Below are 56,519 nucleotides of genomic sequence, written 5' to 3' on the forward strand. Positions count from 1 at the left end.
GGCGCGCCGATGTATGCCGAAGGCAGCGGCCCGCGAGCCATCGCCGAGCTCAATGACCGGGTGGCGGCCTGGAATGAACAGGCTCAACGGGATATGGGCTCATTGCCACCATTGGCCACTTCTACGGATAAGGTTGCTGTATGAGCTTCTGTGGATAACCTGTGTACGACTTTTCCTACAAGGCTTGAAATCGAATTATAAATCACTGATTTATATATATATTTCCCAAGCTCATAAAATGTGGAAAAACGTGCATAAGTTTTTCAGCAGACAAAAAAACCGGCCTTGGAGCCGGTTTTTTTCACCTGGGATATTCCCGGCCCTTCATTCCTCCAGCAAAGGCAGTTCGAGGATGAAGCAAGAGCCCCGACCCACCACGCTCTGGCAACTGATACGGCCCTGATGCCGGTCCACCACCGCCTTGACCATGGACAAGCCCAGGCCCAGGCCATCAATGCCCTTGGCCGAAGCAAAGCGCTGGTACTGGCCGAACAGCTGGGGCAGATCCGCGGCATCGATACCCCGGCCTTCATCGCTGATCTCGCAGCGCAGCCAGCCTGGGGTACAACTGACCCGCACACTCACCCTGGACTCCACCGGGCTGTACTTGATGGCGTTTTCCAGCAGGTTGAACAGCGCCCGGGTCAGTAGCGACTGGTCCGCCAGCACCAGGCCTTCGGCCTCGTCGTCCAGGTCATGCTCCAGGTGAATGTCCTTCAACTGGGCCAGGGTCGTGGCCTGATCGAAGGCGTCCAGCACCAGCATGGCGAACATGCTCGGTTCGAACTGGTAGGCCTCCGACTCGGCCTTGGCCAACTGCACGAAGGCCTCGGTCAGAGCCAGGGCCCGGCGTACCTGCTGTTCGATCTGGCCGTACACCTGCCGGGGCGTCGCCGGCTGATGGCGCTGCACATCCAGCAAGGCCAGGATCGCCGAATGGGGCGCGCGCAGATCATGGGACAGAAAGCGCAACAGCACGCTGCGTTGCTGTTCGGCGTCGCGCTCGACGCTGAGGTCGGTGAGGCTCAGCAGCCAGCCAATGGCGGTATCGCTGTCCACCGGCAGCAGCGGCGCCAGTTCCATGCGCAGGCTGCGCTGCTGAACATCACGGAACTCCACCGCCGGCAGTTGTTCCAGCCGGGGGTACAAGGCCGGTTCCGTCAGGCCCGGGTAACCCAGGGCGGCCAACTGGGCATTCAGCCCTTCACCCACCAGGGAATGGGCAAACACTTCCCGTGCATTGCGGTTGGCCAGCAGGATCTTGCCGTCGGGGTCGCTGATCAGGGTCGCCACCGGCAGGTACTCCAGGCCATCGGCGATAAAACGCCGGGTGTCCCGGGTGCGGCTCAGGGCCTGCTCCAGAGCGACGATCTGCCCCTGCAGCACATCCCCGGCCGGGGCCTGGCTGCGCCGGCGTTCCGGCAACACCTTGGGCTCGCTGTCCAGGCGCGCCAGTTCCCAGCCGAAGTAGGCCAGGATCACGCTCAGCCGGCGCCAGTTCCAGATCAGGTAGGCCAGCAGCATGCCCAGCAGGCTGGCCACCGGCGACCACCAGTAGCCCAGCCGCAGCATCAATACCGAGCCCGCCAGGCCCAGCCCCATGCAACCCAGGGTTATCCACAGCGCGTGGCGCGGCCGCCACAGCAACAGGCCCAGCAACACAGCGGTCAGGGCCATGGACAGCAGCATCCCCGACCACTGGCCCAGGGCAACCACGCTGCGATGCTGGAGCAGGCCGTTGAGCAGGTTGGCCTGGATCTCCACCCCCGGGGTGGTGCCCTGGCTGCCGGATTGCGGGGTCACGTAGCGGTCCCCCAGCCCCGGGGCCGTGGAGCCCACCAGGATCAGCCGGTCGCGCAGCAGCTCCGGCGGCACTTCGCCCCGCAGCACGCTGACATAGGGCACGCTGGGAAAGCCGGCGTCGGCGCTGATAAAGGGAATGCGCACCGGGTTGGACCGCAGCCACCCCTGGGCCACGCGAGGTTTACCGGGCCCGGGCATATGGGGGAATGCCGGCTCGGCTTCGGTCAGTTGGTACAGCAGCCACGTCAGTTGCGCCCGGGGAGCCAGCACCGGGCCTTCGCGCAGGTAGACGCTGCGCACCGTGCCATCGGCATCCGCTTCGGCATTGATATGGCCCAGGCCGCGGGCGCAATTGCGCAGCAGCGGCACCGGCGGGATTTCCTCAATGTCCTGGCCATAGCGGGCAACGCCCTGGCGCAGCACCGGCAGGAACACATTGCCGGCCCGGCACAGGGCGGCAGCCAGGCGGGTGTCGTTTTCCACCGTGCTGCCGGGTTCACTGAGGATCACATCGAACAGCACCCCTTTGGCCTCGGCCGCGCTCAGCCGGTCCAGCAGTTGGCCATGAATGGCCCGCGGCCAGGGCCAGCGCCCCAGTTGCTGCAAGCTGTAGTCGTCGATGGTCACCAGCAGGATGCGCGGGTCCACCGGTAACGGGGTGAAGCGCCGCAGGTTGTCGTAGAACAGATTGTTCAGGGCCAGGCCGTGGCTCAGGGACAACACCGCAGTCAGCGGCAGAAGAATCAGGCTGACCCATAGCCACTCCCGCACCAGCCCGCGGAACAGGCGCTGAGCCTGGGTCGGTTCACGGCCTTCGGCCCGACGGCGCCACACGCTCATGGATGGCCCACCGGAGCGTTATTCAACACGGGTGGTCCTGGGGTAATAAAAGATGTCATAGACCCCGGTTTCGCCTTCCAGGCCGTGCTCATCGAACGCCGAAAGACGCACGTGATAAAAAAATGCCTGCAAGCCGGTGAAGTTGACCTGCGGGGTGCTGGAGAACTGCTCCTGCTTGATGTTCAGGAAGTCCTTGTCGGTGGCGACCTGGGCCCGGTAGCGGCTGGCCCCGGGCAAAGGTTGCAGGATCAGTTGCCAGACGGGCAGGGCACCGGTCTGCCCAGCCTGCCCCAGCAGCCTCGGTGCGGCCAGCAGTTCCACCGGCTTGAGCTCGCCCTGTTTCTGGATCCGCAGCCCCTGGCGCGCCATGACCTGGACTTCACCCGGCACCGGGCCTGCCGGTTTATCCACAGGGCGCTGACGCGTACGCCGCGGTCCCGGCTGCGGCGCGTCCTCTTCGCGATTCACCGCCACCTGGCCATTGAGCACCTCCACCAGGGATTGCTGATCGTCATTGCGTACCCGGAAGTGAGTACCGCGAACCCCCAGCACGCCCACCGGCGTAACGATCTGGAAACGGTCGTGATCACTGGTGCGCTTGATCACGTAGGACTCGATCTGGCCCTGCTCCAGCACAACCTGAGGGATGGAGTACTGGTTATTGAGTTGCAGGGTGACCTGGGAACTGGAAGGCAGCACCACCCGCGAACCGTCTCCCAGGGACAGGCTGACGAAGGCCGACGGCGAGGTCCTGACCCCTTCCTTCTCATCGATGCTCATGCCTTCCTGCAGGAGCACCTCGCGTCCCTTGGCGTCCAGTTTCCAGGCTTCGCCGGTCAGGTGTTCCACCGTCGCCGGCAGGGGCTGGCCACGGCACTGCTGGTTGTCATCGATATAGGGCAGCCGTGGCGCAGCCGCCTGTGCCGCACACAACGGCAGAATCAACCCGGCCAGCAGCAGGGCGACACGCGCGACCTGAGGCCGGCCGGTGGACGGAAAAGGGCAGAGGTCATTCATGGATGTGCTTAGAGCCTTTGGGAAAACCGCGGCGAAATCCTACGCACCATACCTGAGGCAGATCGTTGGCAGAAAGCCGAACGCTGCGGGATGTCGCCCAAAGACAGGAACCCGGTCGGGCGAGGGCGGAAACAGGACAGGGCGAGAAGAAAGTGACACGTCCCTGTGTCGGAACCGGAGCGACAGGTCGCCCGGCCCAAAGTCCTGAGGAGGCACTCCCTGTATTCCCCTTCAACGACGCACGCGAGCGCGCGTTGTCCCGCCAGCCTGGCGGTTGACACTCCCTGTGTCGGAGCACTTCCAGGTGCCCCCGTGTGCCACTCAGCGGGAAGCAATGTAACGCTGGCCGCAAAGCTGCGACGGATTTGCAATATTTGTTCAGAATCATTGCCGCGGCCTCTAGAACACCCAGCGCGGGGCCGGTGGCTGCAGGTTCGTGGGTAGCGCTGTCCGACCGATCACGGGCTCGGCGTCCAGGGTCAGGTTGGAGTCACTGCCAGCGGGCAGGGCAGACGCCGGGTATTGCCCGATGCCGGAGGGCTGACAGCAGCCCGCTGTGGACGCTGGCACGGTACAGGCACTGATTCCCAGATAAGCCGCCAGCATCAAACTGAGAAGACGCACCGGATCATCGCCGCTGAATATTCTGACAAGCGCGACCTGGCCTTTCCTGAGCAGGTTCCCCATGGTTCTTTTCCTTGTTTGTACGAGCCGGTATCGTGCTGCTCAATAGCCCGACGGCCCGTGCTCCGGGCGCCTTACCGGCTATTTGATATCAGCGTACCGAGGGACCCGGGGCTCAAGAGCAATTCGCCACAATTGTTCAGATTCAGGCCAGGTGCCTAAACTTCCCCTCAGTCCGAGCCCGGCAGCCACGGCCCCGGGCGCTCTTGGAACCATAAGGAACTGCCTCGCATGCGTGTCGCGATACTGGATGACGAACCTGCGGAACTGGCGCGGGTGGAACAGACACTGCGAGAGATTCCCGGCCCCGGCGAACAGCCCTGGACCTTGCACAGCTTCGAGCGCGGAGAAGACCTGCTGCGCCAGTTGCGCCGGGAAACCTTCGACCTGCTGATCCTCGACTGGCAAGTGCCGGACCTCAGCGGCCTGTCCCTGTTGCGCTGGACCCGGGAACACATGGATTCGCCGCCCGCGGCCATCATGCTCACCAGCCGCGATGCCGAGAGCGATATCGTCCAGGCCCTGAACACCGGTGCCGACGACTACCTGAGCAAGCCGTTTCGTCCCAACGAACTCAAGGCCCGGGTCAACGCGGTACTGCGCCGCCATGGCTTGCAGCGCAACCACAGCGAAGAAGTGCAGAGTTTCAACGACCTGAGCTTCGATGATGCGGAACTGACCGTCACCCGCGCCGGCGCTCCCATCAGCCTTACCGAGCGCGAGTACCGCCTGGCCCGCTGCCTGTTCGCCAACCTGGGCCGGCCGCTGTCCCGGGAATACCTGTACGAACGGTTCTGGACCCATGAGGAAATCGTTTCCTCACGGCCCCTGGATACCCACATCTACCGCTTGCGCAACAAACTCGGGCTGACCGCGGATCGCGGCTGGCAACTGTTGACGATCTACGGCTATGGCTACCGCCTGGAAAGTGTCGCGTCGCCTGAAGAACAGGGCAGCTGACTGCTTGCCTTCAAAAGCGGCTTGATATCATTCCGGGTCCCGCCAGACATCTTCATAGCCGGCGCGGTCGATGATGAAACGCGTCCCGCTCGGCAGGTACAAGTAATCGATCACTTCCGGCAACAGCTCGAGCAGATGCCCGGCACACAGAGGCTGGTAGAAATCCACCGCAGTGGAATGTTCGCCGCAGTGGATAAACCAACTGACCGTGCCGTTTTCCGGCAACTCGACCCGGGTGCCATAGATGGGCGACTGCGCAAGGGAGCCTATGGCCAGCGCAATCATCGGCTCCGGGGCCTGGGGAGCAAGGTCGTAGCGTTCACAGATAAGCTGCTGTCTTTCGTTCATAGGGCCAGCCACCAATCGAGCAGGGTCTCGTCATCGGTGTCATCGAGGTTTTTATAGATGTTGGCGTAGTACCACTCGCTGCCCGTGGTCTCGCGAAAGCGGTTGAAGAACAGGGCGATGTTGTCCATGCCGTTTCGCGCCGGCACCGACAATGTCAGATTGCCCTTGTAGCGCCCGTCGAGCATGCCACCCAATTCGCTCGCCACATCCGCCGCCAGGGCCATGATGTGTTCTTCAGGGATGTGATCCGAATAGATATGGATACAGAAGTTGCCGCCACGCTTGAGCACCACGGCGGGGGCCTGCGGATCCTTGATCGAAATGATGTCGCCCTTGGCCAGGTTCAGCGCCAGCCCTGGTGAATAGAGAATCTCGTAACTGTCCTCATCAATGCGCCGGACATGCAGCGGCTCATAGACCGGGCCACGGCTGTTCTGCCCCGCAACAACCCGAATCGATATTTCCTGGTTTTCATCATCCATAACCCATTTCCGTGCGATTGCTGTTTCTACAAAGGGTGAAATGAGCCGAACCGGCCCAGCCGCGTAGCGGGGTCAACTGATCGATAAACACATCTCGAACGCGCCTGTTCGATGGCCGGATCGTCTCGCAGCTCAGGTGCCAGCACAGCACCTAGTGATCCCTCCAGGTGACGCACTCAAGTGAGGCCAGTGAAGAGCACTCGCTCAGGCGCGCAGGCTCAATGGCCTCGTGCTGTAAACAGGCATCTTCATAGGCGACATGTTGGTCGTCGGTGATGGAGGCCAGGTATTGGTCGATTGCGCAAAAACTGACCTCGGGCGCGATATCCACAGTGAACAGCGACAGGCCCCGGGTAACCGTGCACCGGGCGCCAAGGCTGCGCAGGTACTGCACAATCTCCGAGCGCTCTGACTCGCGCTCGGCAAAAACCCGCAACGTCGAGTGCCCGGATTGCCGCACCACGCCAGTCGCGATCCGCTCATGGGCCTCAGCGCGAGTCAGCACCCAGTCCCCCTTGCTCACGCCATAGAGATAGTAGGGCGTGTTATCCAACTGGTAGACATCTGCCCCCCGTTGAATGCCCCACATCGACTCATACTCCACCGGTGGATAACCGTCGGCGTCGACGGTGAGCTTGAAAATGATCTTGTGAAACTGTGCTGTCGAGGTATCCATTCCATCTCACCGAGGCGCCGCCATGGGCCTCATAAACTGCACGTAAAAGAAGTTTTCCTCGAAGGAAAATATGACCTCTGCGCTGTGATAAGGCTGGGCACTGGAATGAACCAGTCCCATAGCGCCTTTGACGCTACCTGATCAAACAGTACGACTTGCTGTTTGTCGTCAGCACTCAGGCCACAGTCCACGGCGTTGAAACGCCAGGCGATGGGGTAGGGTGCTTCATCGAATAGGTGGCTGTTTGTACCCGCGAAGGTCAACATCCTTATTTACTCCATCCAATAAAAAGGCCAACGCTAAGCGTCGGCCTTTTTATTTCCAGCTGTGCCCCCGGATCAGAAGTCCAGGTTGGACACCGCCAGGGCGTTGCTTTCGATGAAGTCGCGACGAGGCTCGACCGCATCACCCATCAGGGTGTTGAAGATCTGGTCGGCGCCGATGGCGTCTTCAATGGTCACCTTGAGCATGCGGCGCATGCTTGGGTCCATGGTGGTTTCCCACAGCTGGTCAGGGTTCATCTCGCCCAGACCTTTATATCGCTGGATGGTGTGGCGCTTGGTGCTTTCCGCCATCAGCCAGTCCAGGGCCTCCTTGAACTCGGTGACGGCTTTCTTGCGTTCGCCGCGCTGAACATACGCGCCTTCGTCCAGCAGGGTGCTCAGTTGAGCGCCGAGGGAGACGACGGTCTTGTAGTCGTTGCTGCCGAAGAAGTCGCGGTTGAAGGTGACGTAGTTGGACAGGCCGTGGGAGATCAGCTCGACCTCTGGCAGCCACACATTGCGTTCACGGTCTTCGCGCAGACTGGCCTTGTAGACCAGGCCGGACTTCTCGGAAGTGCGCAGGCGGGCGTCGTACTTGGCCAGCCAATCCTGCATGGCGGCGTGGTCGGACAGTTGCTCCATGGTCACGGCCGGCAGGTAGATGAAGTGCTCGGTCAGCTCCTGCGGGTACAGGCGCGACAGGCGCTTGAGGGTCTTCATCACCATGCGGAAGTCGTTGACCAGGCGCTCCAGCGCCTCGCCGGAGATCCCGGGGGCTTCTTCGTTCAAGTGCAGGCTGGCATCTTCCAGAGCCGACTGGGTCATGTAGTCTTCCATGGCGTCGTCGTCTTTGATGTATTGCTCTTGCTTGCCTTTCTTGACCTTGTACAGCGGCGGCTGGGCGATGTAGATGTAGCCGCGCTCGATCAGCTCCGGCAACTGACGGAAGAAGAAGGTCAGCAGCAGGGTACGGATGTGCGAACCGTCGACGTCAGCATCGGTCATGATGATGATGTTGTGATAACGCAGCTTGTCGATGTTGTACTCTTCACGGCCGATGCCGCAGCCCAGCGCGGTGATCAGGGTGCCCACCTCTTGCGAGGAGATCATCTTGTCGAAGCGTGCCTTCTCGACGTTGAGGATCTTGCCCTTGAGCGGCAGGATCGCCTGGGTCTTGCGGTTGCGGCCCTGCTTGGCGGAACCGCCAGCAGAGTCACCTTCCACCAGGTAGAGTTCGGACAGGGCCGGGTCCTTTTCCTGGCAGTCCGCCAGTTTGCCCGGCAGGCCGGCGATATCCAGCGCGCCTTTGCGGCGAGTCATTTCACGGGCTTTCCGCGCCGCTTCACGAGCGCGGGCAGCGTCGATCATCTTGCCCACCACCAACTTGGCTTCGTTGGGGTTTTCCAGCAGGAAGTCGGAGAAGTACTTGCCCATTTCCTGTTCGACCGCGGTCTTCACTTCGGAAGAAACCAGCTTGTCCTTGGTCTGGGAGCTGAACTTCGGATCCGGCACCTTCACCGAGATGATCGCGGTCAGGCCTTCACGAGCGTCGTCACCAGTGGTGGCGACCTTGTGTTTCTTGGCCAGGCCTTCCTGCTCGATGTAGTTGTTCAGGTTACGGGTCAGGGCCGAACGGAAGCCCACCAGGTGGGTACCGCCGTCGCGCTGAGGAATGTTGTTGGTGAAGCACAACAGGTTCTCGTTGAAGCTGTCGTTCCACTGCAAGGCGATTTCCACGCCGATGCCGTCTTCACGCTGGATGTTGAAGTGGAACACCTGGTTGACCGCAGTCTTGTTGGTGTTCAGGTATTCAACGAATGCCCGCAGGCCGCCTTCGTACTTGAACAGCTCTTCCTTGCCGCTACGCTCGTCCTTGAGGACGATGCCGACACCGGAGTTGAGGAAGGACAGTTCACGGATCCGCTTGGCCAGGACGTCCCAGCTGAAGTGGATGTTCTTGAAGGTTTCAGCCGAAGGCTTGAAGTGGATCTGGGTACCGGTGGTTTCGCTGTCACCAACGATTTTCATCCGCTCTTGCGGAACACCGTGGACATAGGTCTGTTCCCAGATCTTGCCGCTACGGCGCACGGTGAGAATCAGCTCTTCGGACAGGGCGTTCACTACCGATACACCTACGCCGTGCAGACCGCCGGAGACCTTGTAGGAGTTGTCGTCGAACTTACCGCCGGCGTGGAGCACGGTCATGATGACCTCTGCCGCCGAAACGCCTTCTTCTTTATGCACATCTACCGGGATGCCGCGACCGTTGTCGCGTACGGTGATGGATTCATCCGGGTGGATGATGATGCTGATGTCGTCGCAATGGCCGGCCAGCGCTTCGTCGATGGAGTTATCGACCACCTCGAACACCATGTGGTGCAGACCGCTGCCGTCATCGGTGTCGCCAATGTACATACCGGGACGTTTGCGTACGGCATCCAAACCTTTCAGCACCTTGATGCTGGTCGAGTCGTACGTATTTTCTTCGCTCATGCCTTCACTCCCGATGGTCGTGGGTCTGGGTGATACGGCCTTGTTCCACGTGGAACAAAGCGACTGGCGTTTCCGTCTGCCAGCCTTCCCTCAATAATTCGTGGTCTACACAGGTGATAAACACCTGGCAGCGTAAGTCTTCCAACAAGCGACAAAGTGCGCGGCGATGCTGCTCGTCCAGCTCGGACGGCAAGTCATCCACCAGATAAATACACTGACCGCGGCGGGCCTGGCTCACCAGGTGCCCCTGGGCAATGCGCAAGGCACAGACCACCAACTTCTGCTGGCCACGGGACAAGATGTCCGCGGCGTTGTGTCCGCCTAAGCGCAGACGCAAATCAGCACGTTGTGGGCCGGCCTGGGTATGACCCATTTGCTGGTCACGGTGGAGGGCGGTCGCGAGCACTTCACTGAGCTCCCGGTCCTTGTCCCAACCACGGTAATAGCTAAGCGTCAGGCCCTCGAGCTGCAACAGTTCGCCCAAGGTCCGCTCAAAGACTGGTTTCAAGGCTTTGATATAAGCGCGGCGGTATTCATCGATTTCAGCGCTGGCCTGACACAGTTCCCGGTCCCAGGCCGCTTGCGAAGCGGCGTCAAGTGTACCATGCCGCAGCCATGAGTTCCGCTGCCGCAGGGCCTTCTGCAAGCGCTGCCAGGTGGACATGAAGCGTGGTTCCACATGGAACACTCCCCAATCCAGGAACTGCCGACGGATCTTCGGTGCGCCCTCCAGCAGGCGGAAGCTGTCCGGGTTGATCAACTGCAGCGGCAGGATCTCGGCCAACTGCGCCGCGCTGCGGGCATTCTGACCGTCGATGCGGATCTGGAATTCCCCCTGGCGATCACGGGATATCCCCAGGCTGCTATGGCCGCCCTGGGCCAACTCCACCTGGCCGAACACCGTGCAAGCCAGCTGCTCGTACTGGATCACCGGCAACAGGCGGGCACTGCGGAACGAGCGGGCAAGCCCCAGCAGGTGGATGGCTTCCAGCACACTGGTCTTGCCACTGCCGTTGGCGCCGTAGAGAAGGTTGATGCGGGGGGAGGGGGAGAAGGTCACCGGGTGCAGATTGCGCACCGCGGTGACCGAGACGCGACTGAGGGACATCTAGCTTCTGCTGAGCATGATTACAGGCGCATCGGCATGACAACGTAAGCCGAGTCGTCGTTGTCGGATTCCTGCACCAGCGCACTGCTGTTGGAATCGGACAGGATCAGGCGAACCTGTTCGGTGGTCATCACGCCCAGAACGTCCAGCAGGTAGCTGACGTTGAAGCCGATTTCCAGGGAACCGCCGTTGTATTCCACGCCCACTTCTTCTTCCGCTTCTTCCTGCTCCGGGTTGTTGGCCTGGATCTTCAGCTGACCATTGGCCAGTTGCAGACGGATGCCGCGGTACTTCTCGTTGGACAGGATCGCGGTACGGCTGAAGGCTTCGCGCAGCGCTTGGCGATCACCCAGTACCAGCTTGTCACCACCTTTGGGCAGCACGCGCTCGTAGTCCGGGAACTTGCCGTCCACCAGCTTGGAGGTGAAGGTAAATTCGCCGGTGGTGGCACGAATGTGGTGCTGGCCCAGGACAATGCTGACGTTGCCATCGGGCTCGGTGAGCAGGCGCGCCAGTTCCAGGATGCCTTTGCGCGGCACGATCACCTGGTGGCGATCCGGCTGGCCGATGTCCGCCTGCATCGAGCACATGGCCAGACGGTGACCGTCGGTGGCCACGGCGCGGATGATCCCGGCGGACACTTCCAGCAGCATGCCATTGAGGTAGTAGCGCACATCCTGCTGGGCCATGGCGAAGCTGGTGCGTTCGATCAGGCGGCGCAGTCGGCTCTGCTCCAGCTGGCAGGTCAGCGAGCCCGGGCCTTCTTCCACGGTCGGGAAGTCGTTGGCCGGCAGGGTCGACAGGGTGAAGCGGCTACGCCCGGCCTTCACCACCAGCTTCTGCTCGTCGACCTTGATGTCGATCAGGGCATCGTTGGGCAGACTCTTGCAGATGTCCATCAGCTTGCGCGCGGGAACGGTGATTTCCCCCGGCTCGGCTGGCTCTTCAAGTTGCACACGACCGACCAGCTCGACTTCCAGGTCGGTACCGGTCAGCGACAGTTGCTGGCCTTCGACAACCAGCAGCACGTTGGAAAGCACCGGCAAGGTCTGGCGGCGTTCGACGACGCCGGCGACCAGTTGCAGGGGTTTCAACAGGGCTTCGCGTTGAATGGTGAAATGCATGGTCTAGTCCCTTGCCTTAATAAGCTGCGTTGGAGTCATCAAGTGGTCAGAGTACGCAGCAGGTTCTTGTAGTCCTCGCGGATGTCCGCGTCGGATTCCTTAAGTTCATTGATCTTGCGGCAGGCGTGCAGAACCGTGGTGTGGTCGCGACCGCCGAACACATCGCCGATTTCCGGCAGGCTGTGGTTGGTCAGTTCCTTGGACAGGGCCATGGCCACCTGACGCGGGCGGGCCACCGAACGGGAACGCCGCTTGGACAGCAGATCGGAAATCTTGATCTTGTAGTACTCGGCGACGGTGCGCTGGATGTTATCCACAGACACCAGCTTGTCCTGCAGCGCCAGCAGGTCCTTCAAGGATTCGCGAATCAGCTCGATGGTGATATCGCGGCCCATGAAGTGCGAGTGGGCGATGACCCGTTTCAGGGCACCTTCCAGTTCACGGACGTTGGAGCGAATGCGCTGGGCAATGAAGAACGCTGCATCATGAGGCAGCTCGACCTTGGCCTGGTCGGCCTTCTTCATTAGGATCGCCACCCGGGTTTCCAGCTCAGGCGGTTCGACGGCCACCGTCAGGCCCCAGCCGAAGCGCGACTTGAGACGCTCTTCCAGGCCTTCGATCTCCTTCGGGTAGCGGTCACTGGTGAGAATCACCTGCTGGCCGCCTTCGAGGAGGGCGTTGAAGGTGTGGAAAAACTCTTCCTGGGAACGCTCCTTGCGGGCGAAGAATTGAATGTCATCGATCAGCAGCGCATCGACCGAACGGTAGAAACGCTTGAATTCGTTGATGGCGTTGAGCTGCAACGCCTTGACCATGTCCGCCACGAAGCGCTCGGAATGCAGGTACACGACCTTGGCATTCGGGTTCTTCTTTAATAGGTGGTTACCCACAGCGTGCATCAAGTGGGTCTTACCCAGGCCGACGCCGCCATAAAGGAACAGCGGGTTGTAGCCATGCTTGGGGTTGTCCGCCACCTGCCAGGCCGCTGCGCGGGCCAGCTGGTTGGATTTACCCTCGACGAAATTCTCAAAGGTGAAAGTGCGGTTCAGGTAGCTGGTGTGCTTGAGCGCGCCTTCTACCTGGACGGTACGCTGTTCGGCGCGTACCGGTGCCTGCTGCGAGCTGGCGCCCGCCATCGGGTCGAAGCTGTCACGAGAGGGTTCTTCGCTGACTTCGGCAGCCTTCTGTGCGGCGGCTTTCTTGGCCGGGGCAGAAGTGGGTGCCGGAGCGGGCGCGGGAGCAGCAACCGGGGCAGCATTGGCTGCAGCTGCTTGCAGGGCTTGCGAAGCGGCAGCGGCCAGTGGCGCGTTAGGTGCGGCGCGAGGCGCCGAACTGCGTTTGCTGCCTATTAATAAGGAAAGGACCGGTGCCATGCCGTTGCCGTGTTCATCCAGCAGCTCGAGCACGCGCCCCAGGTACTTTTCATTGACCCAATCGAGAACAAAACGATTCGGTGCGTATACACGCAACTCGTCGCCTTCGGCTTCGACCTGTAGCGGACGGATCCAAGTGTTGAATTGCTGGGCAGGCAGCTCATCACGCAGAAGCTCCACGCACTGCTGCCAAAGTTCCACTGACACGGATATCCCCTAAGTTGAAAGCCGGTGAGGCAAAAACAAGCGGCCATTGTAGCGATCAGCCGCCCACTTATCCACATGTAGCGTGTCCTCAGGACACTAAGAATCAACGCCTTACCCCGAATAAACACGACCAGCGGTATGTGCATAAGCTCTGTGGATAACCCCACTTGAGGCCATTGCACAACTCGGGGCGAAACTCTGTGGGTAACTCGCCTGTGGATAACAGACGGTTCCACACACAGGTTTTCCGATGGCGCAGCACAGGCAGGACACCGTTTCTCAACCGTGTTGTCATTCTCTGTACAGTACGGACTAGAAGGGCTTGAGTCAGTTATCCACAGATGAGGCCGTCCCTAGTCTTTATAAGCTTTACAGAAAAGCTTTAAATACTTTCCTTCTTTATTTTTATATCTAGCCGACCCTGGCTCACAACCCCGTACCCGGACATACATAGATAAAGGAAAAGCTGGTTGGAAATTGACCTAGAGGCTTGCTTTCTCTAGAATCGCCGATCTCTTAAAACGGGGGCCATTCCGGCCCGTTGTGGACGAACCAGGTAACACGACATGAAACGTACTTTCCAACCAAGCACTATCAAACGCGCTCGTACCCACGGTTTCCGTGCTCGCATGGCTACCAAGAACGGTCGTGCCGTCCTGTCGCGTCGTCGCGCCAAAGGTCGTGCGCGTCTGGCAGTTTGATAATCCGGCACTGGAGGTGAGTCAGGACTTCAGTCGGGAAAAGCGTCTGCTTACTCCCCGGCACTTCAAGGCGGTCTTTGACTCCCCTACCGGCAAGGTTCCGGGGAAAAATCTCCTGCTCCTTGCGCGCAACAACGATCTTGATCATCCCCGTCTGGGGCTAGTGATCGGGAAAAAGAGCGTAAAACTCTCCGTTGAGCGCAATCGCCTCAAGCGTCTGATGCGCGAATCGTTTCGTCTCCACCAGGACTCACTGGTCGGATGGGATATCGTTATCGTCGCGCGCAAAGGTTTGGGCGATGTAGAAAACCCCGAATTGATTCAGCATTTCGGCAAACTCTGGAAACGCCTGGCACGCAACAAGCCGGTACCAGCAGCCAACTCCGAAACTGTAGGGGTAGACAGTCCCGATGCGTAAACTGGCACTCGTTCCGATCCAGTTTTACCGCTATGCCATTAGTCCTCTGATGGCCAATCACTGTCGTTTCTACCCCAGTTGTTCCTGCTACGCGTTGGAAGCCATCGAAAATCATGGCCTTCTGCGCGGTGGCTGGCTGACCTTTCGTCGTTTAGGTCGCTGTCATCCGTGGAATCCCGGTGGTTATGACCCGGTTCCACCTATCCCTACCTCCCGTTCTTCTTCGATGGCCGAGTAATCATGGATATCAAACGCACGATCCTGATCGTCGCCCTGGCAATCGTGTCCTATGTCATGGTTCTTAAATGGAACCAGGATTATGGCCAAGCTGCCCTGCCGACTCAGAATGTTGCTTCCAGCACGACCGCCCCGGGCTTGCCGGATGCGCCAACAGGCACTTCCGCTGCCAACGACGACATTCCGCGCGCGGCAAGCGACACCACCGCACCCGCTGAAGCGCCTGTAGCGGCAAGCAAAGATCTCATTCAGATCAAAACGGATGTGCTCGACCTGGCTGTCGATCCACAAGGTGGGGATATCGCGCAACTGCGTTTGCCACTGTATCCACGTCGTCAGGACCACCCGGAAATCCCGTTCCAGCTGTTCGATAACGGCAACGAGCGGACTTATCTGGCACAAAGTGGCCTAATTGGCAGCAACGGCCCGGACGCAAGCCCGGCCGGTCGCCCGATCTACTCGGCCGAGAAGAAAAGTTATCAACTGGCTGACGGTCAGGACCAATTGGTGGTCGACCTGAAGTTCAGCAAGGACGGCGTCAACTACATCAAGCGCTTCACCCTGAAGCGTGGCCTGTATGACATCACCGTTTCCTACCTGATCGACAACGAAAGCGCGCAGCCCTGGACCGGTGCGATGTTCGCCCAGCTCAAGCGCGACGCCAGTTCCGATCCATCCTCCAGCACCGCCACCGGCACCGCGACTTACTTGGGCGCCGCCCTGTGGACAAGTTCCGAGCCGTACAAAAAAGTGTCCATGAAAGACATGGACAAGGTGAACGAGGACAAATCCAAGGCACCCATCACTGAAAATGTTCAGGGTGGTTGGGTTGCCTGGCTGCAGCACTACTTCGTGACCGCCTGGATTCCGCCAAAAGGCGAGAACAACCAGGTTCTGGCGCGTAAAGACAGCAAAGGCAACTACATCATCGGCTACACCGGCCCTTCGATGACCGTTGCTCCGGGTGCCAAGGCTGAAACCAGCGCCATTCTGTACGCCGGCCCGAAAAGCCAGGCCGTGCTGAAAGAGTTGTCCCCAGGCCTGGAACTGACCGTGGACTACGGCTTCCTGTGGTTCATTGCCCAGCCGATCTTCTGGCTGCTGCAACATATCCACAGCCTGGTGGGTAACTGGGGCTGGTCGATCATCTTCCTGACCATGCTGATCAAGGGGATCTTCTTCCCACTGTCGGCTGCCAGCTACAAGTCCATGGCACGCATGCGTGCAGTGGCTCCGAAACTGGCCGCGCTGAAGGAAAAATTCGGCGACGATCGTCAGAAAATGTCCCAGGCGATGATGGAGCTGTACAAGAAAGAGAAGATCAATCCGCTGGGCGGCTGCTTGCCGATCCTGGTGCAGATGCCGGTCTTCCTGTCCCTGTACTGGGTACTCCTGGAAAGCGTGGAAATGCGCCAGGCACCGTTCATGCTGTGGATTACCGACCTGTCGATCAAGGATCCGTTCTTCATCCTGCCGATCATCATGGGCGCCACCATGTTCATCCAGCAGCAGCTGAACCCGACGCCTCCGGATCCGATGCAGGCCAAGGTGATGAAAATGATGCCGATCATCTTCACCTTCTTCTTCCTGTGGTTCCCGGCGGGTCTGGTGCTGTACTGGGTAGTAAACAACTGCCTGTCGATCGCTCAACAGTGGTACATCACTCGTAAGATCGAAGCGGCTACCAAGAAAGCAGCTGCCTGACCTACGCTGTGGATAACCACACAAGACGCCCCCTAGTGGGGCGTTTTGCTATCTGTCACTTTTGTCTGGATGTCGGGTTATGAATGTCCCTCGTGAAACCATCGCTGCCATTGCTACCGCCCAGGGCCGCGGCGGCGTGGGTATCGTACGGATTTCCGGGCCCCTGGCGGGCGCGGCAGCCAAAGCCATCAGCGGCCGTGAGCTGAAGCCGCGGTTTGCCCATTACGGGCCGTTTCTCAGTGAGCAAGAAGAAGTCCTGGATGAGGGGATTGCCCTGTATTTCCCCGGGCCGAACTCCTTCACCGGCGAAGACGTGCTGGAATTGCAGGGCCACGGCGGCCCGATTGTTCTCGACATGCTGCTGCAGCGCTGCCTGGAACTGGGCTGCCGCCTGGCTCGGCCGGGGGAATTCAGCGAGCGTGCGTTCCTCAACGACAAACTGGACCTGGCCCAGGCCGAAGCCATTGCCGACCTGATCGAGGCCAGTTCGGCACAGGCTGCGCGCAATGCCCTGCGTTCGCTGCAAGGGGCGTTCTCCCAGCGTGTGCATAACTTGACCGAGCAACTGATCGCCCTGCGGATCTATGTCGAAGCGGCGATCGATTTTCCCGAGGAAGAAATCGACTTCCTTGCCGATGGCCATGTGTTGAGCATGCTCGATGCAGTGCGTGACGAGTTATCCACAGTACTGCGTGAAGCCGGGCAGGGCGCCTTGCTGCGCGATGGCATGACCGTGGTGATCGCCGGGCGCCCAAATGCCGGCAAATCCAGCCTGCTCAACGCCCTGGCCGGGCGCGAGGCTGCCATCGTCACTGATATCGCCGGCACCACCCGGGACATCCTGCGCGAACATATCCACATCGACGGCATGCCGTTGCACGTGGTGGACACCGCAGGGCTGCGGGACACCGAGGACCAGGTGGAAAAGATCGGTGTCGAGCGGGCCCTAAAGGCCATCAGCGAGGCCGACCGGGTGTTGCTGGTGGTGGACGCCACCGCGGCGGAAGCAGCGGACCCCTTCGCCCTGTGGCCGGAGTTTCTCGAACAGCGACCAGACCCGGCCAAGGTCACGCTGATTCGCAACAAGGCCGATCTGACCGGTGAACCCATTGCCCTGGAAACCTGTGACGATGGCCATGTCACCATCAGCCTCAGTGCCATGGCCGCGGGTAGCGGGCTGGAACTGCTGCGTGACCACCTGAAAGCCTGCATGGGCTATGAACAGACGTCCGAAAGCAGCTTCAGTGCGCGCCGCCGGCACTTGGAGGCATTGCGCTACGCCAGTGCCGCCCTGGAACATGGCCGGGCACAGTTGACCCTGGCAGGTGCCGGCGAACTGCTGGCCGAGGACTTGCGCCAGGCTCAGCAATCGCTGGGGGAAATCACCGGGGCCTTCAGTTCCGATGACCTGCTGGGGCGGATCTTCTCCAGCTTCTGCATCGGCAAGTAATCATCCTTCCGAGCAAGCGCCTGTGGACAACTCCCTCCGGGATACCGTCTGCGGGCGTTACCTTTATCCCCCATCCAAGCCCGCTGCGACATTGAGTAACAGCGCCCGACTGAAAATAACTGCTTTATCCCCCGGTTAATCAGCCAATAGCCGTCATATCGCAGAAGTTCGCATAAGCGCCGACTTGGTTCCCTATTTGCATCCATTTCTTGTACAGGTTTATACATCTCGGGAAATTCCCCGGCATGCGTCGCCTGGGCCGACGGTTGGAAGCCGGCTGGTCTTCATGAACCTGCATTCAAGGAGCTGAAATGGCTGACGCGGGCACTGTTCTACAGCGTGGCCTGAGCACCCGGCACATCCGCTTCATCGCCCTGGGCTCTGCCATCGGCACAGGCTTGTTCTACGGTTCGGCGGCCGCCATTCAACGGGCGGGGCCTTCGGTCCTGCTGGCCTATCTGATTGGCGGCGCAGCCATCTACCTGACCATGCGCGCCCTGGGAGAGATGGCAGTCAGGACTCCTGTTTCAGGCTCTTTCGGACATTACGCCAGCAGTTATCTGGGACGTTTTGCGGGGTTTCTCACCGGTTGGAGCTACGCCTTTTCCATGCTCATGGTGTGCCTGGCTGACGTCACCGCATTTGGCGTCTACATGGGCCTGTGGTTTCCCGATACTCCCCGCTGGATCTGGGTGCTGAGCATTGTCCTGGGCATTGGCGCCTTGAACCTGTGCAGCGTAAAGGTGTTCGGCGAGCTGGAGTTCTGGCTGTCGCTGCTCAAGGTTGGCGCCATTGTGGCCATGATCGTCGGCGGCTTTACCCTGCTGTTCTTCGGCATCCAGCTTGGGGAGGAACAAAGCCGGGGAGGGCTGGCCAATCTCTGGGAATACGGCGGCTTTTTCCCTAATGGCGTGGAGGGCATGATCGCCTCCTTCACCATCGTCATGTTCGCCTTTGGTGGAATCGAAGTCATCGGCATCACCGCCGGCGAGGCCAAGGACCCGCAGCGCATGATCCCCAAGGCCATCAACTCGGTACCGCTGCGGATCCTGATCTTCTACGTACTGACCTTGCTGATTCTGTTGACCCTGGCGCCCTGGTCGAGCATCGGTAGCCATGGCAGCCCGTTCGTGCAGATCTTCAGCAGCCTGGGGATCAGTTCGGCGGCCACGGTGCTGAATATCGTAGTGATTTCCGCCGTGGTCTCGGCCATCAACAGCGATATCTTCAGTGCCGGGCGAATGATGTATGGCATGGCGGCGATCGGGCAGGCGCCGGCAGTGTTCGCCAGGACCTCCCGCTTCGGCGTGCCCTGGATGACGGTGTTGGTCATGTCGGTGGCGTTGCTGCTGGGGGTGCTGCTCAACTACTGGATCCCGCAGGAACTGTTCCTGATCTTTGCCTCACTGGTGACCTTTTCCGTGGTCTGGGTCTGGCTGATGATCCTGCTGTCACAAATGGCCATGCGTCGTGGCATGAGTACCAGGGAAATCCACGAACTGAAGTTCCCGGTGCCCCTGGGCACTGCGGGTCAGGCCTGTGCCGTGGTTTTCATGTTGTTCATCTTCGGTGTGCTGGGCGCATTTGCCGATACGCGCCTGGCTCTGTATGTGGGGCTGGGCTGGTTGGCGCTGCTGTCGCTGGCCTATTGGATATGGATCAAGCCGGATACCACCGGCTCGGCCGCCGCCGAGCCCGGTATCGGAACTCAGGAAAAGGGATAACCCATGGGATCGTTCGAGTTGCCGCCTACAACCATTGAAGCCTTTCAGCGCGATGGCGCTGTGTGCATTCGCCAACTGTTCAGCAGCGATGAAGTCGGCCTGCTGGAGCAGGGGATCGAGCACAACCTGGCGTTTCCCAGCGAACGGGCCAAGGTCGCCAGCCGTCCGGACGACCCTGGCTGGTTCTTCGAGGACTTCTGCAACTGGCAAGAGAACCCGGCCTATCGGCAGTTCATCTTCCAGAGCCGGGTTGGCCATGTGGCTGCGCAACTGATGGGCAGCGATCAGGCTCGCCTGTATCACGACCACCTGCTGGTCAAGGAACCCAATACCCGGCAACGCACGCCCTGGCACCAGGACCAGCCGTACTACAACGTCGAAGGCCGTCAGAACTGCAGCATGTGGATGCCGGTGGACCCGGTGGCCCGGGAATCGACCCTGGAGTTCATTGCCGGCTCACACCTGGGGCCCTGGCTGATGCCGCGAACCTTTCTCGACAACCAGGCCAGGTGGTTCCCCGAGGGCAGCCTGGCTGATCTTCCGGACATCGAGGCCGATCGTTCAGCATGGAACATTCTGGGCTGGGAACTGCAGCCCGGCGACGCAGTGTTTTTCCACATGCTGACCCTGCATGGGGCCGGCGGTGTAGGCGGAAATAGACGGCGGCGGGCGTTTTCCCTGCGTTTTCTCGGAGAAGACATGCGCCATGCCCCGAGACCATGGCGAACCTCACCGGAATTCCCCGGCCTGGTCGAACAGTTGGCCGCCGGCGCCGCTCTGGAGCATGAGCTGTTTCCACGTTTGTGGCCTCGCGACCTGGCCTGAACGGTCATTTATCCACCGGCAGGTCGCGCTCGCGGCCTGTCTTTTCGCGTTATCCAGCTCCCATTTTCGTTCTTTGCCCTGGGCGAAGGGGGGTAGCTGTGGGCGTCTATCAGTGGAAAGCAGGTTTTTCTGTGGATTAAGCCCTGTGAATAACTGCCCTTCAGCTCAGTTGATAACCGGGCTCCAAAACTGAGGAAAACCACCCCTGTGGATAACCACCCCATTCATCCACAGGCTTAAACCGGTTATCCAAGGGCCTCATTGCCACCTAACCACAGACTTTAAAATCTCTGTACACATTGTAAATAAAGGGTTACAGCGATCTATCCACAGATAGTGTGCTGTATAAGAATAAACATAAAAACAAGGTTTTAATAAATCTCTCTCTTTTAATTTCTATTGTCCGCCAGTCATCCACAGCTGGTTAAATTTTGTGCAAAGGGTTCTTTAGAAAGGTCGAAGTCCCTATACTTGCCGCCTTGGTCCAAAAACCAACCCGACAACTACTCCTAATTACTCCTACTTGAAGCAGGCACGAGGTGCGTGGTGGATTTCCCTTCCCGTTTTGAAGTGATCGTCATCGGCGGCGGTCATGCCGGTACCGAGGCAGCACTTGCATCAGCACGCATGGGGGCAAAAACCCTGTTGCTGACGCATAACGTGGAAACCCTCGGTGCCATGAGCTGCAATCCCGCGATCGGCGGCATTGGCAAGAGCCACCTGGTCAAGGAAATCGATGCCCTGGGCGGCGCGATGGCCATGGCTACTGATAAGGGCGGCATCCAGTTTCGCGTGTTGAATAGCCGCAAAGGCCCAGCCGTGCGCGCTACCCGCGCCCAGGCCGACCGCATTCTGTATAAGGCAGCTGTTCGCGAGATTCTGGAAAACCAGCCCAACCTGTGGATATTTCAACAGGCGGCTGACGACCTGATCGTTGAACAGGATCAGGTCCGTGGTGTTGTGACCCAGATGGGCCTGCGTTTCTTCGCCGAATCCGTGGTGTTGACCACCGGTACCTTCCTCGGCGGACTTATCCACATCGGTATGCAGAACTACTCCGGCGGTCGTGCTGGTGATCCGCCCTCGATTGCCCTGGCGCAACGACTTCGGGAACTGCCTCTGCGTGTCGGCCGCCTGAAAACCGGCACACCGCCGCGTATTGATGGCCGTTCTGTGGATTTCTCGGTAATGACCGAGCAACCCGGCGATACCCCGATTCCCGTGATGTCGTTCCTGGGGTCGAAAGAGCAGCATCCACCGCAAGTCAGTTGCTGGATTACCCACACCAACGCCCGCACCCACGAAATCATTGCTTCGAACCTCGACCGTTCGCCGATGTACTCCGGGGTGATCGAAGGTATTGGCCCGCGTTACTGCCCGTCGATCGAAGACAAGATCCATCGCTTTGCCGACAAGGAAAGCCACCAGGTCTTCATCGAGCCCGAAGGCCTGACTACCCACGAGCTGTACCCGAACGGGATATCCACCTCCCTGCCATTCGACGTGCAACTGCAGATCGTGCAGTCGATTCGCGGCATGGAAAACGCCCATATCGTGCGCCCGGGCTATGCCATCGAGTACGACTACTTCGACCCGCGGGACTTGAAGTACAGCCTGGAAACCAAAGTCATCGGTGGCCTGTTCTTCGCAGGCCAGATCAATGGCACCACCGGCTATGAAGAAGCCGGTGCCCAAGGTTTGCTGGCCGGGGCCAACGCGGCACTGCGTGCCCAGGGCAAAGACAGCTGGTGCCCGCGTCGCGACGAGGCCTATATCGGGGTACTGGTGGATGACCTGATTACCCTGGGCACCCAGGAACCGTACCGGATGTTCACGTCCCGGGCGGAATACCGCTTGATCCTGCGTGAAGACAACGCCGACCTGCGTCTGACCGAAAAAGGTCGCGAACTGGGGCTGGTGGATGACGTGCGCTGGGCCGCTTTCTGCAAGAAACGCGAAGGCATTGCCCAGGAAGAACAACGTTTGAAGTCCACCTGGGTTCGTCCGGGTACCGAGCAGGGTGATGCCATTGCACAAAAATTCGGCACGCCGCTGACCCACGAATACAACCTGCTGAACCTGCTGAGCCGTCCGGAAATCGACTACGCTGGTCTGGTCGAAGTGACCGGGCATGGTGCTGAAGATCCACAAGTCGCGGAACAGGTCGAGATCAAGACCAAGTACGCCGGCTATATCGATCGCCAGCAGGACGAAATTGCTCGTCTGCGGGCCAGCGAAGACACCAAGCTGCCTGTGGATATCGATTACACCGGCATTTCCGGGTTGTCGAAGGAAATCCAGAGCAAGCTTGGCGCGACCCGTCCGGAAACCCTGGGCCAGGCATCGCGGATTCCCGGCGTGACCCCGGCGGCGATTTCCCTGTTGATGATTCACTTGAAAAAACGCGGCGCGGGCCGTCAGTTGGAGCAAAGCGCTTGAGTTCTATGGTCACCCCACAACACGCGGATGAGTTATCCACAGGCGCTCGCCAGCTCGGTGTCAATCTGAGCCCAACCCAGCACGAATTGCTGCTGGGTTACCTGGCCCTGTTGATCAAGTGGAACAAGGCTTACAACCTGACGGCGGTGCGCGACCCGGATGAAATGGTGTCCCGCCATCTGCTCGATAGCTTGAGCGTAATGTCGTTCATCGAAAACGGCTGCTGGCTGGATGTCGGCAGCGGTGGCGGCATGCCGGGTATTCCCCTGGCGATCCTGTTTCCCGAGTCGCAAGTCACCTGTCTGGACAGCAACGGCAAGAAAACCCGCTTCCTGACTCAGGTCAAACTCGAACTCAAGCTGGATAACCTGCAAGTTATCCACAGCCGGGTCGAAGCCTTCACCCCTGAACAGCCTTTCAACGGGATCATTTCCCGGGCGTTCAGCAGCATGGAGAACTTCACCAGCTGGACCCGCCACCTGGGCGACCGCGATACACGCTGGCTGGCAATGAAGGGCGTCCATCCCTCGGATGAGCTGTTAGCATTGCCGGCAGACTTCCACCTCGATAGCGAACACGCCTTGGCCGTACCCGGTTGCCAAGGCCAACGCCATCTGCTGATACTGCGCCGCACGGCATGATTGGGAACACAAGCAAGAATGGCTAAGGTATTCGCGATAGCGAACCAGAAAGGTGGCGTGGGCAAGACCACCACCTGCATCAACCTCGCAGCATCCCTGGTAGCGACCAAGCGCCGGGTGCTGTTGATCGATCTTGATCCACAGGGCAACGCCACCATGGGTAGCGGTGTGGATAAACACGGTTTGGAAAACTCGGTCTATGACCTGCTGATCGGTGAGTGCGACCTGGCCCAGGCCATGCATTTCTCCGAGCACGGCGGTTACCAGTTGCTGCCGGCCAACCGCGACCTGACGGCCGCGGAGGTGGTGCTGCTGGAAATGCAGATGAAGGAAAGCCGTCTGCGCAGCGCCCTGGCGCCAATCCGTGAAAACTACGACTACATCCTGATCGACTGCCCGCCGTCGCTGTCGATGCTCACCCTCAACGCCCTGGTGGCCGCCGATGGGGTCATTATCCCCATGCAGTGCGAGTACTACGCGCTGGAAGGTTTGAGCGACCTTGTGGATAACATCAAGCGCATCGCCGAACTGCTCAACCCGGAGCTGAAGATCGAAGGCTTGCTGCGCACCATGTTCGACCCGCGCCTGAGCCTGATGAACGATGTTTCCGCGCAGCTCAAGGAACACTTCGGCGATCAGCTGTATGACACCGTGATTCCGCGCAACATCCGTTTGGCCGAAGCGCCGAGCTACGGTATGCCGGCGTTGGCGTACGACAAACAATCCCGTGGCGCGCTGGCCTACCTGGCCCTGGCGGGCGAGATGGTTCGCCGGCAACGTAAACAATCGCGCGTCGCAGCCGCCCAGCCAACTTAAGGAATCCCCATGGCCGTCAAGAAAAGAGGTCTCGGACGTGGACTGGATGCACTGTTGAGTGGTCCGACTGTCAGCGCACTGGAAGAACAAGCGGTGCAGGCCGACCAGCGTGAGCTGCAACACCTGCCCCTGGACCTGATCCAGCGCGGCAAGTATCAGCCGCGTCGGGACATGGACCCGCAAGCGCTGGAAGAACTGGCGAATTCGATCAAGAGCCAGGGCGTGATGCAGCCGATCGTGGTCCGGCCCATCGGTGGTGGTCGCTTCGAGATCATTGCCGGTGAGCGCCGCTGGCGCGCCAGCCAGCAGGCCGGCCAGGAAACCATCCCGGCGATGGTCCGCGATGTGCCGGATGAAACCGCCATCGCCATGGCACTGATCGAGAACATCCAGCGTGAAGATCTCAATCCCATCGAGGAGGCGGTGGCCCTGCAGCGCCTGCAGCAGGAATTCCAGCTGACTCAGCAACAGGTCGCCGAAGCCGTGGGCAAGTCCCGCGTCAGCGTGGCCAACCTGCTGCGCCTGATCGCCCTGCCTGAGGTGATCAAGACCATGCTGTCCCACGGCGACCTGGAAATGGGTCATGCCCGTGCATTGCTCGGATTGCCGGAAAATCAACAGGTTGAAGGGGCGCGACACGTTGTCGCACGAGGCCTCACCGTGCGCCAGACCGAGGCCCTGGTTCGCCAGTGGCTGAGCGGCAAACAGGAACCTGCTGAACCGGTCAAGCCAGACCCGGATATCGCCCGTCTCGAGCAGCGTCTGGCCGAGCGCCTGGGCTCTGCGGTGCAGATCCGCCACGGCAAGAAGGGTAAAGGTCAGCTGGTGATCGGCTACAACTCCCTGGATGAGCTGCAAGGCGTCCTCGCTCACATCCGCTGAAACATTTCCTTATGTAGCGCGCAGTCGGAAATCACTACCCGGCAGTTGAATAGGGGCTGAACCGCCCCTATACTCTGCGCGCATTTTGTCGGCACAAATTATGCCAAGTTAATGAATTCTGGCAGCCGACCCTTGAGGAGCAAGAGCGATGGAAACCCGCACGCCAAACCGCTTGCCGTTTCATCGCTTGGCGGTTTTTCCGGTTTTACTGGCTCAGTTGATCATTTTACTGATAGCCGCTCTGGCGCTCTGGCAATGGCGTGGAGTCGTAGCCGGATACTCAGGCCTTTGCGGAGGACTGATAGCCTTGCTACCCAATGTGTATTTCGCTCACAGGGCATTTCGGTTTTCCGGCGCCCGAGCGGCCCAAGCCATCGTCCGGTCTTTTTATGCCGGTGAGGCGGGCAAACTGATTTTGACGGCGGTGCTGTTTGCACTGACGTTTGCAGGTGTGAAGCCATTGGCGCCGCTGGCTGTATTCGGCGTCTTCGTGCTGACCCAACTGGTCAGCTGGTTCGCTCCCCTGCTAATGAGAACAAGACTTTCGAGACCTTAGGGCGTTTGAGGCAACCATGTCAGCAGAAACAACCGCTTCGGGCTATATCCAGCACCACTTGCAGAACCTGACCTTCGGTCAGCTACCCAATGGGAGCTGGGGCTTTGCCCACTCCGCAGCAGAAGCCAAGGAAATGGGCTTCTGGGCATTCCACGTCGATACCCTCGGCTGGTCTGTCGCACTGGGTGTGATCTTCATTCTTCTGTTCCGCATGGCGGCCAAGAAGGCGACTTCCGGCGTGCCGGGCGCTTTGCAGAACTTCGTTGAGGTCATGGTTGGCTTCGTCGATGGCAGCGTGAAGGACAGTTTCCACGGCCGCAGCCCGGTGATCGCACCGTTGGCACTGACCATTTTCGTCTGGGTGTTCCTGATGAACGCCATCGACCTGGTACCGGTGGACTGGATTCCACAACTGGCCATGTTGATCTCCGGCGACCAGCACATTCCGTTCCGTGCCGTATCCACCACTGACCCGAACGCCACCCTGGGCATGGCCCTGTCGGTGTTTGCGCTGATCATTTTCTACAGCATCAAGGTCAAGGGCATCGGCGGCTTCATCGGCGAACTGACCCTGCACCCGTTCGGCAGCAAGAACATCCTGGTTCAGGCGCTGCTGATTCCGGTGAACTTCCTGCTTGAATTCGTGACCCTGGTTGCCAAGCCGATCTCGTTGGCACTGCGTCTGTTCGGCAACATGTATGCCGGCGAACTGGTGTTCATCCTGATCGCTGTGATGTTCGGCAGCGGCCTGCTGTGGCTCAGCGGCATGGGTGTGGTTCTGCAATGGGCGTGGGCTGTGTTCCACATCCTGATCATCACCCTGCAGGCCTTTATCTTCATGATGCTGACCATCGTCTACCTGTCGATGGCGCACGAAGAGAACCATTAAGACCAGTCTCGACTAGTCTGATGTCCCTCTCGTTGCGGCGAGAGGGGGCCCGTCTCGGGTCAATGAAACGATTTGTTTTACCGCTTTAATCTAAAAAACCTAAACCATACGACGTAAAAGTCGGGAGGAAAGATGGAAACTGTAGTTGGTCTAACCGCTATCGCTGTTGCACTGTTGATCGGCCTGGGCGCACTGGGTACCGCAATTGGTTTCGGCCTGCTGGGCGGCAAGTTCCTGGAAGGCGCAGCGCGTCAGCCAGAAATGGTTCCAATGCTGCAAGTTAAAATGTTCATCGTTGCCGGTCTGCTCGACGCCGTAACCATGATCGGTGTTGGTATCGCTCTGTTCTTCACCTTCGCAAACCCCTTCGTTGGTCAACTCGCTGGCTAATCACTCGATTTTTCGAGTTGATTGGTGTGACGGACAACGAACGAGCGAGGTGTTGGCGTGAACATTAATGCAACCCTGATTGGCCAGTCCGTTGCGTTCTTAATTTTTGTATTGTTCTGCATGAAGTTCATTTGGCCTCCGGTCATTGCAGCTCTGCACGAACGTCAAAAGAAGATCGCGGATGGACTGGACGCTGCCAGCCGAGCAGCTCGTGACCTGGAACTGGCCCAAGATAAAGCGGGTCAGCAACTGCGCGAAGCTAAAGCTCAGGCAGCTGAAATCATTGAGCAAGCCAAGAAGCGCGGTTCTCAGATCGTCGACGAAGCCCGTGAACAGGCTCGTGTCGAAGCTGAACGTGTGAAGGCTCAGGCTCAGGCCGAGATCGAACAGGAACTGAACGGCGTCAAAGACGCGCTGCGCGCCCAACTGGGCAGCCTGGCAGTCAACGGCGCAGAGAAGATCCTGGGTGCCACAATCGATCAAAACGCGCACGCAGAGCTGGTTAACAAACTGGCTGCTGAAATTTAAGCGAGGGCGATCATGGCAGAACTGACCACGTTGGCCCGACCTTACGCTAAGGCGGCCTTCGAGCACGCTCAGGCCCACCAGCAGCTGGCCTCTTGGTCAGCCATGCTCGGCCTGGCTGCAGCGGTGTCACAAGATGACACCATGCAGCGCGTGCTTAAGGCCCCGCGACTGACGAGCGCAGAAAAGGCCAGCACTTTTATCGAAGTGTGTGGCGACAAGTTTGATGCACAGGCACAGAATTTCATTCACGTTGCCGCCGAAAACGACCGTCTCCTGCTGTTGCCGGAGATCTCCGCTCTGTTCGACCTGTACAAGGCCGAGCAAGAGAAATCGGTGGATGTGGATGTGACCAGTGCGTTCGCATTGAACCAAGAACAGCAAGACAAACTCGCCAAGGTTCTCAGTGCACGGCTCGGCCGGGAAGTGCGACTGCACGCTGCGGAGGATGCCAGCCTTATTGGTGGCGTCGTAATCCGCGCCGGCGACCTGGTTATCGATGGCTCGATTCGCGGCAAACTCGCGAACCTTGCCGAAGCATTGAAATCTTGAGTTTGAAGGGGCAGCAGAGCAATGCAGCAACTCAATCCTTCCGAAATAAGTGAAATTATCAAGGGCCGCATCGAAAAGCTCGATGTGACCTCCCAAGCCCGTAACGAAGGCACTGTCGTCAGCGTATCTGACGGCATCGTGCGGATTCACGGTCTGGCCGACGTTATGTACGGCGAGATGATCGAGTTTCCGGGCGGCGTCTACGGTATGGCCCTCAACCTGGAGCAAGACTCCGTAGGTGCCGTTGTATTGGGCGCGTACACCAGTCTGGCTGAAGGCATGAGCGCCAAGTGCACTGGCCGCATCCTGGAGGTTCCGGTTGGTAAGGAACTGCTGGGTCGCGTAGTCGACGCACTGGGTAACCCAGTTGACGGCAAAGGTCCGCTGAACAACACCGAGACCGACGCGGTCGAGAAAGTTGCTCCAGGCGTGATCTGGCGTAAGTCGGTAGACCAGCCTGTACAGACTGGCTACAAGGCTGTCGATGCCATGATCCCAGTCGGCCGTGGCCAGCGTGAGCTGATCATCGGTGACCGTCAGATCGGTAAGACCGCTCTGGCGATCGACGCGATCATCAACCAGAAAGACAGCGGCATTTTCTGCGTCTACGTGGCTATCGGTCAGAAGCAATCGACCATCGCCAACGTGGTTCGCAAGCTCGAAGAAAACGGTGCACTGGCTAACACCATCATCGTTGCAGCGAGCGCTTCGGAATCTGCAGCACTGCAGTTCCTGGCTCCGTACTCCGGTTGCACCATGGGCGAATACTTCCGTGACCGCGGTGAAGACGCGCTGATCGTTTATGACGATCTGTCCAAGCAAGCAGTGGCCTACCGCCAGATTTCCCTGCTGCTGCGCCGTCCACCAGGCCGTGAAGCCTACCCAGGTGACGTGTTCTATCTCCACTCCCGTCTGCTGGAGCGCGCATCCCGCGTTTCCGAAGAGTACGTAGAGAAGTTCACCAACGGTGCAGTGACTGGCAAGACCGGTTCCCTGACCGCTCTGCCGATCATCGAAACCCAGGCTGGCGACGTTTCCGCGTTCGTTCCGACCAACGTGATCTCCATCACCGACGGTCAGATCTTCCTGGAATCGGCCATGTTCAACTCCGGGATCCGTCCTGCTGTGAACGCCGGTGTTTCGGTATCCCGTGTGGGTGGTGCCGCTCAGACCAAGATCATCAAGAAGCTGTCCGGTGGTATCCGTACCGCTCTGGCTCAGTACCGTGAACTGGCGGCATTCGCCCAGTTCGCTTCTGACCTGGACGAAGCGACCCGTAAGCAACTTGAGCATGGTCAGCGCGTTACCGAGCTGATGAAGCAGAAGCAATATGCGCCGATGTCCATCGCCGACATGTCCTTGTCCCTGTATGCCGCTGAACGTGGCTTCCTGACGGACGTCGAGATTGCCAAAGTTGGTAGCTTCGAACAGGCCATGATTGCTTACTTCAACCGCGATCACGCCGACCTGATGGCGAAGATCAACGTGAAGGGTGACTTCAATGACGAAATCGACGCTGGCCTGAAAGCCGGTATCGAGAAGTTCAAAGCCACCCAAACCTGGTAAGCCGCAGCGGGAGCCGCAAGGCTCCCGCTTGCTAACCTGATAGGTGTTACATGGCAGGCGCAAAAGAGATTCGCAGTAAGATTGCGAGCATCAAAAGCACGCAAAAAATTACCAGCGCCATGGAAAAAGTGGCGGTCAGCAAAATGCGCAAGGCACAAATGCGCATGGCTGCTAGCCGTCCTTATGCGGAGCGCATCCGCCAGGTTATTGGTCATCTGGCCAACGCCAACCCGGAATATCGTCACCCGTTCATGATCGACCGTGCTATCAAGCGCGTCGGTTACGTTGTGGTGAGCAGTGACCGTGGTCTGTGTGGTGGCTTGAACACCAACCTGTTCAAGGCCCTGGTCAAGGACATGGCGGTAAACCGCGAACAAGGCGTCGAGATCGATCTGTGTGTGGTCGGTAGCAAGGGTGCGGCCTTCTTCCGCAACTTCGGCGGTAACGTCGTTGCAGCTATCAGCCATCTGGGTGAAGAGCCGTCGATCAATGATCTGATCGGCAGCGTCAAGGTGATGCTGGATGCGTACCTGGAAGGCCGGATTGACCGCCTGTCCGTGGTATCCAACAAGTTCATCAACACCATGACCCAGCAGCCGACCGTGGAGCAGTTGATTCCACTGGAGGCAACCCCGGATCAAGAACTCAAGCACCACTGGGACTACCTCTACGAACCGGATGCCAAGGAGCTGCTGGACGGCTTGATGGTCCGTTACGTGGAGTCGCAGGTCTACCAGGCGGTGGTCGAGAACAACGCAGCTGAACAAGCGGCGCGGATGATCGCAATGAAGAACGCTACCGACAACGCCGGTGATTTGATCAGCGATTTGCAGCTGATCTACAACAAGGCGCGTCAGGCTGCGATCACCCAAGAGATCTCGGAAATCGTCGGCGGCGCTGCCGCGGTTTAACGGTTCAAATATTCAGAGGATCCAGCTATGAGTAGCGGACGTATCGTTCAAATCATCGGCGCCGTTATCGACGTGGAATTTCCACGCGACAGCGTACCGAGCATCTACGACGCCTTGAAGGTTCAAGGCGCCGAAACCACTCTGGAAGTTCAGCAGCAGCTGGGCGATGGCGTGGTGCGTACCATTGCGATGGGCTCCACCGAAGGCTTGAAGCGCGGTCTGGACGTCAACAACACTGGCGCAGCCATCTCCGTACCGGTCGGTAAAGCGACCCTGGGCCGGATCATGGACGTACTGGGCAACCCAATCGACGAAGCCGGTCCTATCGGTGAAGAAGAGCGTTGGGGCATCCACCGTCCAGCACCTTCCTTCGCAGAACAGGCAGGCGGCAACGACCTGCTGGAAACCGGGATCAAGGTAATTGACCTGGTTTGCCCGTTCGCCAAGGGCGGTAAAGTCGGTCTGTTCGGTGGTGCCGGTGTAGGCAAGACCGTAAACATGATGGAACTGATCCGTAACATCGCCATCGAGCACAGCGGTTATTCCGTGTTCGCCGGTGTGGGTGAGCGTACTCGTGAGGGTAACGACTTCTACCACGAGATGAAGGACTCCAACGTTCTGGACAAAGTGGCACTGGTCTACGGCCAGATGAACGAGCCGCCGGGAAACCGTCTGCGCGTAGCCCTGACCGGCCTGACCATGGCCGAGAAGTTCCGTGACGAAGGTAACGACGTTCTGCTGTTCGTCGACAACATCTACCGTTACACCCTGGCCGGTACCGAAGTATCCGCACTGCTGGGCCGTATGCCTTCCGCAGTAGGCTACCAGCCGACCCTGGCTGAAGAGATGGGCGTTCTGCAAGAACGTATCACTTCGACCAAGCAAGGCTCGATCACCTCGATCCAAGCGGTATACGTACCTGCGGACGACTTGACCGACCCGTCGCCAGCGACCACCTTCGCCCACTTGGACGCCACCGTCGTTCTGTCCCGTGACATCGCTTCCCTGGGTATCTACCCAGCGGTAGACCCACTGGACTCGACCTCCCGTCAGTTGGACCCGAACGTGATCGGCAACGAACACTACGAGACCGCTCGCGGCGTTCAGTACGTACTGCAGCGTTACAAAGAGCTGAAGGACATCATTGCGATCCTGGGTATGGACGAGCTGTCGGAAACCGACAAGCAGTTGGTATCCCGCGCTCGTAAGATCCAGCGCTTCTTGTCGCAGCCGTTCTTCGTGGCTGAAGTCTTCACTGGTTCTCCAGGCAAATACGTTTCCCTGAAAGACACCATCGCTGGCTTCAAAGGCATCCTCAACGGTGACTACGACCACCTGCCAGAACAAGCGTTCTACATGGTCGGCGGCATCGACGAAGCGATCGAGAAAGCCAAGAAACTGTAATCCCGGCGCCCGGCAACGGGCGCTAATTTAGGTTGAGGCAAGCAGATGGCTATGACAGTCCATTGCGATATCGTCAGCGCGGAAGGGGAAATCTTCTCCGGTCTGGTGGAGATGGTGGTTGCGCACGGTGAACTGGGTGATCTTGGTATCGCTCTGGGTCACGCACCGCTGATCACCAACCTGAAGCCAGGTCCGATCCGCTTGATCAAGCAGGGCGGGGAAGCCGAGGTGTTCTACATCTCCGGTGGTTTCCTCGAGGTTCAGCCGAACATGGTCAAGGTTCTTGCCGACACCGTGCAACGTGCTGCCGACCTGGACGAAGCCTCCGCTCAGGAAGCCGTCAAGGCTGCTGAGAAGGCCCTGAATGAAAAAGGCGCAGATTTCGACTACGGTTCTGCTGCTGCACGTCTGGCCGAGGCCGCAGCTCAGCTGCGTACCGTCCAGCAGATCCGCAAGAAGTTCGGCGGCTAAGCCGCAGGCTTTCTGCGTGATTGATTAAAAAGGGTAGCCTCGGCTACCCTTTTTATTTTCCGCCATTCACCCCCTCTGGTCGCAGTCGCCGACCACCCAGGATTGGTAGCCAGTCATGTCTCTCGAAATCGTTATCCTCGCCGCAGGCCAGGGCACCCGCATGCGTTCGGCGCTGCCCAAGGTTCTTCACCCGGTCGCCGGCAACTCCATGCTCGGGCATGTTATCCACAGCGCCCGGCAACTCGATCCACAGCGTATTCATGTGGTGATCGGCCACGGTGCGGATGCGGTGCGTGAGCGTTTGGCGGCCGATGACCTGAATTTCGTGTTGCAGGACAAGCAACTGGGCACCGGTCATGCGGTGGCTCAGGCCGTGCCTTTTATCACTGCTGACACGGTGCTGATCCTCTACGGCGACGTGCCGCTGATCGAAGTCGAGACCCTGCAGCGCCTGCTCAAGCAGGTGGGGCCTGAGCAACTGGGCCTGCTTACCGTCGAGCTGGACGACCCTACCGGCTACGGGCGCATCGTTCGTGATGCCGACGGCAAAGTCGTCGCCATTGTCGAGCAGAAGGATGCTGACGAAGCCACCCGCGCCATCACCGAAGGCAACACCGGCATTCTCGCAGTGCCCGGCAAGCGCCTGGGCGACTGGACCGGCCGGCTGTCCAACAACAACGCCCAGGGCGAGTACTACCTCACCGACGTGATCGCCATGGCGGTCAGCGACGGCCTGATCGTCGCCACCGAGCAGCCCCACGACGCCATGGAAGTGCAGGGCGCCAACGACCGCAAGCAACTGGCCGAGCTGGAGCGGCACTACCAGCTGCGGGCCGGCCGCCGGTTGATGGCCCAGGGCGTGACCTTGCGCGACCCGGCACGTTTTGATGTGCGTGGCGAAGTCATCGTTGGCCGTGATGTGCTGATCGACATCAACGTGATTCTCGAAGGCCGGGTAGTGATCGAGGACGACGTGGTGATCGGCCCCAACTGCGTGATCAAGGACAGCACCCTGCGCAAGGGCGCGGTGATCAAGGCCAACAGCCACCTCGATGGCGCGGTGATGGGCGAGGGCAGCGATGCCGGCCCGTTCGCCCGACTGCGTCCCGGTACCGTGCTGGAAGCCAGGGCTCATGTGGGTAACTTCGTCGAACTGAAGAATGCCCACCTGGGCCAGGGTGCCAAGGCCGGCCACCTGACCTACCTGGGCGACGCGGTGATCGGTGCGCGCACCAACATTGGCGCCGGCACCATCACCTGCAACTACGATGGGGTGAACAAGCACAAGACGATCATGGGCGAAGACGTGTTCATCGGCTCCAACAACTCGTTGGTAGCACCTGTGGATATCTCCTCCGGCGCCACCACGGCTGCCGGTTCCACCATCACCCAGGATGTGGCCCCGGCTCAACTGGCGGTCGGCCGCGCCCGGCAGAAGAACATCGACGGCTGGAAACGGCCGGAGAAGATCAAGAAGGACTGAGGTTATCCACAACCGCGGAACCCTGTTCGCCGGCAAGCTGGCTCTTACACCCATCTGTAGGAGCCGGCTTGCCGGCGATTTTTTTCACCTGTGCGCTTGACGAAGTTTCGATCTTGGGTTTTTATTGCTTCCGTTATCTTTCGAATCGAAACTTAAAGCCATCATGTCAAAACGCAACACACCTCAACGTCGCCACAACATCCTCGCCTTGCTCAATGGACAGGGCGAAGTGAGTGTCGACGAGTTGGCCAAGCGTTTCGAAACCTCTGAAGTTACGATTCGAAAGGACCTGGCCGCCCTGGAGAGCAATGGCTTGCTGCTGCGCCGCTACGGTGGAGCGATCACCATGCCCCAGGAACTGGTCAGCGATATTGGCCAGCCCGTATCCCTCTACAAGCAGGCCATTGCCCGCGCTGCGGTGCAGCGTATCCGTGAGCATGCCCGGATCATCATCGACAGTGGCAGCACCACCGCCGCGATGATCCCCGAGCTGGGCCTGCAGCCTGGCCTGGTGGTCATGACCAACTCGCTGAATGTGGCCAACGCCCTGAGCGAGCTGGAGCACGAGCCGGTGCTGTTGATGACTGGTGGCACCTGGGACCCGCATTCCGAGTCCTTCCAGGGCCAGGTGGCCGAGCAGGTTCTACGCTCATATGACTTCGACCAGCTGTTTATCGGTGCCGATGGCATCGATCTGGCCCGTGGCACTACCACCTTCAACGAACTGCTGGGTTTGAGCCGGGTCATGGCCGAAGTGGCCCGGGAAGTGGTGGTGATGGTCGAATCCGACAAGATCGGCCGCAAGATTCCCAACCTGGAGCTGCCGTGGAGCAGTGTCCATACCCTTATTACCGATGATCGCCTGCCCTTAGAGGTCCGCGACCAGATCCAGGCCCGCGGCATAACTCTGATTTGCGCGGCTGTCAGCTAGGAGAGAAACCATGTGTGGAATTGTTGGCGCCGTTGCTGAACGCAATATCACCGCCATTTTACTGGAAGGCCTCAAGCGCCTCGAATACCGCGGCTACGACAGCGCCGGTGTGGCGGTCTATACCAATGCCGGCAAGCTGGAGCGCATGCGGCGCCCGGGCAAGGTCAGCGAACTGGAGCAGGCCCTGGCCAGTGAGCCGCTGGTCGGCCGCCTGGGCATCGCCCACACCCGCTGGGCCACCCACGGTGCGCCATGCGAACGTAATGCCCACCCGCATTTCTCCGGCGACCTGGCGATCGTGCACAACGGCATCATCGAGAACCACGAAACCTTGCGCGCTCAGCTCGGCGCCCTGGGTTACGAGTTCACTTCGGACACCGACACCGAAGTCATCGCCCACTTGCTGAACCACAAGCTCAAGGACTTGGGAGACCTCACCAAGGCCCTCAAGGCCACCGTCAAGGAGCTGCATGGTGCCTACGGCCTGGCCGTGATCAGCGCCAGCCAGCCGGACCGTTTGGTTGCGGCCCGCAGCGGCAGCCCGCTGGTGATCGGCCTGGGCCTGGGGGAAAACTTCCTCGCCTCCGACCAGTTGGCCCTGCGCCAGGTCACCGACCGCTTCATGTACCTGGAAGAAGGTGATATCGCCGAAATCCGCCGCGACAGCGTGCAGATCTGGGACATCAACGGCAAGGCCGTGGAACGCGAGGCGGTGCAGTACCGCGACGGCGCCGAAGCGGCAGAGAAGGGCGAGTTCCGCCACTTCATGCTCAAGGAAATCCACGAGCAGCCATCCGTGGTGCAGCGCACCCTGGAAGGCCGCCTGAGTGCCAACCAGGTACTGGTCCAGGCCTTCGGTCCGCAAGCCGCCGAGCTGTTCGCCAAGGTGCGCAATGTGCAGATCGTCGCCTGCGGCACCAGCTACCACGCCGGCATGGTCGCCCGTTACTGGCTGGAAGAACTGGCCGGTATCCCCTGCCAGGTGGAAGTGGCCAGCGAGTTCCGCTACCGCAAGGTGGTGGTGCAGCCCGACACCCTGTTCGTGACCATCTCCCAGTCCGGCGAAACCGCCGACACTTTGGCCGCTCTGCGCAATGCCAAGGAGCTGGGCTTCCTCGCCAGCCTGGCGATCTGCAACGTCGGCATCAGCTCCCTGGTGCGTGAATCGGACCTGACCTTGCTGACCCAGGCCGGTCGCGAGATCGGCGTGGCCTCCACCAAGGCCTTCACCACCCAACTGGTGGGCCTGCTGCTGCTGACCCTGTCCCTGGGCCAGGTACGTGGCACCCTGGCCGCCGGCGTGGAAGCCGAGCTGGTGGAAGAGCTGCGTCGCCTGCCGATCCGCCTGGGCGAAGCCCTGGCCATGGATGGCGTGGTGGAAAAAACGGCCGAGCTGTTTGCCGACAAGCACCACACCCTGTTCCTCGGCCGTGGTGCCCAGTACCCGGTGGCGATGGAAGGCTCGCTCAAGCTCAAGGAGATTTCCTACATCCACGCCGAAGCCTATCCGGCCGGCGAGCTCAAGCACGGCCCCCTGGCGCTTGTGGATAACGACATGCCGGTGGTTACCGTGGCACCGAACAACGAGCTGCTGGAAAAGCTCAAGTCCAACCTGCAGGAAGTGCGCGCCCGTGGCGGCGAGCTGATCGTGTTCGCCGACGAGCAGGCCGGCATGACCAATGGCGAAGGCACCCACGTGATCCAGATGCCGCACATCCACGACATCCTCTCGCCGATCCTCTACACCATCCCGCTGCAGCTGCTGTCCTACTACGTGGCCGTGCTCAAGGGCACCGACGTCGATCAGCCGCGCAACCTCGCCAAGTCGGTGACCGTGGAGTGAGTTATCCACAGTGACCGCCCAGGTGCTCGCTCTTGCAACAAGGCGCTCCAGATGAGCGCCTTGTTGCAGGGGGCTGCTTCACATGGCGCCGACTCAGTTGGGCGCTAGCAGCGAGCGAAAGCGTGAATCGCTGCGGGTTGGGGCCAGGGTGTACAGCTGTTCTTTCTTGTCGATCCAGGTGTAGAGCGCGTATTCCTTGTCGCTGTCACCAACGTGTTTGCCCAGGCCATAAACCGAAAGATGACTGCTCGGGGTATTGCCATACGTGTAGAACATTGAGCAGGTGCGGTTACGTTGTTTGTCGCGCCAGGTGTAGTGATGGACAGCTTGATTGCCAATGTACAGGGGCTCGCCATCCACCGTCAGGTTGCCACGATCAAGGCGATCGAAGAGGAAGTTCATGGCTTCGATCTCGAAACCATCATGGTTGAATTGGTCAAGGTTGCCGACCAGCGTGATTGCAGGATTCAAAGTGGGCATATCAGGCCTCTCTCTACTGTGATGGGTTGCCAAATTGGCAAGCCCATCTCAGCGCCATGCCGCTGCCAGCATCAGTAGGAAACAATTCCGCGACAGCATTCGGGGCGATATTTCCTTGGGCCGGCGAGACAGTCTTTAATCTTCACTATCACTCAAGTGATGGTCCTGGATCATCGAAGCTGACACAGCAAGAGGGGAGCCCAGCCGGGCTCCCCTCTTTGTTATTTCCCTTTGCCTGCCTGCAGCGCTCGTCGCTCAGGCGTGGCGGTGCTGAACAGCGCTCAGCGCGAATGCTGTATCGAAACAATGTCGCCAGTCGACGCGTCGATATCCACCCTGAACATTGCCTGGTCACGCTGACGGCTGAACATGCAGGTAAAGATGCTGGGCGAAACCTGCGGGAACTGCTCGAACCAGCTGTAGATACCTGCTTCGAGCTGGCCATTGATCAGTAACTGGTCGGCAATCCTGATCTGTTGCTGGCGGTCGCCGGAGACCACGTAGAGGGTTGCGGCCACGCCCGTATCGTCATCGTTCCACAGGATGGCCAGGTGTTGCCGATCCGGCACCACGATCGCCAGCAGGCCGCGGCTGTTGACCACGCTCAGGAGCTGTTCCTGCCAGCGCCAGCGAGCCTCGACGACCCGGCAAGGAGACCACCCCAGGGCGATCATCTGGTCCACCGTCATGTTTTCGTCGATGACCTTGCCGTCTTCGCGGATCCGCTCGAAATCACTAATCACAACTTTCACTCCACAGGCAGCACACCAGGCGTGCCGACAATTTTCAGATTCCTGTCACCGACGAACTCCACCTGCTGTACGCCGCCCTTGTAGTTCTCCAGCGGGCCGGTGATACCACTGTGAATCTTTTGCGGTGCGGTGGTTTCGACGGTGATCACATGGGATACGTCTGTCTTGAATCGATCGAGGATCACCAGTTTATCCCGAGCATAGGCCTGGCTGGGAATCGGCTCGGGGGCGGCGAAACCTCCGAAGGCTGGCTTGCCCTGCATGATGGCTTCGGCCTGGCCCTTGGCGACGACCATCTGGTATTGCCTTCCCGGTGGCACTATTTCGGTCTTGACCTGGGTGCCTTCCAGCCAAGCCGGCAAGTTGCCCTCGGCGACCATCGCCTCGTTGACCTGGGCGGCCGTGCGCACCTCGAGCACCTGCGACTGGTTGGCCAGTCGCGCAGCATTGCGTTCGGCGCTCAGCTTGGCCATTTTCGGCCCGGCGCCGAGCAGCGCCAGGCCGGCGATACCTTGCAGCAGGTCACGGTAGCCCGGGCCGAGCCGGTCGCCGAGCTGGCCCAGCAACTCCATGCCGCCATAGATCGCGGCCCCCACCGCCACGGTGGTCAGCAGGGCCGCGAGGCCGGCCATGGCGGCCAGCACCAGCGCGCCGGCGGCGGCGACCAGGCCCAGCGCCTCCAGGCCGGTATGCAGCCAGCCCTCGATATCCAGCACGAATTCCACCTGCAGCGTCGGACCGCCGATGAAGGTGTTCGGGCTACCGGACTTGATATGCGCACCGCAGGTCATCTTACTGCTCAGTCGCGCCGCCGGCTTGCCGTTGATGTACACGGTAGCGCTGCCTTCGGCGATGGTGACCGGGAAGGGCCAGGGGGGATGCGCCACGGGAAAGCCGGTACAGGAACTGGACACGTCCTCGCCGGCACGCATGGCATTGCGCAAGTTGACGAATACGTTGGGACTGCCCCTTATGAGTTCACCGGTGGTTGGCTCGGGCAGATCGAAGATGGTCGACAGCCCCTTCACCAGCTGGAACATCGACAGGCCACCGGCGGCGACCGAACCCGCCAGGATCACCACCGCCAGGCCGCCTGTTGCCGCGGTCGCCGCAATGATGGCCGCGCCAATGAGAGCGCCTGCGACCGCGCCGGCGAGCATGGCAGCAACTCCGAATCCATGGGCGATGTCGTCGCCCAACCGCGCTGCGGCCTGTACATCCATGCTGAGACTCCGCCTGCGATGCGATACGCATCTTCCCTGGGGCCAGTGGGTGGCCCGAGCGGCGGATTATCAAAGAGTAACCGGGGGCGCGGCAAGAGCTGGAAGGCAGTCTGTCGTCACAGGGGACCACTAGCGCTTCACGCCGCCGGCGGGAAGGAACCAAACGGCTGGGGTGCACCCTTGTCCTTGCTCGCCTGTCCGCGTTGGATCTTCGAAAAACAATTGAAATCAGAGCGTTATTTTTGTGCGACAGTTTTGGTTCTGCGAATCCACTGCGAGTGCCAGTGGACGCCCCGGCGAATCCCGACTTGTGCACAGGCCGGAATTTTTTAGCGCGCTAATGGAAAACCAATGACACTTCGCCTGATTCATGGATGGATGATCGTTCTGATGGTGGCTGTCCTGGGCCTGGGAGTCCTGACCCCAGTGCTCTCCAACAGCCTCTTGCTGCTGATGGACCGAACCAATTTCATTCCTGCTGAATCGTCCATCTGGACCTTTGAACCGACCCTGATCAACCAGGGTTCCTCTTCCTATTGGCTATACGGTGAAGATCAGCAGTACTACTTCTATTTTTCCTACGCCCAAGACCAACCTTACCGGTTGATTGCCAAAACCAACCGTTGCCCCGGATTCGACAAGCACGAGGTGCAGACCTGGTGCGCTCCCTGACGTCGTGGCCGTGGATTATGCTGCGCGTGCGGGGCGCCTGTCGGGCGGGCGCTGCCAGGTGAGATAAGACATGGACAGGTTTCAGGAAATGCAGGTGTTCGTCTGTGTCGCCCAGGAGCAGGGGTTCGCCGCGGCTGCGCGGCGCCTTAACCTGTCGGCGGCCAGCGTCACCCGGGCCGTGGCAGCCCTCGAACAGCGCATCGGCACCCAGTTGCTGGTACGCACCACCCGCAAGGTGCACCTGAGCGAAGCCGGGCAACGTTATCTGGAGGACTGCCGACGCATTCTCGCCGAGGTGCAGGATGCCGAGGCCTCGGCCGCCGGCATCCACGCCCAGCCACGGGGGCAACTGAGCCTGACTGCGCCGGTGCTGTTCGGCGATCTGTTCGTCACCCCGCTGCTGGTGCGCTACCTGCAGCGTTATCCACAGGTCAGCATCAACGCCTTGCTGGTGGACCGAGTGGCGAACATGGTGGATGAAGGCATCGATGTGGCGGTGCGCATCGGCGAATTGCCGGACAGCGGCCAGCACAGCATCCGAGCAGGCCAGGTGCGCCGGGTGGTCTGTGCAGCCCCCGGATTCCTGGCGGCCCAAGGTTGCCCCCAGCACCCCGATGACCTGCGCCAGGCTCCGCTGATTGCGCCATCCTCCACCGGCCAGGCGCGCCACTGGCAATTCAACGACGCCGGGCGCGCTCTGAGCCTGCGCCCGGAACCGCGGCTGCTGGTGAGCGCCAACCAGGCCGCCATCAGTGCCGCCTGCCTGGGGCTGGGCCTGACCCGGGTGCTGTCCTATCAGGTGGCCGATCAGGTCGCTGCCGGCCAGCTGCAGATCGTGCTGGCGGATTTCGAGCTGCCGCCCTTGCCGATCCACGTGGTGTACCAGGGCGGTCGCAAGGCGCCGGCGCGGGTACGCAGCTTTGTCGATTTCGCCGTGCAGGCCCTGCGCGAGCATCCATCGCTCAATACTTGATCAGCTTTATTGCACTGGCTGAAATGCCGGATTGCGATTTCTGGTGATTCTGTTGTTTTGCGTCATGGACCAAGATGGCCCTGCCAGCGCGGCCCTTCGACCGCGTCCCAGCCTGCGGAGTCGAGCATGTCCCTGCTTCCCATCAAGTTCTACAACTTTCCCCGGTCCGGCCACGCTCACCGTGTCGAGCTGATGCTGTCGCTGCTGGACCTGCCTACCGAAACCATCTTTGTCGACCTGGCCCAGGGTGCCCACAAGCAGCCCGAGTTCCTGGCCCTCAACGCCTTTGGCCAAGTACCGGTGATCGATGACCAGGGCACGGTGCTGGCGGACTCCAACGCGATCCTGGTGTACCTGGCGCAACGCTATGGCCGCGGCCGCTGGTTGCCCACCGACCCGGTGGGCGCGGCGCAGGTACAGCGCTGGTTGTCGGTGGCGGCGGGGCCGATCGCCTTCGGTCCGGCGGCGGCGCGACTGATCACGGTGTTCGGCGCCACCTTCAATGCCGAGGAGGTCATTGCCCGGGCCCACGGCCTGCTCAAGGTCATGGACCAGGAACTGGCGAACCGGCCGTTCCTGGTGGGTGAACAGGCGACCATCGCTGACGTCGCCGGCTACAGCTATATCGCCCACGCGCCGGAGGGCAACGTGTCCCTGGCCGATTATCCCAACGTGCGGGCCTGGCTGGCGCGGATCGAGGCCTTGCCGGGCTTCGTGCCCATGCCGTCCACGGCGGCGGGGCTCAAAAGCGCCTGAGGCGCACCTGCGGAGGCAGCACCATGAGCAGCAGTTCCCCCTGGCATGCCGGCGAGCGGCAGTTGCAGGCCCGGGCCGGAGTGGCCGAGCGCATGGAGGCCTTTGGCACCAAGGTGATCCGCCAGGCGATGCCGGATCAGCACCGGCAGTTCTACGGGCAGTTGCCGTTCATCCTGGTGGGCGCGGTGGATGCCCAGGGCAACCCCTGGGCGAGCATTCTCGAAGGCCCGCCCGGTTTCGCCCAGGCCCCCGAGGCGACCCGGCTGCGCCTGGGCAGCCTGCCGGCCGCCGACGACCCCGTGCAGTTGCAGGAAGGTGCGGCCCTGGGCTTGCTGGGCATTGAACTGCACACCCGGCGGCGCAACCGCCTCAATGGCCGGGTCAGTGCTGTGGACCGCCACGGCTTCAGCGTGACGGTGCAACAGGCGTTCGGCAATTGCCCGCAATACATCCAGCAGCGCGAGCTGCAGCAGGTGCCCTTGAGCGACCCCGCCAGCCGGCCGGCACAGTATCGCGACGGCCTGGATCCTGAGGCTCGGGCCCTGATCGGTGGCGCCGACACTTTCTTTGTCGCCAGCTACGTCGACCTGGACGGCCAGCGCTCGGTGGATGTGTCCCACCGTGGCGGCCAGGCCGGGTTCGTCCGGGTCGAGGGCAATTGCCTGACCATCCCGGATTTTGCCGGCAACCTGCACTTCAACACCCTGGGCAACCTGCTGCTCAACCCCCGGGCCGGCTTGTTGTTCATCGACTTTCCCAGCGGTGAGCTGCTGCAGCTCAGTGGCCGCACCGAAATCATCCACGACGGGCCGCTGGTCAAGGCTTTCCAGGGCGCCGAGCGGTTGTGGCGCTTTACCGTGGAGCGGCTGGTACGGCGCCCGGCGGCGCTGTCCCTGCGTTGGCAGTTGCAGGGTTTTTCCCCCAACAGCCTGCTGACCGGCAGTTGGCCGCAAGCCGAGGCTCGGCTGCGCGCCACGGCCCTGGGCCAGCAGTGGCGGCCATTGCGGGTGACCCGGATCGAGGACGAAAGCAGCAGCATTCGCTCCTTCTACCTGGAGCCGGCGGATGCAGCCGGCGCCCCGAGCTTTGTGCCCGGCCAGCACCTGCCCGTGCAGGTCGTGCTCGACGGCCAGCCGCTGATTCGCACCTACAGCCTGTCCAGCGCGCCTTCCGATGATTTTCTGCGTATCAGCGTCAAGCGCGAGGGCCAGGTTTCCCGCCACCTGCATCAGGCACTCAAGGTCGGCGACTTGCTGCAGGCCCGCGCCCCACAGGGGCGTTTCACTGCCGATGCGCTGTCGTCACAGCCACTGGTGCTGCTGGCGGCCGGGGTCGGCATCACACCGTTGCTGTCGATGCTGCGGGAGGTGCTGTACCAGGGCCTGCGCACCCGGCATACCCGGCCCACCTGGTTGATCCAGGGTTCGCGCACGCTTGCCGAGCAACCCTTTGCCAAGGAGCTACAAACCCTGCTGGCGCAGGCTGGGGATTCAGTGCGGCTGCTGCGCCTGCTCAGCCAGCCGGAAGCCGGGGCCCGGCCGGGTGCTGGCTTCGATCATTGCGGGCGCATCGATGTGCAACTGCTGCTGGCGCAACCGGACCTGGATCTTGACCGCGCAGACTTCGTGCTCTGCGGCCCCGGGGCCTTTACCCAGGGCCTGTACGACAGCCTGCGGGACCTGGATATCGACGACCGGCAGATCCATGCCGAAACCTTCGGCCCTTCGACCCTGCGCCGCCGGCCGGACCCCGAGGCCGTGCCCTTTGCCCAACCGCCTGCCGCCACCCGGGCCGTGGCGGTGCGGTTCCAGCAGGCCGGCCGGGAGCTGTCCTGGGAGCCGGCCAGCGGCAGCCTGCTGCAACTGGCGGAGAGTGCCGGCCTGCATCCGCCATTCAGTTGCCGTGGCGGCTCCTGCGGCACTTGCCAGACTCGGTTGATCAGCGGCCAGGTGAATTATCCACAGGTGCCTGCACAGTTACCGGATCCGGGGCAGGTACTGATCTGCTGCGCGGTGCCGGCGGCTGTGGATAACCTGGTGCCAGCGTTGGTGCTGGACCTGTAGAAGCGGGAAAAACTCCTTGCGGCGATTGCTGCCAACCGCGCTGCTGCGTAGGCTGGCGGCTGCTTTGTCGCAGTAGCTGCGGGTTGTAAGTGAGGGGGGAAGGCCCTGCGGTTCTTTTCGCTGCCTCGCGGGCCCGGCAGCGGCTACAGGCGATGTCGATCAGGTGTATGGCGCCCGGTATTCCGGGGCTTTTGCGTTAAAGGGAATCAACGATTCATGCTCCCCCGGTTTTTGCTCCGTCTTTGCGCCGTGCTGGTCTGCGGGCTGCTGCTCAATGCCTGTCGTCATGAAGAGGGGCCGCCGCTGGATCAGCAACTCTATATCTGGCAACGCCAGTGGACCCCGGCCCACGCCGACGCCCTGGCAGGCTCGCGGGCGGACTTTTCCACCGTCCGGGTGCTGGCCCTGCAGGCTTTTCCACAGGCCGGCTGGAGCCGGGCGCGGATCGACGCCGCCTTGCTCAAGCAAGACGGTCGCCCACTGATTGCGGTGGTGCGCCTGGATGGCCAACTGCCGTCCCTGAACCAGGACGACATCCTCCAGCAGGTGCAGCAACTGCTGGCCGACTGGCAAGGGCAGGGCCTGACCCTGGCCGGCCTGGAGATCGACCACGATGCCGGCAGCGCCCGGCTGCCGGCCTATGCCGGGCTCCTGCGGCGGCTGCGCGAGGTGCTGCCGCAGCAGCTGGCCCTGAGCATCACCGCGCTGCCCGCCTGGCTCGACAGCCGCGAGTTGCCCGGGCTGCTGGCTCAGGTCGACAGCAGCGTGCTCCAGGTACATGCGGTCAGCGACCCCCGGCGCGGGCTGTTCGACCCGCACCAGGCTGAACAATGGGCCAGGCGCTGGGCTGGGGTCAGCGACAAGCCGTTCTACCTGGCCCTGCCTGCCTACGGCGTGGCCTTGCTGCCCGGCACCGCCCAGGCTCCAGTGGTGGAAAGCGAGGCGCCCATTGCGCGCCGGGGCCAGCGCCGGGAACTGATGGCCGACCCCGAGCAACTGAGCCAACTGGCCAAGACCCTGCGCAATGATCCGCCGGCCCATCTGGCCGGGCTGATCTGGTTTCGCCTGCCGCTCAAGGGCGATGTCCGCGCCTGGAGCCTGGATACCCTGCGCGCGGTGGCCCGTGGAGACGTGCTGGACAGCCGCTTGGGCATCAGCCTGCAGGAGCAGGACGGTCTCTTCGATATCCGCTTGGACAACCCGGGCAATCTCGACCGCCCTTTGCCTGAACAACTGACCCTGGCCGTTGCCCAATGCGACGGATTCGACGGGCTGGGCGGTTATTCCGCCGAGCTGCGTGACGGCCAGCTGCTATTGACCCGCCAGCAGGCCGGCCGTCTGGCGGCGGGCGGCACCCGGGCCGTGGGCTGGGCCCGCTGTACAAAAATTGACCAAGGAGCTGCACATGTTCGTCCCTAGATCCCGCTACCTGCTGTGCCTGAGCCTGTGCCTGCCCTTGGCCCCGGCCCTGGCCTGCGGTCCGACCTTCCCCATGCGCCTGCTGGAGGATCGCCCGCAGACCCTGGCGCAGTTGCCGGAAGGCAGCTTCCAGTTCGAAGTGTCCCGCCTGGGCAAGCCCATCGTCGGGCTCAAGCCAGTGGTCAAGGATGCCTTCAGCCGCGATTACAACCTGCCTGACAGCTACGAGGTGCAGGCGCGCAACTGGGCGGAACAGCAAGGGCTGGACGACGCCCAGAAAGCCCTGGTCGGGCAGTTGCGCACGCTCAATGACGGGCGCGTGGCGGAGCAGCAAGGGGCCAGCCTGCCGCCGCAGATCAACCTCTACACCGCGGGCGCGGTGGCCTTCGGCGCCGGGGATCATGAGCTGGCGGCGGAGTATTTCCGCAAGGTGCTGGCGCTGCCCGCCGAGCAGCGGGCGCTGCGCAGTACCTGGGCCGCCTACTCCCTGGGCCGGGCCCTGCAAGCCATCAGTGAAGAAGCCAACGAGCTGGACGACCAGGGGCGCAGCGACACCTTGCTGGCGGCGCGCCAGGCCTTCGTCCAGACCCGCCAACTGAGCATCGACGGCTTCAGCGACCCCCTGGAGCTGGGCATCGCCAGCCTGGGAGAAGAGGCGCGCATTCTGAAGAACCAGAACCACTGGAGCGAGGCCATCGACCTGTATGCCAGCCAGAACCTGCTGGGGTCGGAGGTCGGCTACAGCTCGCTGAAGCAGGTGGTGGGCGAGTTGGGCGGCCTGTCGGACGCGCAATTGCTGGAGCAGCTCAAGCAGCCCTCGGTGGCGCGCTTGCTCACGGCTTCACTGGTTTCGCACCAGGGCTGGTCCTTCGGTGAAAAGCCGGAGGCCGAGCAAAAACTGATCAAGCTGCTGAGCCAGGGCACCGCCGGCACCTTCGACAACGCCGATCGCCTGGCGGCGCTGAATTACCAGAACGGCGATTTCGCCACCACCCGGTTGCTGCTCGAGCATGCCGGCGACGGTGGCCTGGCCTGGTGGCTGCGGGCCAAGCTGGCCGTGCGCGACGGCGACAAGGCTGCGGCCGCAGCCGCTTACGCCAAGGCCGCCGCGGCTTTCCCCCGGGACGAGAGCTGGGGCTTTCGCGGCGACTACGACGGCAACTATGAAGACCTCAAGCCGGGCTGCCGGGTAGAAGGCGAAAGCGCCTTGCTGGCCCTGGACCGTGGCGACTATGTGCAGGCGTTCGAGCTGCTCTACCGCAGTGGCGACATTTACTGGCACGACGCGGCAACCGTGGCTGAGCGAGTGCTGACCCTGGATGAACTCAAGCATTTCGTCGACGCCCAGGTTCCGGCGCCGCCGCTCGTCCCCCAGCAGCCCGATGCCTACTACGAGAGCCTGCCGATTGCCGCCCAGGTACGCGAACTGCTGGGCCGGCGGCTGTTGCGCGAGGGCCGCTACGAAGAGGGCTGGGGCTACTTCTACACCCCCGAGCGCCAGGCGATCGCCAAGGCCTACGGCGAGTACCGGCGCAGCGCCGAGTCGGCCTGGCTGCCAACCCGGCGAGCCGAGGCCTATTACCAGGCGGGCAAGCTGGCACGGGCGTCGGGGATGGAGATCCTCGGCTACGAGATGGGGCCGGACTACCACAGCCTGTGGGGCAGCTACAGCCTGGAAATCCCGCCGGTACAGGCTGGCCCGCTGATCAGCGCCGACGAAGTGCAGCGCCAGCAGGCCACCACTGCCGAACCCGATGTGCGCTACCACTATCGCTACGTGGCCGGCGAGCTGGGCAACCAGGCGGCGGACTTCCTGCCCCACACCAGCCAGGCCTATGCCGCGGTGCTGTGCAAGGCGGCGCGCTGGACCCGGGGCAGCGATGCCGAGATCGAGTACTACCGGCGCTATGTGCAGAACGGTCCCTTTGTGGAGTGGGCCGGCAACTTCGGCATGAACTGTGAGGAACCGGACTTCGGCAGCGCCAACAAGCGCTACCTGACCCAGTGGCTGGACGCATCCCGTTCTGCGGTGGCCGAGCACAGGCTGGCTGCCGGCGCCGGTGCCGGCGTGCTGCTGTTGGGGGCGGCCTACCTGTTCCGACGCCGCCGCGCGGTGTCCTCGCACAAGGCGACATAAAGGCGTGCCCAGGATCCTGTAGCCGCTGCCGCAGGCTGGGTACGAGCTGGGCGGCACTCCGACGCAGCGGTCGCGGCGATCTCTGGGGCGAACATTTTGACGGGGATCGCCAGGCAAGGTCCTGCGGACCTTCGCGCAGTTTCGCCGAGGCTCGGCAGCGGCTACAGGTGCCGTCAGGCCTGCTGGACGAACGTCAGGCGCAGGGCGAAGCCGATCAGCAGGCTGCCGAACAGCCATTGCTGCACTCGTTGCGCCGACGGGCTGCGCTGCATCCAGCGGCCCAGCCCGGCACCGGCCAGGGCGTAGCAGCAGTCGAACAGGCCGCCCACGGCCACCAGCAGCACCCCCAGGGTCATGAATTGCGGGACCACCGCACCGGCCTGGGGATCGACGAACTGCGGCAGCAGTACCGAACAGAACAGCAATGCCTTGGGGTTCAGCAGGTTGGTCAACAGGCCGCGCTGGATCGCCTCGCGCCAGCGCAGGGGCGTGGCTGCGGCGGTGCCGGGCTCAAGGTTGGGCAACAGGTTCGCCCGCAGGCACTGGATACCAATCCACAGCAGGTAGGCGGCGCCCGCCAGGCGTACCAGGTCGAAGGTCCAGGGCGCGGCCTTGAACAGCGCCGCCAGGCCCAGCGCGGCCAGGGCCACATGGCAGCCGCGGGACAGGGCCAGGCCCAGCGCGGTGGCCAGAGCCTGGGCCCTGCCCTGGCGGGCGCCGGTTTGCAGCAGCAGGATCATGTCGGGGCCGGGCAGCAGGTAGACCACCGCCAGAGCCAGGAAATACATCCACAGTTGCGCCACCTTGCACCCCCTTCGTTGTCGAGTCGGTGCGCCCAGTTTAGGGCCACAGGGCAGGGCAGGTGCTTGCGTAATCAACCAACGGGAAAGCTGAAATTGGCATAATGTTCCACGAATGAACGGAATCACCATCTGGATATGCCAAACATGAAACTTGATGCCTATGACCGCAAGATCCTCGCCGCGCTGCAGCGCGATGGTCGCCTGAGCAACGTGCAGCTGGCCGAAGAGATCGGCCTGTCGCCGTCACCCTGTCTGCGTCGGGTGCGCATGCTGGAAGAGGCCGGGGTGATCCGTGGCTACCAGGCCACCCTGGACCGCGACGAGGTGGGCCTGGGGCTGACCGTGTTCGTCGGGGTCAAGGTGGAGCGACACAACGATGCCGAGGCCGAAGCCTTCCGCCAGGCGGTATTGCAGTTGCCGGAGGTGATCTCGGCGTTCCTGGTATCGGGTGAATCGGATTTCCTGCTGCAAGTGGTGGTCCCGGACCTGCGTGGGTATGACCGCTTTCTGACCGGCCACTTGCTGAAGATCCCCGGGGTCAGCGACATCCGCAGCAACTTCGCGATTCACACGGTGAAAACCCCGGGGCCCCTGCCATTGGGGCATCTACCGGGCTGAAGGGGTCAGGTCCACCAGTAGCGCACCAGGTGGAAGAAGATCGGCGCGGCAAAGCACACCGAATCCAGGCGATCGAGCATGCCGCCGTGGCCCTCGATCATGTGCCCCCAGTCCTTGACCCCGCGGTCGCGCTTGATCGCCGACATGACGATGCCGCCGGCAAAGCCCAGCAGGTTGATCAGCAGGGCGATGAGGAATGACTGCCAGACATTGAACGGGGTGATCCAGAACAGCGCCCCGCCGATCATCGAAGCCAGCAGGATGCCGCCGACAAAGCCTTCCACGGTCTTGGACGGCGACAGGTTGGGGGCGATCTTGCGCTTGCCGAAGAGTTTTCCACAGACGTACTGCAGCACGTCCGAGAGCTGCACCACGATCACCAGGTAAGCGATCAGCAGCAGGTTGCGGCCTTCATAGCCGGCGATGTCCAGGGTCAGCAGGGCGGGCACGAAGGACACGCAGAACACCGCGATCATCAGCCCCCACTGGACCTTGGAGGCACGCTCCAGGAAGTGCGTGCTGTCGCCACCGAGCGACGCGAGGATCGGCAGCAGCAGGAACACGTAGACCGGAATGAAGATCGAGAACAGCCCGTACCAGTCGGAGTAGATCAGCAGGTATTGCAGGGGCAGGGCCAGGTAGAAGGCCGCCACCAGGGCCGGGTAGTCGCTGCGCCGGGTCGGGGTCAGGGTGAGGAATTCCCGCAGGGCATAGAACGAAACCGCATAGAACAGCAGGATCACCGCCGCGGTGCCGAGCCAGAAGGCGATACCGATCACCAGCACCATCACCCACCAGGCATTGATCCGCGCATTGAGGTTGTCGATCACCGGGTTGGGCGCGCCACGGGTGCGCCACTGGAGGATGAAACCGATCAGCGAGGCCAGCACCAGAATGGCGCCGATGCCGCCGAATAACATCAGGGTCTGCTTATCCATCTCAGGTGTGCTCCGGGGCCAGGGCCAGCAGCGCGGCGCGGCTGCGTTCGAGGAAGTGTTCCTTGGTTTCGTCTTCTTCCAGGGTCAGGGGGGCGCCGAAACTGGTGGTGCACAGCAGCGGCAGGGGCAGGAAGCGGCCCTTGGGCATGACCCGGTTGAGGTTGGCGATCCACACCGGAATCACCTCAACCTGTGGATAACGCTTGGCCAGGTGGTAGATCCCGCTCTTGAACGGCAGCAGGCCGTCTTCGGGGTTGCGCGTGCCTTCCGGAAAGATGATCAGCGAGTCGCCGTTCTCCAGGGCATCGATCATGGGTTGCAGGGGGTTGTTATCCACAGCCTCCTTGCGCTCGCGGTCGATCAGCACGCCGTTGAACACCCGATTGATGATGTAGCGGCGCAGGTTGCTTTTCTGCCAGTAGTCGGCGCCGGCCACGGGCCGCGTCAGTTTGCGCAGGGCCGGCGGCAGGGAGGCCCAGAGCAGTACGAAGTCGCCGTGGCTGCTGTGGTTGGCGAAGTAGATCCGCTGCACCGCGCGCGGTGCCGAGCCCAGCCACAGGCTGCGGGCGCCGGTGATGCTGCGGGCGGCGGAGGTGATGAGATTGGCGACCAGAGGTTCGAACATGGGCATTCCTTATCCGGCAAAGGTCAGCCAGGGGCTGACCAGGATCACGCTCAGTATCACCAGCACTTGTGCTGCCAGCAGTAATGCCTGGCGGCGCAGCAGGCCCAGGGCCCCGCGGCTGCGTTGGTCCCAGGGCCGGCCGCCGCGCTGCGCGGGTTGCAGGCCGAGGGCGCTCAGGGCCTGGTCCAGGGCCTGGGTACTGTGTTCCAGGGTAGTTGGGGCGTCGGCCACGCGTTGAAACAGGTCGGCGTCGAAGGCTACCCGCAGCGCCAGGTACTTTTCCACAACCCCCAGCAGCACCAGGGCCAGGCTGACCAGCAGCCCGCCCAGGGTGACGCTGGTCAGCAGGTACTGGCCCAGGCCATACAGCGCGCCGAGCAGGGTCAGGCCTGTGGATAACTGATCCAGGGCGCGGCCCCGGCGCAGCAGGCTGGCCACGCTGTAGAGCTGCATTTCAGTGGACATGGGCCGTTCTCCCGGCGCTGCTCAGGGCTTGCAGCGCCTGGCGGTGGGCGGGGTGCAGGACGATCTGCGGGCGGGCCCGCTGGATCTGCACGATGGCGGCATCCACCGTGGCTGCGCGGCCGCTGTGCAGCAGCCAGGCGGCAATCGCCGTGGCGCTGCGCGAATAACCCAGGGCGCAGCACACCAGCAGCGGCCCTTGCTGGCGCAGGCGTTCGATGGCGTGGGCGGCGGCCAGGCACTGCTCGGCACTGGGGGCGCACAGGTCCAGCACCGGCAGGCTCTGGTAGGCCCGCAGCCCGCGGCTGTCCAGGGACAGCTCGGCGCACAGGTCGAGCACGGCGTCGAACGGGCTGTCCTTGAGCTCGGCCGGTGTCGGCAGGCGCCCGAGCCAGACGTTATCCACAACCGGGTCCGGCTGTGGATGTTTTCTTGTCCACAGCCGCGAGTTGATCCAGGCCGCCGCCAGGTAAGGCGCCAGCAACCAGCGTGCAGCGGGGCTGAGGCTGCCGTCCTGGCGCTTCTGGAAACCCTCGGCACCCAGCAGGGCGTAGTTCAGGGCCACCAGCAACAGCGCCATGCCGGGCCAGATCAGCCACAGCGCGGCGCCGCCCCAGGCAAAGGCTGCCCCGGCGAACAGCGCCGCACCCAGGCCATAGCGCAGGGCCAGCTGGCGGCGCTTCGGGTCCTGGGCCGCACGGGCACTGAACAATGGGCTGGGACGGTCCAGCGGCCATAGCCAGACACACAGCCAGCCGGCCAGGGCGCCTGTGGGTACATCGATGAAGTGGTGTTGATAAGTACTCAGCACCGAGACCCCGATCAGCGCGAACCAGCCATGCACCAGCCAGCGCCAGAAGCCCTGGGTATGCCGTGCGTAGCAGACCCAGAGCACCACCAGCAGGGCGATGTGCAGCGACGGCGCCTGGTTGAAGGGCTTGTCGAAGCCGGCCAGCACCGCGAACAGCCAGCCGAAAACCCCGTCCAGTTCCGGCCGGGAGAAGGTAAAGCTCAATGGCCAGATCAGGAAGCAACTGACCGCGATCACCTGGGCGGTGAGCAGGCGCAGGGCGTGGCGCTTGAGCTCGTCACGGCTGCGCGGCAACAACAGGGAGAAGCCGTAGAGCAGGTCGATGGACCAGTAGGGCACGATGGTCCAGGCCCAGAACGGCATGTGCCGTTCCCAGTCGAAGACCATGCTGCCGACGTCGTCGCGCTGGGCGGTGACCCAGGTGGCGAAGCCGTAGGTGCTGAAGAACAGCGGTGCCAGCAACAGCAGCCAGAGCACCGCGGGTTTCAGCAGGCCCGGCTCCCGGGCCGGCAAGGCGCCTGCGGCCATCATTGCACCCGTTGCGCCAGGGATACGCTGAAAATCCCCCATTCATCCACACGCATGGTGACCTTGCGAAAGCCGGCGGCCTCCACCAGTTGGTCCATCTCCGCCTGGGTGCGGCGGCGCATGACCCAGGCCTGGCCTTCGCGGTGGCTGGTCAGGGCGCGGGCGATCAGTTCCAGCTGCGGGTGCCACGGCTGGCCGGTGTACACCAGGTAGCCGCCGGGCTCCACGGCACTGGCCAGGCCCGCCAGGGAGCCGCCGACCATCTGGTTGTCGGCGAACAGCTCATAGAGCCCGGAGACCACCGCCAGGGTGGGTTTCGGGTCCAGGGCTGCGAGGTCCTCGCGGTCGAAGGCGTTGCCTTTGACGAAGCGGGCGATGTCCCCCAGGCCTTTCTCCTGGATCAGCGCACTGCCGTCGCGCACGTTGATATCGCTGTAGTCGCGCAGCAGGATCGACTCCGGCAGCGGGCTGACCCCTTGCAGGGCTTCGAGGATGTAGCGGCCGTGGCCGGCGGCGATATCGACGATGCGCACTTCGCTGTTTTGCTCACGGAGTTTTTCCATGGCCAGGCGCAGCAGTTCTTCCACATGCAGCTTGCGCTGGCGGATGCCGCGCCAGCCGATGGAGTTCAGGTAGTTCTGGTCGATCATCCGGCCCAGTGCGGAATGCCCGGTGGGGCGGTTGCGGTAGACGTAGTCCAGGGTGCTGCCGGAGTCGAAACCGGTGTCGAAGCCCAGCTTGACCCCCGCCGACAGCTGGCTGCCCAGGCGCATGCTGGCACGGGTGGCGCGCCAGTACAGGTCGCGCAGGGAATTGTGCGGCAGCGGCGCGGCCAGGGCTTCGGACTCGGCGCAGGTAACGCCCAGGCGGTCGGCGTCCAGCAGGGCAGGGCGGTTCAGCGGGCGCTCGAAATTCTGCAGGATGAAGCGACGGATGCTGGCCATGGCCGGCGCCCGGTTCTTTTCCCCCAGGGTGTCGTGGAAGAAGCCCGGGAGGATGTGCTTTTCCTTGTGCAGGCTGCCCAGGCGCTCGAAGAACTGCTCCTGGGGCTTGCGATGCACCACGAAGTCGGAGCCGGAGATCAGCAACTGGGTCGGCACCTGGATCGCCTGGGCGTCGGCTACCACCCGGTCTGCCGCTTCATACAGGCCCAGCAGTACATTCACCGAGATCGCCTTGGTGATCAGCGGGTCGCTGTCATAGCTGCGGACCCGCTCCGGGTCGTGGCTCAGGAAGCGCGCCTTGACGTAGCTGTTGACGAAGAAGTTGCCACGAAAGCGCCGCATCAGGGCCAGGCCGGGCCGGGCGAAGGGCACGTACAGCTTGACCTTGAACGCCGGCGAGGCCAGCACCAGGGAGCGGATGCGCGGCGCGTAGTCGTGGACCCAGGTGGACGCGATCACCGCGCCCACGCTCTGGGCCACCACGGCGATGTTTTCCTCGGCAATCCCGTGGGCGCTGCCCAGGTGATCACAGAAGGTCTGCACGTCGCGCACGCTGGTAGCGAAGCTCGGGCTGTCGCCACGGGCGCCCGGCGACTGGCCATGGCCACGGGCATCCCAGGCGAAGAAATCGAACTGGGGCAGGTTCAGCTCTTCCACCAGGTGGGCAATGCGCCCGGAGTGTTCGTGACCGCGGTGGAACAGCATCACCGCTTGCCGCGGTTCGCCAGGGGCCACTTCAGTGGCTGGCCAGTGGCGGTAGAACAGTTCGACACCGTCATGGGTTCGGAACGTCTGGTGTTGAGCGTCGCGCATAGCCATTTCCTTATGCAGAGGGAGCATTGTGCTGAACTTCTTTGAGGCCCTGGCGGACCCGATTGATCAGGGTGTAGACCAGCAGTGCGGCGACCAGTGCCAGCACGCCGTTTATCCACAGGGCGCTGAGCCAGCCCAGGGCGATGCCGGTGGCCAGCACGCCGAGGATGAAGGCGCGGTCGCTCTTGCCCATGGGCCCGTCGTAGCGCCGCGAGGCCCCGACCATGGGCCCGAGCACCCCGGCGTATTCACTGAACAGCGCCAGCAGGGTCACGGCCAGCACCAGCAGCAGGCTGGCCCCGGGCAACAGGGCGAAAGGCAGGATCAGGGCGCTGTCGGCGACCACGTCGCAGAGTTCGTTGAGGTAGGCCCCCAGGCGCGATTGCTGGCCGAATTCCCGCGCCAGCATGCCGTCGATGGCATTGAGCGCCATGCGCAGGATCATCCACAGGGGAATCAGGGCGAACAGCCAGGCATGGCCGGGGAACAGGGCGATGACGGTGCCGACCAGGACCGAGATGACGGCGGCCAGGACAGTGATCTGGTTGGCCGTGGTGCCGTTGTCGTACAGGCGCTGCACCAACGGCCGCAGCAGGTTCTGAAAGCGCGGTTTGAGCTGGTAAATCGAGAGCATGATGGGACGGTTCCTTGTCGCACGCGGTGAGCAGGGCTGGATTATTGCCTTAAATGCCAGGGGGCTGACATCAGAAGTTTTGTCATGAGCAAACAGCTGTCTCTGTGTCTACGACGTACGCAATAGATGAAAAGGCATGGCGCGGGACAAAAATTTCACTCGGCTCGTTATATAGTAACGAATTGTTTCGAATTTCTTCGGCCCGTGGGTTTATCCACAGGGCCGGACCAGAGCGGCGGGGTGGTATGCAAGTCGATCTTGAGACGCAAGGTGGCGAGGTGGCTGCCTTGCCACGGTTTCAGCAGGCGGCGTCCCATGCGGCGCGTTTGCAGCGCTGGGGCGCCGCTTTGCTGGGCCTGGCGGTGCTGGGGCTGGTGGCGGCGGTGTTTGTCGATCTGTTTGCGGCGCTGACCATCTGGCCGGCACTGCTGGTGAACCTTTCGTGTGCCTTGCTGGTGGTGGTGGCCGGGCTGCAATCGGCGTGCTGGGTCAGCCGCTGGCGCGAAGAGGTCATCACCCCGGCGCCGGTTGTCACGCCCGAGGCCGTGGAGGATCGGCAGCCACAGGGCCGGCTGGCGGCTGCCCTGACCCTGCGCGGGCGGCGCCTGTTGCAGCAGATCGGCGCGCCTACCCTGTGGCTTGGTGGCTGGTCGCTGCTGATCCTGTATAGCGTGGTGCAGGTGTTCAACCTGTCGTTGCCCGCCACCGCCCTGGGCCTGAGTGCCAGCGTGGTGGCGGTCCTGGCTCTGCTGCTGGCGTTTGCCCTGCTGGTGCTGGAACGCCAACTGGCCCAGGAGCACCCAGGGGAATGGCCGGAAGCCGGCGCCCTGGCGCAGCTGCTGCGGGTGGCGATTATCTGTTTGCTGGTGAGCGCCCTGTGCCTGTTGTTCAGCAGCGACACGGCCTTGTGGCCAGTACGGCTGGCGGTGCTGACGGGGCTGCTGCCGGCATTGGTGGCCGGCGAGTTGTTGTTGCGCGCGGTGCTGTCGCTGTTCAGCCCACAGCGCGAACAGCTGGAGCCACGGCTTCTGGCCCACAGTTTTGTTGCCGACATGCTGCGTTGGCCGCCCCAACCCCTGCTCAGCCTGCAGCATGAATTGCACAACCGTTTTGGCATCGATCTGCGGCAGATCTGGGCCTTCGCCTATATGCGCCGGGCCTTTGTACCGGTATTGCTGGTGGTGTTGGCGGTAGGTTGGCTGTTGACCGGCGTTCATGAACTTTCCATGCAAAATCGCGGTATTTACGAGCGTTTCGGCAAGCCGGTACAGGTCTTTGGCCCGGGCCTGCATCTGGGCCTGCCCTGGCCCCTGGGGCGGGTACTGACGGTGGAAAACGGCGTGGTCCATGAGTTGGCCACCAGCGTGGGCGAAAACTCGCAGCCGCTTCAAGCGGCCCCCGCCGAAGGCCCGGCCCCCGCCATTGCCAACCGCCTGTGGGATGCCAGCCACGTGAATGACAAATCCCAGGTGATCGCCAGCGGCAATGCCCAGCAACAGAGCTTTCAGATCGTCAACATGGACGTGCGCTTCGTCTACCGCATCGGCCTGGGCGACGCTGCGGCGCTGGCCGCCACTTACAACAGCAGCGATGTGCCGACGCTGATCCGCAGCACCGCCAGCCGCGTGCTGGTGCACGACTTTGCCTCGCGCACCCTCGATGGCCTGCTGGGGCAGGACCGCACCGGGCTGGCCGATGACATCGGCAGGGCCGTGCAGGGCGATCTGGACCGGCTCGACAGCGGGGTAGAGATTCTTGCCACGGTAGTCGAGGCCATCCATCCACCGGCTGGCGCGGCCAATGCCTACCACGGTGTGCAAGCGGCGCAGATTGGCGCCCAGGCGCTGATTTCCCGGGAACGTGGAGCGGCTGCCGAGCAGACCAACCAGGCGCAGTTGCAAGCCAGCGTGGCCCGCGACCAGGCCCAGGCCGATGCGCGCGAAGTGCAGGCGGCGGCCCAGGCTGCCGACCTGCGCTTTGCCGCCGAACAGAAAGCCTTCGCCAGTGCGGGGCAGGCCTTCGTTCTCGAGCAGTACCTGAGCCAGCTGAGCCAGGGCCTGAGCCAGGCCAAGCTGCTGATTCTTGATCATCGTCTGGGGGGGGACAGCGCGCCGACCCTCGACCTGCGTACG

Annotated in this window: 53 protein-coding genes (2 of these 53 running past the window's edge); 33 read left to right on the forward strand and 20 right to left on the reverse strand. The window is 61.9% G+C overall.

Translation table 11 applies throughout. The annotated features are described in order from the left end of the window. On the forward strand, positions 1 to 144 hold the end of the coding sequence (locus AC1RMG_RS31435) for a lysophospholipid acyltransferase family protein (protein WP_041114926.1). Its footprint begins 627 nt before the window's first position; only the last 144 of its 771 coding nucleotides appear in the window; the start codon falls outside the window, past its left edge; the stop codon is at positions 142 to 144. 180 nt (positions 145 to 324) lie between these two features. Here AC1RMG_RS31435 and AC1RMG_RS31440 read toward each other — a convergent pair whose 3' ends face one another. The 3 genes from AC1RMG_RS31440 to AC1RMG_RS31450 all read right to left on the reverse strand — a co-directional run bounded on the left by AC1RMG_RS31440 (position 325) and on the right by AC1RMG_RS31450 (position 4,347). After that, positions 325 to 2,643 carry a CHASE2 domain-containing protein gene (locus AC1RMG_RS31440; protein ID WP_493171001.1) on the reverse strand — a complete coding sequence of 773 codons (2,319 nt, stop codon included), beginning with the start codon at positions 2,641 to 2,643 and terminating at the stop codon, positions 325 to 327. 18 nt (positions 2,644 to 2,661) lie between these two features. After that, positions 2,662 to 3,660, reverse strand: coding sequence for a FecR family protein (locus AC1RMG_RS31445; protein WP_125062503.1), 999 nt, complete (start codon positions 3,658 to 3,660; stop codon positions 2,662 to 2,664). A gap of 399 nt (positions 3,661 to 4,059) precedes the next feature. After that, the gene (locus AC1RMG_RS31450; protein ID WP_041114921.1) at positions 4,060 to 4,347 is read right to left on the reverse strand and encodes a hypothetical protein; all 288 of its coding nucleotides are present in this window, start codon (positions 4,345 to 4,347) and stop codon (positions 4,060 to 4,062) included. Positions 4,348 to 4,575: 228 nt separating this feature from the next. Between AC1RMG_RS31450 and AC1RMG_RS31455 the strand changes: the two genes are divergently transcribed. Beyond that, complete coding sequence (locus AC1RMG_RS31455) at positions 4,576 to 5,304, forward strand: response regulator transcription factor (RefSeq protein ID WP_011058398.1); 729 nt, start codon at positions 4,576 to 4,578, stop codon at positions 5,302 to 5,304. Between the two features lie 27 nt (positions 5,305 to 5,331). Here AC1RMG_RS31455 and AC1RMG_RS31460 read toward each other — a convergent pair whose 3' ends face one another. The 7 genes from AC1RMG_RS31460 to dnaA all read right to left on the reverse strand — a co-directional run bounded on the left by AC1RMG_RS31460 (position 5,332) and on the right by dnaA (position 13,378). Beyond that, positions 5,332 to 5,652 (reverse strand): immunity protein Imm33 domain-containing protein, encoded by a 321-nt coding sequence (locus AC1RMG_RS31460; protein ID WP_210693346.1) that lies wholly within the window; start codon positions 5,650 to 5,652, stop codon positions 5,332 to 5,334. Then, on the reverse strand, positions 5,649 to 6,134 hold the full coding sequence (locus tag AC1RMG_RS31465) for a DUF4265 domain-containing protein (RefSeq protein WP_053160549.1): 486 nt from the start codon (positions 6,132 to 6,134) through the stop codon (positions 5,649 to 5,651). The genes AC1RMG_RS31460 and AC1RMG_RS31465 overlap by 4 nt, the downstream gene beginning before the upstream one ends. A gap of 151 nt (positions 6,135 to 6,285) precedes the next feature. Further along, the gene (locus AC1RMG_RS31470) at positions 6,286 to 6,810 is read right to left on the reverse strand and encodes a DUF4265 domain-containing protein (protein WP_169892331.1); all 525 of its coding nucleotides are present in this window, start codon (positions 6,808 to 6,810) and stop codon (positions 6,286 to 6,288) included. Between the two features lie 338 nt (positions 6,811 to 7,148). Beyond that, a complete protein-coding gene (gene gyrB / locus AC1RMG_RS31475; RefSeq protein ID WP_011058394.1) occupies positions 7,149 to 9,566 on the reverse strand; it encodes a DNA topoisomerase (ATP-hydrolyzing) subunit B in 2,418 nt (805 codons plus the stop codon). Positions 9,567 to 9,570: 4 nt separating this feature from the next. After that, entirely contained in the window at positions 9,571 to 10,674 is a 1,104-nt protein-coding gene (gene recF / locus AC1RMG_RS31480; RefSeq protein ID WP_011058393.1) for a DNA replication/repair protein RecF, read from the reverse strand. A gap of 20 nt (positions 10,675 to 10,694) precedes the next feature. Further along, positions 10,695 to 11,798 carry a DNA polymerase III subunit beta gene (gene dnaN, locus AC1RMG_RS31485; RefSeq protein WP_011058392.1) on the reverse strand — a complete coding sequence of 368 codons (1,104 nt, stop codon included), beginning with the start codon at positions 11,796 to 11,798 and terminating at the stop codon, positions 10,695 to 10,697. Positions 11,799 to 11,836: 38 nt separating this feature from the next. Next, a complete protein-coding gene (gene dnaA / locus AC1RMG_RS31490) occupies positions 11,837 to 13,378 on the reverse strand; it encodes a chromosomal replication initiator protein DnaA (protein ID WP_368994365.1) in 1,542 nt (513 codons plus the stop codon). Between the two features lie 566 nt (positions 13,379 to 13,944). Between dnaA and rpmH the strand changes: the two genes are divergently transcribed. The 23 genes from rpmH to glmS all read left to right on the forward strand — a co-directional run bounded on the left by rpmH (position 13,945) and on the right by glmS (position 36,736). Beyond that, positions 13,945 to 14,079: a 50S ribosomal protein L34 gene (gene rpmH, locus AC1RMG_RS31495; RefSeq protein WP_003213577.1), complete on the forward strand. Its 135-nt coding sequence runs from the start codon at positions 13,945 to 13,947 to the stop codon at positions 14,077 to 14,079. Between the two features lie 16 nt (positions 14,080 to 14,095). After that, positions 14,096 to 14,497 carry a ribonuclease P protein component gene (rnpA, locus tag AC1RMG_RS31500; protein ID WP_026020269.1) on the forward strand — a complete coding sequence of 134 codons (402 nt, stop codon included), beginning with the start codon at positions 14,096 to 14,098 and terminating at the stop codon, positions 14,495 to 14,497. Next, complete coding sequence (yidD, locus tag AC1RMG_RS31505; RefSeq protein ID WP_003213574.1) at positions 14,490 to 14,735, forward strand: membrane protein insertion efficiency factor YidD; 246 nt, start codon at positions 14,490 to 14,492, stop codon at positions 14,733 to 14,735. The genes rnpA and yidD overlap by 8 nt, the downstream gene beginning before the upstream one ends. A gap of 2 nt (positions 14,736 to 14,737) precedes the next feature. Beyond that, positions 14,738 to 16,438: a membrane protein insertase YidC gene (yidC, locus tag AC1RMG_RS31510; protein ID WP_011064394.1), complete on the forward strand. Its 1,701-nt coding sequence runs from the start codon at positions 14,738 to 14,740 to the stop codon at positions 16,436 to 16,438. A gap of 79 nt (positions 16,439 to 16,517) precedes the next feature. Next, positions 16,518 to 17,888 carry a tRNA uridine-5-carboxymethylaminomethyl(34) synthesis GTPase MnmE gene (gene mnmE / locus AC1RMG_RS31515; protein WP_041120513.1) on the forward strand — a complete coding sequence of 457 codons (1,371 nt, stop codon included), beginning with the start codon at positions 16,518 to 16,520 and terminating at the stop codon, positions 17,886 to 17,888. 311 nt (positions 17,889 to 18,199) lie between these two features. Then, positions 18,200 to 19,612: an amino acid permease gene (locus AC1RMG_RS31520; RefSeq protein ID WP_072443369.1), complete on the forward strand. Its 1,413-nt coding sequence runs from the start codon at positions 18,200 to 18,202 to the stop codon at positions 19,610 to 19,612. A 3-nt stretch (positions 19,613 to 19,615) separates the two neighbouring features. Further along, on the forward strand, positions 19,616 to 20,437 hold the full coding sequence (locus AC1RMG_RS31525) for a phytanoyl-CoA dioxygenase family protein (protein WP_072443371.1): 822 nt from the start codon (positions 19,616 to 19,618) through the stop codon (positions 20,435 to 20,437). 546 nt (positions 20,438 to 20,983) lie between these two features. After that, positions 20,984 to 22,876 (forward strand): tRNA uridine-5-carboxymethylaminomethyl(34) synthesis enzyme MnmG, encoded by a 1,893-nt coding sequence (gene mnmG / locus AC1RMG_RS31530; protein ID WP_220223481.1) that lies wholly within the window; start codon positions 20,984 to 20,986, stop codon positions 22,874 to 22,876. Between the two features lie 5 nt (positions 22,877 to 22,881). Continuing rightward, entirely contained in the window at positions 22,882 to 23,517 is a 636-nt protein-coding gene (rsmG, locus tag AC1RMG_RS31535) for a 16S rRNA (guanine(527)-N(7))-methyltransferase RsmG (RefSeq protein WP_493171034.1), read from the forward strand. Between the two features lie 18 nt (positions 23,518 to 23,535). Then, a complete protein-coding gene (locus tag AC1RMG_RS31540) occupies positions 23,536 to 24,333 on the forward strand; it encodes a ParA family protein (protein ID WP_011064388.1) in 798 nt (265 codons plus the stop codon). Between the two features lie 9 nt (positions 24,334 to 24,342). Beyond that, positions 24,343 to 25,215 (forward strand): ParB/RepB/Spo0J family partition protein, encoded by an 873-nt coding sequence (locus tag AC1RMG_RS31545; RefSeq protein ID WP_011064387.1) that lies wholly within the window; start codon positions 24,343 to 24,345, stop codon positions 25,213 to 25,215. A 148-nt stretch (positions 25,216 to 25,363) separates the two neighbouring features. Then, entirely contained in the window at positions 25,364 to 25,771 is a 408-nt protein-coding gene (locus AC1RMG_RS31550) for a F0F1 ATP synthase subunit I (protein WP_015637573.1), read from the forward strand. 16 nt (positions 25,772 to 25,787) lie between these two features. Continuing rightward, the gene (atpB, locus tag AC1RMG_RS31555; protein WP_011064386.1) at positions 25,788 to 26,660 is read left to right on the forward strand and encodes a F0F1 ATP synthase subunit A; all 873 of its coding nucleotides are present in this window, start codon (positions 25,788 to 25,790) and stop codon (positions 26,658 to 26,660) included. A gap of 132 nt (positions 26,661 to 26,792) precedes the next feature. Beyond that, positions 26,793 to 27,050, forward strand: a complete 258-nt coding sequence (gene atpE / locus AC1RMG_RS31560; RefSeq protein ID WP_002555987.1) for a F0F1 ATP synthase subunit C — start codon at positions 26,793 to 26,795, stop codon at positions 27,048 to 27,050. 57 nt (positions 27,051 to 27,107) lie between these two features. Next, a complete protein-coding gene (locus tag AC1RMG_RS31565) occupies positions 27,108 to 27,578 on the forward strand; it encodes a F0F1 ATP synthase subunit B (protein WP_011064385.1) in 471 nt (156 codons plus the stop codon). A 12-nt stretch (positions 27,579 to 27,590) separates the two neighbouring features. Then, the gene (locus tag AC1RMG_RS31570) at positions 27,591 to 28,127 is read left to right on the forward strand and encodes a F0F1 ATP synthase subunit delta (protein WP_011064384.1); all 537 of its coding nucleotides are present in this window, start codon (positions 27,591 to 27,593) and stop codon (positions 28,125 to 28,127) included. Positions 28,128 to 28,148: 21 nt separating this feature from the next. Further along, a complete protein-coding gene (atpA, locus tag AC1RMG_RS31575; RefSeq protein WP_011064383.1) occupies positions 28,149 to 29,693 on the forward strand; it encodes a F0F1 ATP synthase subunit alpha in 1,545 nt (514 codons plus the stop codon). Between the two features lie 50 nt (positions 29,694 to 29,743). After that, positions 29,744 to 30,604, forward strand: coding sequence for a F0F1 ATP synthase subunit gamma (gene atpG, locus AC1RMG_RS31580; protein WP_011064382.1), 861 nt, complete (start codon positions 29,744 to 29,746; stop codon positions 30,602 to 30,604). A 27-nt stretch (positions 30,605 to 30,631) separates the two neighbouring features. Continuing rightward, positions 30,632 to 32,008: a F0F1 ATP synthase subunit beta gene (gene atpD / locus AC1RMG_RS31585; RefSeq protein WP_011064381.1), complete on the forward strand. Its 1,377-nt coding sequence runs from the start codon at positions 30,632 to 30,634 to the stop codon at positions 32,006 to 32,008. Between the two features lie 45 nt (positions 32,009 to 32,053). Beyond that, a complete protein-coding gene (locus tag AC1RMG_RS31590) occupies positions 32,054 to 32,479 on the forward strand; it encodes a F0F1 ATP synthase subunit epsilon (RefSeq protein WP_011064380.1) in 426 nt (141 codons plus the stop codon). Between the two features lie 115 nt (positions 32,480 to 32,594). Beyond that, the gene (gene glmU / locus AC1RMG_RS31595) at positions 32,595 to 33,962 is read left to right on the forward strand and encodes a bifunctional UDP-N-acetylglucosamine diphosphorylase/glucosamine-1-phosphate N-acetyltransferase GlmU (RefSeq protein WP_194237784.1); all 1,368 of its coding nucleotides are present in this window, start codon (positions 32,595 to 32,597) and stop codon (positions 33,960 to 33,962) included. A gap of 160 nt (positions 33,963 to 34,122) precedes the next feature. Further along, the gene (locus AC1RMG_RS31600) at positions 34,123 to 34,893 is read left to right on the forward strand and encodes a DeoR/GlpR family DNA-binding transcription regulator (protein ID WP_401155227.1); all 771 of its coding nucleotides are present in this window, start codon (positions 34,123 to 34,125) and stop codon (positions 34,891 to 34,893) included. Between the two features lie 10 nt (positions 34,894 to 34,903). Continuing rightward, positions 34,904 to 36,736 carry a glutamine--fructose-6-phosphate transaminase (isomerizing) gene (glmS, locus tag AC1RMG_RS31605; RefSeq protein ID WP_493171007.1) on the forward strand — a complete coding sequence of 611 codons (1,833 nt, stop codon included), beginning with the start codon at positions 34,904 to 34,906 and terminating at the stop codon, positions 36,734 to 36,736. Between the two features lie 93 nt (positions 36,737 to 36,829). Here the strand turns inward: glmS and AC1RMG_RS31610 are convergent, their stop codons facing one another. The 3 genes from AC1RMG_RS31610 to AC1RMG_RS31620 all read right to left on the reverse strand — a co-directional run bounded on the left by AC1RMG_RS31610 (position 36,830) and on the right by AC1RMG_RS31620 (position 39,191). Continuing rightward, complete coding sequence (locus AC1RMG_RS31610) at positions 36,830 to 37,216, reverse strand: hypothetical protein (RefSeq protein WP_015637570.1); 387 nt, start codon at positions 37,214 to 37,216, stop codon at positions 36,830 to 36,832. Between the two features lie 281 nt (positions 37,217 to 37,497). Continuing rightward, positions 37,498 to 37,959 (reverse strand): hypothetical protein, encoded by a 462-nt coding sequence (locus tag AC1RMG_RS31615; RefSeq protein WP_011064375.1) that lies wholly within the window; start codon positions 37,957 to 37,959, stop codon positions 37,498 to 37,500. Between the two features lie 5 nt (positions 37,960 to 37,964). Next, the gene (locus AC1RMG_RS31620) at positions 37,965 to 39,191 is read right to left on the reverse strand and encodes a PAAR domain-containing protein (protein ID WP_015637569.1); all 1,227 of its coding nucleotides are present in this window, start codon (positions 39,189 to 39,191) and stop codon (positions 37,965 to 37,967) included. A gap of 351 nt (positions 39,192 to 39,542) precedes the next feature. Between AC1RMG_RS31620 and AC1RMG_RS31625 the strand changes: the two genes are divergently transcribed. From AC1RMG_RS31625 to AC1RMG_RS31650, 6 genes are all read left to right on the forward strand, one after another. After that, entirely contained in the window at positions 39,543 to 39,863 is a 321-nt protein-coding gene (locus tag AC1RMG_RS31625; protein ID WP_011064373.1) for a hypothetical protein, read from the forward strand. A gap of 70 nt (positions 39,864 to 39,933) precedes the next feature. Further along, entirely contained in the window at positions 39,934 to 40,836 is a 903-nt protein-coding gene (locus AC1RMG_RS31630; protein WP_493171009.1) for a LysR family transcriptional regulator, read from the forward strand. Positions 40,837 to 40,962: 126 nt separating this feature from the next. Next, positions 40,963 to 41,592, forward strand: a complete 630-nt coding sequence (locus AC1RMG_RS31635; RefSeq protein ID WP_011064371.1) for a glutathione S-transferase family protein — start codon at positions 40,963 to 40,965, stop codon at positions 41,590 to 41,592. Positions 41,593 to 41,615: 23 nt separating this feature from the next. Next, positions 41,616 to 43,655, forward strand: a complete 2,040-nt coding sequence (locus AC1RMG_RS31640; protein ID WP_065364984.1) for a 2Fe-2S iron-sulfur cluster-binding protein — start codon at positions 41,616 to 41,618, stop codon at positions 43,653 to 43,655. 216 nt (positions 43,656 to 43,871) lie between these two features. Then, positions 43,872 to 45,074: a DUF3142 domain-containing protein gene (locus tag AC1RMG_RS31645; RefSeq protein WP_145713505.1), complete on the forward strand. Its 1,203-nt coding sequence runs from the start codon at positions 43,872 to 43,874 to the stop codon at positions 45,072 to 45,074. After that, positions 45,061 to 47,211, forward strand: coding sequence for a hypothetical protein (locus AC1RMG_RS31650; RefSeq protein WP_019093395.1), 2,151 nt, complete (start codon positions 45,061 to 45,063; stop codon positions 47,209 to 47,211). Before AC1RMG_RS31645 ends, AC1RMG_RS31650 begins: the two co-directional genes overlap by 14 nt. 173 nt (positions 47,212 to 47,384) lie before the next feature. Here the strand turns inward: AC1RMG_RS31650 and AC1RMG_RS31655 are convergent, their stop codons facing one another. Further along, entirely contained in the window at positions 47,385 to 47,999 is a 615-nt protein-coding gene (locus AC1RMG_RS31655; protein WP_370505724.1) for a LysE family translocator, read from the reverse strand. 159 nt (positions 48,000 to 48,158) lie between these two features. Between AC1RMG_RS31655 and AC1RMG_RS31660 the strand changes: the two genes are divergently transcribed. Beyond that, the gene (locus AC1RMG_RS31660) at positions 48,159 to 48,632 is read left to right on the forward strand and encodes an Lrp/AsnC family transcriptional regulator (RefSeq protein WP_011064366.1); all 474 of its coding nucleotides are present in this window, start codon (positions 48,159 to 48,161) and stop codon (positions 48,630 to 48,632) included. A gap of 5 nt (positions 48,633 to 48,637) precedes the next feature. Here AC1RMG_RS31660 and AC1RMG_RS31665 read toward each other — a convergent pair whose 3' ends face one another. From AC1RMG_RS31665 to AC1RMG_RS31690, 6 genes are read right to left on the reverse strand one after another with little or no spacing between them, the layout of a single operon-like run. Continuing rightward, positions 48,638 to 49,570 (reverse strand): phosphatidate cytidylyltransferase, encoded by a 933-nt coding sequence (locus AC1RMG_RS31665; RefSeq protein ID WP_011064365.1) that lies wholly within the window; start codon positions 49,568 to 49,570, stop codon positions 48,638 to 48,640. 1 nt (position 49,571) lies between these two features. Beyond that, a complete protein-coding gene (locus AC1RMG_RS31670) occupies positions 49,572 to 50,195 on the reverse strand; it encodes a lysophospholipid acyltransferase family protein (RefSeq protein WP_368995770.1) in 624 nt (207 codons plus the stop codon). A 9-nt stretch (positions 50,196 to 50,204) separates the two neighbouring features. Then, complete coding sequence (locus AC1RMG_RS31675) at positions 50,205 to 50,660, reverse strand: hypothetical protein (RefSeq protein WP_161466460.1); 456 nt, start codon at positions 50,658 to 50,660, stop codon at positions 50,205 to 50,207. Further along, positions 50,650 to 51,996 (reverse strand): phosphatase PAP2/dual specificity phosphatase family protein, encoded by a 1,347-nt coding sequence (locus AC1RMG_RS31680; RefSeq protein ID WP_493171012.1) that lies wholly within the window; start codon positions 51,994 to 51,996, stop codon positions 50,650 to 50,652. Before AC1RMG_RS31680 ends, AC1RMG_RS31675 begins: the two co-directional genes overlap by 11 nt. Then, positions 51,996 to 53,753: a bifunctional alpha/beta hydrolase/class I SAM-dependent methyltransferase gene (locus AC1RMG_RS31685; RefSeq protein WP_011064361.1), complete on the reverse strand. Its 1,758-nt coding sequence runs from the start codon at positions 53,751 to 53,753 to the stop codon at positions 51,996 to 51,998. The genes AC1RMG_RS31680 and AC1RMG_RS31685 overlap by 1 nt, the downstream gene beginning before the upstream one ends. Positions 53,754 to 53,763: 10 nt before the next feature. Then, entirely contained in the window at positions 53,764 to 54,387 is a 624-nt protein-coding gene (locus tag AC1RMG_RS31690; protein WP_011064360.1) for a CDP-alcohol phosphatidyltransferase family protein, read from the reverse strand. 245 nt (positions 54,388 to 54,632) lie between these two features. Between AC1RMG_RS31690 and hflK the strand changes: the two genes are divergently transcribed. Further along, a protein-coding gene (gene hflK / locus AC1RMG_RS31695) for a protease modulator HflK (protein ID WP_493171014.1) crosses the window boundary here: on the forward strand, positions 54,633 to 56,519 show its 5' portion. 63 nt of this gene lie beyond the right edge of the window; the window shows 1,887 of its 1,950 coding nt (coding positions 1–1,887); it begins with the start codon at positions 54,633 to 54,635; its stop codon lies off the right edge, out of view.

It is taken from the genome of Pseudomonas sp. GW822-FHT04H02, from assembly GCF_058800645.1.

Coding starts and splice junctions, on each gene's coding strand:
- AC1RMG_RS31690 (WP_011064360.1), bottom strand. CDS start 54,387: ATGCTCTCGATTTACCAGCTCAAACCGCGCTTTCAGAACCTGCTGCGG.
- AC1RMG_RS31540 (WP_011064388.1), top strand. CDS start 23,536: ATGGCTAAGGTATTCGCGATAGCGAACCAGAAAGGTGGCGTGGGCAAG.
- atpD (WP_011064381.1), top strand. CDS start 30,632: ATGAGTAGCGGACGTATCGTTCAAATCATCGGCGCCGTTATCGACGTG.
- AC1RMG_RS31610 (WP_015637570.1), bottom strand. CDS start 37,216: ATGCCCACTTTGAATCCTGCAATCACGCTGGTCGGCAACCTTGACCAA.
- yidD (WP_003213574.1), top strand. CDS start 14,490: ATGCGTAAACTGGCACTCGTTCCGATCCAGTTTTACCGCTATGCCATT.
- AC1RMG_RS31460 (WP_210693346.1), bottom strand. CDS start 5,652: ATGAACGAAAGACAGCAGCTTATCTGTGAACGCTACGACCTTGCTCCC.
- AC1RMG_RS31645 (WP_145713505.1), top strand. CDS start 43,872: ATGCTCCCCCGGTTTTTGCTCCGTCTTTGCGCCGTGCTGGTCTGCGGG.
- AC1RMG_RS31455 (WP_011058398.1), top strand. CDS start 4,576: ATGCGTGTCGCGATACTGGATGACGAACCTGCGGAACTGGCGCGGGTG.
- mnmE (WP_041120513.1), top strand. CDS start 16,518: ATGAATGTCCCTCGTGAAACCATCGCTGCCATTGCTACCGCCCAGGGC.
- recF (WP_011058393.1), bottom strand. CDS start 10,674: ATGTCCCTCAGTCGCGTCTCGGTCACCGCGGTGCGCAATCTGCACCCG.
- AC1RMG_RS31590 (WP_011064380.1), top strand. CDS start 32,054: ATGGCTATGACAGTCCATTGCGATATCGTCAGCGCGGAAGGGGAAATC.
- AC1RMG_RS31625 (WP_011064373.1), top strand. CDS start 39,543: ATGACACTTCGCCTGATTCATGGATGGATGATCGTTCTGATGGTGGCT.
- atpG (WP_011064382.1), top strand. CDS start 29,744: ATGGCAGGCGCAAAAGAGATTCGCAGTAAGATTGCGAGCATCAAAAGC.
- AC1RMG_RS31670 (WP_368995770.1), bottom strand. CDS start 50,195: ATGTTCGAACCTCTGGTCGCCAATCTCATCACCTCCGCCGCCCGCAGC.
- atpE (WP_002555987.1), top strand. CDS start 26,793: ATGGAAACTGTAGTTGGTCTAACCGCTATCGCTGTTGCACTGTTGATC.
- dnaN (WP_011058392.1), bottom strand. CDS start 11,798: ATGCATTTCACCATTCAACGCGAAGCCCTGTTGAAACCCCTGCAACTG.
- rsmG (WP_493171034.1), top strand. CDS start 22,882: ATGGTCACCCCACAACACGCGGATGAGTTATCCACAGGCGCTCGCCAG.
- AC1RMG_RS31685 (WP_011064361.1), bottom strand. CDS start 53,753: ATGCGCGACGCTCAACACCAGACGTTCCGAACCCATGACGGTGTCGAA.
- AC1RMG_RS31655 (WP_370505724.1), bottom strand. CDS start 47,999: ATGTATTTCCTGGCTCTGGCGGTGGTCTACCTGCTGCCCGGCCCCGAC.
- AC1RMG_RS31620 (WP_015637569.1), bottom strand. CDS start 39,191: ATGGATGTACAGGCCGCAGCGCGGTTGGGCGACGACATCGCCCATGGA.
- atpA (WP_011064383.1), top strand. CDS start 28,149: ATGCAGCAACTCAATCCTTCCGAAATAAGTGAAATTATCAAGGGCCGC.
- glmS (WP_493171007.1), top strand. CDS start 34,904: ATGTGTGGAATTGTTGGCGCCGTTGCTGAACGCAATATCACCGCCATT.
- AC1RMG_RS31470 (WP_169892331.1), bottom strand. CDS start 6,810: ATGGATACCTCGACAGCACAGTTTCACAAGATCATTTTCAAGCTCACC.
- gyrB (WP_011058394.1), bottom strand. CDS start 9,566: ATGAGCGAAGAAAATACGTACGACTCGACCAGCATCAAGGTGCTGAAA.
- AC1RMG_RS31635 (WP_011064371.1), top strand. CDS start 40,963: ATGTCCCTGCTTCCCATCAAGTTCTACAACTTTCCCCGGTCCGGCCAC.
- AC1RMG_RS31630 (WP_493171009.1), top strand. CDS start 39,934: ATGGACAGGTTTCAGGAAATGCAGGTGTTCGTCTGTGTCGCCCAGGAG.
- AC1RMG_RS31640 (WP_065364984.1), top strand. CDS start 41,616: ATGAGCAGCAGTTCCCCCTGGCATGCCGGCGAGCGGCAGTTGCAGGCC.
- atpB (WP_011064386.1), top strand. CDS start 25,788: ATGTCAGCAGAAACAACCGCTTCGGGCTATATCCAGCACCACTTGCAG.
- AC1RMG_RS31570 (WP_011064384.1), top strand. CDS start 27,591: ATGGCAGAACTGACCACGTTGGCCCGACCTTACGCTAAGGCGGCCTTC.
- glmU (WP_194237784.1), top strand. CDS start 32,595: ATGTCTCTCGAAATCGTTATCCTCGCCGCAGGCCAGGGCACCCGCATG.
- AC1RMG_RS31660 (WP_011064366.1), top strand. CDS start 48,159: ATGAAACTTGATGCCTATGACCGCAAGATCCTCGCCGCGCTGCAGCGC.
- AC1RMG_RS31675 (WP_161466460.1), bottom strand. CDS start 50,660: ATGTCCACTGAAATGCAGCTCTACAGCGTGGCCAGCCTGCTGCGCCGG.
- AC1RMG_RS31520 (WP_072443369.1), top strand. CDS start 18,200: ATGGCTGACGCGGGCACTGTTCTACAGCGTGGCCTGAGCACCCGGCAC.
- AC1RMG_RS31545 (WP_011064387.1), top strand. CDS start 24,343: ATGGCCGTCAAGAAAAGAGGTCTCGGACGTGGACTGGATGCACTGTTG.
- AC1RMG_RS31440 (WP_493171001.1), bottom strand. CDS start 2,643: ATGAGCGTGTGGCGCCGTCGGGCCGAAGGCCGTGAACCGACCCAGGCT.
- AC1RMG_RS31525 (WP_072443371.1), top strand. CDS start 19,616: ATGGGATCGTTCGAGTTGCCGCCTACAACCATTGAAGCCTTTCAGCGC.
- AC1RMG_RS31665 (WP_011064365.1), bottom strand. CDS start 49,570: ATGGATAAGCAGACCCTGATGTTATTCGGCGGCATCGGCGCCATTCTG.
- AC1RMG_RS31465 (WP_053160549.1), bottom strand. CDS start 6,134: ATGGATGATGAAAACCAGGAAATATCGATTCGGGTTGTTGCGGGGCAG.
- AC1RMG_RS31450 (WP_041114921.1), bottom strand. CDS start 4,347: ATGGGGAACCTGCTCAGGAAAGGCCAGGTCGCGCTTGTCAGAATATTC.
- yidC (WP_011064394.1), top strand. CDS start 14,738: ATGGATATCAAACGCACGATCCTGATCGTCGCCCTGGCAATCGTGTCC.
- AC1RMG_RS31650 (WP_019093395.1), top strand. CDS start 45,061: ATGTTCGTCCCTAGATCCCGCTACCTGCTGTGCCTGAGCCTGTGCCTG.
- AC1RMG_RS31550 (WP_015637573.1), top strand. CDS start 25,364: ATGGAAACCCGCACGCCAAACCGCTTGCCGTTTCATCGCTTGGCGGTT.
- AC1RMG_RS31445 (WP_125062503.1), bottom strand. CDS start 3,660: ATGAATGACCTCTGCCCTTTTCCGTCCACCGGCCGGCCTCAGGTCGCG.
- rpmH (WP_003213577.1), top strand. CDS start 13,945: ATGAAACGTACTTTCCAACCAAGCACTATCAAACGCGCTCGTACCCAC.
- AC1RMG_RS31680 (WP_493171012.1), bottom strand. CDS start 51,996: ATGGCCGCAGGCGCCTTGCCGGCCCGGGAGCCGGGCCTGCTGAAACCC.